The 57115-nt window shown below is 67.0% G+C and carries 47 protein-coding genes and 4 pseudogenes (2 of these 51 only partly in view); 25 read left to right on the forward strand and 26 right to left on the reverse strand.

The genetic code is table 11. The features are described 5' to 3' along the window. From ACSFA8_RS18940 to ACSFA8_RS18975, 8 genes and pseudogenes are all read left to right on the forward strand, one after another. Positions 1-322, forward strand: the end of a protein-coding gene (locus ACSFA8_RS18940; RefSeq protein WP_435481024.1) for a response regulator. Its footprint begins 365 nt before the window's first position; only the last 322 of its 687 coding nucleotides appear in the window; its start codon lies beyond the left edge, outside the window; the stop codon is at positions 320-322. 42 nt (positions 323-364) lie between these two features. Further along, a complete protein-coding gene (locus tag ACSFA8_RS18945) occupies positions 365-634 on the forward strand; it encodes a hypothetical protein (RefSeq protein WP_435481025.1) in 270 nt (89 codons plus the stop codon). Beyond that, positions 634-759 (forward strand): annotated as a pseudogene (locus ACSFA8_RS18950) (aspartate aminotransferase family protein); the annotation flags it as partial. The gene ACSFA8_RS18945 and the pseudogene ACSFA8_RS18950, both read left to right, overlap by 1 nt. 55 nt (positions 760-814) lie before the next feature. Continuing rightward, a pseudogene (locus ACSFA8_RS18955) lies at positions 815-1006 on the forward strand (amino acid ABC transporter substrate-binding protein); the annotation flags it as partial. A 14-nt stretch (positions 1007-1020) separates the two neighbouring features. Continuing rightward, complete coding sequence (locus tag ACSFA8_RS18960) at positions 1021-1668, forward strand: aspartate/glutamate racemase family protein (RefSeq protein WP_435481026.1); 648 nt, start codon at positions 1021-1023, stop codon at positions 1666-1668. Positions 1669-2009: 341 nt separating this feature from the next. Continuing rightward, complete coding sequence (locus ACSFA8_RS18965) at positions 2010-3146, forward strand: NAD(P)/FAD-dependent oxidoreductase (protein ID WP_435481027.1); 1137 nt, start codon at positions 2010-2012, stop codon at positions 3144-3146. Beyond that, positions 3136-3501, forward strand: coding sequence for a (2Fe-2S)-binding protein (locus ACSFA8_RS18970; RefSeq protein WP_435481028.1), 366 nt, complete (start codon positions 3136-3138; stop codon positions 3499-3501). The genes ACSFA8_RS18965 and ACSFA8_RS18970 overlap by 11 nt, the downstream gene beginning before the upstream one ends. Next, a complete protein-coding gene (locus ACSFA8_RS18975; protein WP_435481029.1) occupies positions 3491-4870 on the forward strand; it encodes an FAD-dependent oxidoreductase in 1380 nt (459 codons plus the stop codon). Before ACSFA8_RS18970 ends, ACSFA8_RS18975 begins: the two co-directional genes overlap by 11 nt. Before the next feature lie 39 nt (positions 4871-4909). Here ACSFA8_RS18975 and ACSFA8_RS18980 read toward each other — a convergent pair whose 3' ends face one another. Next, positions 4910-5812, reverse strand: a complete 903-nt coding sequence (locus ACSFA8_RS18980; RefSeq protein WP_435481030.1) for a LysR family transcriptional regulator — start codon at positions 5810-5812, stop codon at positions 4910-4912. Between the two features lie 148 nt (positions 5813-5960). Here ACSFA8_RS18980 and ACSFA8_RS18985 point away from each other — a divergent pair, with 148 nt between their 5' ends. Together ACSFA8_RS18985 and ACSFA8_RS18990 are read left to right on the forward strand one after the other, a co-directional pair. After that, complete coding sequence (locus ACSFA8_RS18985; RefSeq protein WP_435481031.1) at positions 5961-7145, forward strand: DSD1 family PLP-dependent enzyme; 1185 nt, start codon at positions 5961-5963, stop codon at positions 7143-7145. Further along, on the forward strand, positions 7142-7540 hold the full coding sequence (locus ACSFA8_RS18990) for a RidA family protein (RefSeq protein ID WP_435481032.1): 399 nt from the start codon (positions 7142-7144) through the stop codon (positions 7538-7540). The genes ACSFA8_RS18985 and ACSFA8_RS18990 overlap by 4 nt, the downstream gene beginning before the upstream one ends. A 209-nt stretch (positions 7541-7749) precedes the next feature. Here the strand turns inward: ACSFA8_RS18990 and ACSFA8_RS18995 are convergent, their stop codons facing one another. Continuing rightward, entirely contained in the window at positions 7750-8676 is a 927-nt protein-coding gene (locus tag ACSFA8_RS18995) for a LysR family transcriptional regulator (RefSeq protein ID WP_435481033.1), read from the reverse strand. A 280-nt stretch (positions 8677-8956) separates the two neighbouring features. Between ACSFA8_RS18995 and cnbZ the strand changes: the two genes are divergently transcribed. The 6 genes from cnbZ (at position 8957) to ACSFA8_RS19025 (ending at position 13172) form a co-directional block, all read left to right on the forward strand. Then, a complete protein-coding gene (gene cnbZ, locus ACSFA8_RS19000; protein ID WP_435481034.1) occupies positions 8957-9745 on the forward strand; it encodes a 2-amino-5-chloromuconate deaminase CnbZ in 789 nt (262 codons plus the stop codon). A gap of 108 nt (positions 9746-9853) precedes the next feature. After that, positions 9854-10240, forward strand: a complete 387-nt coding sequence (locus ACSFA8_RS19005) for a nuclear transport factor 2 family protein (protein WP_435481035.1) — start codon at positions 9854-9856, stop codon at positions 10238-10240. A gap of 33 nt (positions 10241-10273) precedes the next feature. After that, positions 10274-10918 (forward strand): Rossmann-fold NAD(P)-binding domain-containing protein, encoded by a 645-nt coding sequence (locus ACSFA8_RS19010; protein ID WP_435481036.1) that lies wholly within the window; start codon positions 10274-10276, stop codon positions 10916-10918. 122 nt (positions 10919-11040) lie between these two features. Continuing rightward, positions 11041-11625 carry a flavin reductase family protein gene (locus ACSFA8_RS19015; protein ID WP_435481096.1) on the forward strand — a complete coding sequence of 195 codons (585 nt, stop codon included), beginning with the start codon at positions 11041-11043 and terminating at the stop codon, positions 11623-11625. A gap of 250 nt (positions 11626-11875) precedes the next feature. Then, positions 11876-12262, forward strand: a complete 387-nt coding sequence (locus ACSFA8_RS19020) for a VOC family protein (RefSeq protein WP_435481097.1) — start codon at positions 11876-11878, stop codon at positions 12260-12262. 10 nt (positions 12263-12272) lie between these two features. Continuing rightward, positions 12273-13172: an amino acid ABC transporter substrate-binding protein gene (locus ACSFA8_RS19025; RefSeq protein ID WP_435481037.1), complete on the forward strand. Its 900-nt coding sequence runs from the start codon at positions 12273-12275 to the stop codon at positions 13170-13172. Between the two features lie 42 nt (positions 13173-13214). On the opposite strand, the gene ACSFA8_RS19030 is transcribed toward ACSFA8_RS19025, so the two are convergent. From ACSFA8_RS19030 to ACSFA8_RS19070, 9 genes are all read right to left on the reverse strand, one after another. Next, positions 13215-14126, reverse strand: coding sequence for a LysR family transcriptional regulator (locus tag ACSFA8_RS19030; protein ID WP_435481038.1), 912 nt, complete (start codon positions 14124-14126; stop codon positions 13215-13217). Between the two features lie 80 nt (positions 14127-14206). After that, positions 14207-15316: a M12 family metallopeptidase gene (locus tag ACSFA8_RS19035; RefSeq protein ID WP_435481039.1), complete on the reverse strand. Its 1110-nt coding sequence runs from the start codon at positions 15314-15316 to the stop codon at positions 14207-14209. A gap of 14 nt (positions 15317-15330) precedes the next feature. Continuing rightward, the gene (locus tag ACSFA8_RS19040) at positions 15331-18921 is read right to left on the reverse strand and encodes a hypothetical protein (protein ID WP_435481040.1); all 3591 of its coding nucleotides are present in this window, start codon (positions 18919-18921) and stop codon (positions 15331-15333) included. Next, positions 18918-22934 (reverse strand): hypothetical protein, encoded by a 4017-nt coding sequence (locus tag ACSFA8_RS19045; protein ID WP_435481041.1) that lies wholly within the window; start codon positions 22932-22934, stop codon positions 18918-18920. The genes ACSFA8_RS19040 and ACSFA8_RS19045 overlap by 4 nt, the downstream gene beginning before the upstream one ends. Continuing rightward, positions 22931-23959: a hypothetical protein gene (locus ACSFA8_RS19050; RefSeq protein ID WP_435481042.1), complete on the reverse strand. Its 1029-nt coding sequence runs from the start codon at positions 23957-23959 to the stop codon at positions 22931-22933. The genes ACSFA8_RS19045 and ACSFA8_RS19050 overlap by 4 nt, the downstream gene beginning before the upstream one ends. After that, on the reverse strand, positions 23956-25998 hold the full coding sequence (locus ACSFA8_RS19055) for a hypothetical protein (protein WP_435481043.1): 2043 nt from the start codon (positions 25996-25998) through the stop codon (positions 23956-23958). The genes ACSFA8_RS19050 and ACSFA8_RS19055 overlap by 4 nt, the downstream gene beginning before the upstream one ends. After that, positions 25998-35834: a DUF6603 domain-containing protein gene (locus tag ACSFA8_RS19060; protein ID WP_435481044.1), complete on the reverse strand. Its 9837-nt coding sequence runs from the start codon at positions 35832-35834 to the stop codon at positions 25998-26000. The genes ACSFA8_RS19055 and ACSFA8_RS19060 overlap by 1 nt, the downstream gene beginning before the upstream one ends. Further along, the gene (locus ACSFA8_RS19065; RefSeq protein WP_435481045.1) at positions 35831-36457 is read right to left on the reverse strand and encodes a hypothetical protein; all 627 of its coding nucleotides are present in this window, start codon (positions 36455-36457) and stop codon (positions 35831-35833) included. Before ACSFA8_RS19065 ends, ACSFA8_RS19060 begins: the two co-directional genes overlap by 4 nt. Positions 36458-36516: 59 nt before the next feature. After that, positions 36517-36717: a hypothetical protein gene (locus ACSFA8_RS19070; protein WP_435481046.1), complete on the reverse strand. Its 201-nt coding sequence runs from the start codon at positions 36715-36717 to the stop codon at positions 36517-36519. Between the two features lie 198 nt (positions 36718-36915). Between ACSFA8_RS19070 and ACSFA8_RS19075 the strand changes: the two genes are divergently transcribed. Further along, positions 36916-37740 (forward strand): undecaprenyl-diphosphate phosphatase, encoded by an 825-nt coding sequence (locus ACSFA8_RS19075; protein WP_435481047.1) that lies wholly within the window; start codon positions 36916-36918, stop codon positions 37738-37740. A gap of 37 nt (positions 37741-37777) precedes the next feature. Here the strand turns inward: ACSFA8_RS19075 and ACSFA8_RS19080 are convergent, their stop codons facing one another. From ACSFA8_RS19080 to mutS, 3 genes are all read right to left on the reverse strand, one after another. Continuing rightward, on the reverse strand, positions 37778-38140 hold the full coding sequence (locus ACSFA8_RS19080) for an SPW repeat protein (RefSeq protein WP_435481048.1): 363 nt from the start codon (positions 38138-38140) through the stop codon (positions 37778-37780). Between the two features lie 119 nt (positions 38141-38259). Continuing rightward, a complete protein-coding gene (locus tag ACSFA8_RS19085; protein WP_435481049.1) occupies positions 38260-39087 on the reverse strand; it encodes a proteasome-type protease in 828 nt (275 codons plus the stop codon). Between the two features lie 75 nt (positions 39088-39162). Beyond that, positions 39163-41811: a DNA mismatch repair protein MutS gene (mutS, locus tag ACSFA8_RS19090; protein WP_435481050.1), complete on the reverse strand. Its 2649-nt coding sequence runs from the start codon at positions 41809-41811 to the stop codon at positions 39163-39165. Positions 41812-41982: 171 nt separating this feature from the next. Here mutS and ACSFA8_RS19095 point away from each other — a divergent pair. The 7 genes and pseudogenes from ACSFA8_RS19095 to ACSFA8_RS19125 all read left to right on the forward strand — a co-directional run. Beyond that, positions 41983-42243, forward strand: a pseudogene (locus ACSFA8_RS19095) (integrase arm-type DNA-binding domain-containing protein); the annotation flags it as partial. A gap of 50 nt (positions 42244-42293) precedes the next feature. Then, complete coding sequence (locus tag ACSFA8_RS19100) at positions 42294-42893, forward strand: hypothetical protein (protein WP_435481099.1); 600 nt, start codon at positions 42294-42296, stop codon at positions 42891-42893. Continuing rightward, positions 42815-43219 (forward strand): hypothetical protein, encoded by a 405-nt coding sequence (locus ACSFA8_RS19105; RefSeq protein WP_435481051.1) that lies wholly within the window; start codon positions 42815-42817, stop codon positions 43217-43219. Before ACSFA8_RS19100 ends, ACSFA8_RS19105 begins: the two co-directional genes overlap by 79 nt. Continuing rightward, positions 43219-43791, forward strand: a complete 573-nt coding sequence (locus tag ACSFA8_RS19110; RefSeq protein ID WP_435481052.1) for a glycoside hydrolase family 19 protein — start codon at positions 43219-43221, stop codon at positions 43789-43791. Before ACSFA8_RS19105 ends, ACSFA8_RS19110 begins: the two co-directional genes overlap by 1 nt. Beyond that, complete coding sequence (locus ACSFA8_RS19115; RefSeq protein WP_435481098.1) at positions 43791-44342, forward strand: DUF2514 family protein; 552 nt, start codon at positions 43791-43793, stop codon at positions 44340-44342. The genes ACSFA8_RS19110 and ACSFA8_RS19115 overlap by 1 nt, the downstream gene beginning before the upstream one ends. 289 nt (positions 44343-44631) lie before the next feature. After that, the gene (locus tag ACSFA8_RS19120; RefSeq protein WP_435481053.1) at positions 44632-46590 is read left to right on the forward strand and encodes a hypothetical protein; all 1959 of its coding nucleotides are present in this window, start codon (positions 44632-44634) and stop codon (positions 46588-46590) included. A gap of 55 nt (positions 46591-46645) precedes the next feature. After that, a pseudogene (locus ACSFA8_RS19125) lies at positions 46646-47002 on the forward strand (SOS response-associated peptidase family protein); the annotation flags it as partial. A 240-nt stretch (positions 47003-47242) separates the two neighbouring features. Here ACSFA8_RS19125 and ACSFA8_RS19130 read toward each other — a convergent pair. Continuing rightward, positions 47243-47536, reverse strand: a complete 294-nt coding sequence (locus ACSFA8_RS19130) for a hypothetical protein (RefSeq protein WP_435481054.1) — start codon at positions 47534-47536, stop codon at positions 47243-47245. A 293-nt stretch (positions 47537-47829) separates the two neighbouring features. On the opposite strand from ACSFA8_RS19130, the gene ACSFA8_RS19135 reads away from it, so the two are divergent. Beyond that, complete coding sequence (locus tag ACSFA8_RS19135; RefSeq protein ID WP_435481055.1) at positions 47830-48459, forward strand: ATP-dependent DNA ligase; 630 nt, start codon at positions 47830-47832, stop codon at positions 48457-48459. Between the two features lie 168 nt (positions 48460-48627). Here ACSFA8_RS19135 and ACSFA8_RS19140 read toward each other — a convergent pair whose 3' ends face one another. From ACSFA8_RS19140 to ACSFA8_RS19190, 11 genes are all read right to left on the reverse strand, one after another. Further along, on the reverse strand, positions 48628-49779 hold the full coding sequence (locus ACSFA8_RS19140; protein ID WP_435481056.1) for a sensor histidine kinase: 1152 nt from the start codon (positions 49777-49779) through the stop codon (positions 48628-48630). Between the two features lie 174 nt (positions 49780-49953). Then, complete coding sequence (locus ACSFA8_RS19145; protein WP_435481057.1) at positions 49954-50502, reverse strand: hypothetical protein; 549 nt, start codon at positions 50500-50502, stop codon at positions 49954-49956. Positions 50503-50546: 44 nt separating this feature from the next. Beyond that, complete coding sequence (locus ACSFA8_RS19150; RefSeq protein ID WP_435481058.1) at positions 50547-51116, reverse strand: hypothetical protein; 570 nt, start codon at positions 51114-51116, stop codon at positions 50547-50549. Positions 51117-51477: 361 nt separating this feature from the next. Then, positions 51478-51600 (reverse strand): hypothetical protein, encoded by a 123-nt coding sequence (locus ACSFA8_RS19155; protein ID WP_435481059.1) that lies wholly within the window; start codon positions 51598-51600, stop codon positions 51478-51480. Between the two features lie 169 nt (positions 51601-51769). Continuing rightward, entirely contained in the window at positions 51770-52318 is a 549-nt protein-coding gene (locus ACSFA8_RS19160) for an ImmA/IrrE family metallo-endopeptidase (protein WP_435481060.1), read from the reverse strand. Then, the gene (locus ACSFA8_RS19165; protein WP_435481061.1) at positions 52318-52671 is read right to left on the reverse strand and encodes a helix-turn-helix domain-containing protein; all 354 of its coding nucleotides are present in this window, start codon (positions 52669-52671) and stop codon (positions 52318-52320) included. The genes ACSFA8_RS19160 and ACSFA8_RS19165 overlap by 1 nt, the downstream gene beginning before the upstream one ends. Before the next feature lie 333 nt (positions 52672-53004). Continuing rightward, on the reverse strand, positions 53005-54258 hold the full coding sequence (locus tag ACSFA8_RS19170; protein WP_435481062.1) for a type II toxin-antitoxin system HipA family toxin: 1254 nt from the start codon (positions 54256-54258) through the stop codon (positions 53005-53007). Then, entirely contained in the window at positions 54248-54592 is a 345-nt protein-coding gene (locus ACSFA8_RS19175; RefSeq protein ID WP_435481063.1) for a helix-turn-helix domain-containing protein, read from the reverse strand. Before ACSFA8_RS19175 ends, ACSFA8_RS19170 begins: the two co-directional genes overlap by 11 nt. 103 nt (positions 54593-54695) lie before the next feature. Further along, positions 54696-55217 carry a hypothetical protein gene (locus ACSFA8_RS19180; protein ID WP_435481064.1) on the reverse strand — a complete coding sequence of 174 codons (522 nt, stop codon included), beginning with the start codon at positions 55215-55217 and terminating at the stop codon, positions 54696-54698. Positions 55218-55744: 527 nt separating this feature from the next. Continuing rightward, positions 55745-56593 carry a siderophore-interacting protein gene (locus tag ACSFA8_RS19185; RefSeq protein WP_435481065.1) on the reverse strand — a complete coding sequence of 283 codons (849 nt, stop codon included), beginning with the start codon at positions 56591-56593 and terminating at the stop codon, positions 55745-55747. A gap of 2 nt (positions 56594-56595) precedes the next feature. Then, positions 56596-57115, reverse strand: partial view of a PadR family transcriptional regulator gene (locus ACSFA8_RS19190; RefSeq protein WP_435481066.1) — the 3' portion only. Its footprint extends 41 nt past the window's final position; 520 of the gene's 561 nt are visible here — the last part of the coding sequence; the start codon falls outside the window, past its right edge — the gene reads right to left on this strand; the stop codon is at positions 56596-56598.

The following is a 57115-nucleotide window of genomic DNA, read 5'->3' on the forward strand; positions in this document are numbered from 1 at the left end:
CGCCGGCAAGGCCGCCGATGCGCCGGCGGTGCCTCTGGTGCTGGACGACGCGCACTGGCGCGCCTCGCTGAACGGCATGCCGCTGAACCTTACGCGGCGCGAATTCGGGCTGCTGCAGGCGCTCTCGCGGCATCCGGGCCGCATCTTCTCGCGCGCCCGGCTGCTCGAGCTGGCCTATGACGACACGGCCGACGTGACCGAGCGCGCAGTGGACAGCCACATCAAGAACCTGCGCCGCAAGCTCGCGGTGGCGGCACCGTCGCACGACTGGATCCGTTCGGTGTACGGGGTGGGTTTTGCGTTCGAGGCGCCGTCCGACTGATCCTGCGCAATTTCTCCGAGATCGCCCGCCACACTCGGCCGCATGAAGACTACCGACTGGTTCGTGGCCGTCGTGATCGCCACCGCGCTCTCCGGCTGCATGGTGATGCTGCCCATGCCGCCGCCACCGCCGCCACCGCTTTTTACCGCCTGGGCTGACCCCGGGCCCGCGCGGAGCCTGCGCGAGGCTTGCATCGGCCAGCCCGAGGGTGCGCGCATGCCGCTGCCCGGCCGCCACAGCGAGGTGTTGACCGGCGTTTGTGAGCGCGGGCCGGACGGCCGCCTGTTGCTGCTGCCGGAGCGGGCGCGCTAACGGTCGACGGCCGGCTGGGCGACCATGTGCTGCTGGCGCCACCGTACATCGCGACGCGGCAAGACCTAAAGCGCATCGCGACGCTGCTGGCTGAATCGATAGATGCGATTACGCGGGCGGCAGCGGCGCAGGCCGCCTGGATCCCATTCTTCGTTTTCATCAACCCCAGAGGAGCATCCCCGCAAGGACGACCCCGCCTTCAAGGCGCTGGTCGACCGCGCGGTGGGTGGCATGATGAAGTCGGGCGAGATGGAGAAGCTCTACAACCAGTGGTTCATGTCGCCGATTCCGCCCAAGAGCATCAACATCAACTACCCGCTCAACACCGAGACGAAGGACACGTTTGCGAACCCCTCGTCGAAAGGCGTCTGAGCGCCACGTGCCGCATGACCCGCATCGCCCTGATCCACGCACTCGCGCATTCCGTTGCACCCATCAATGCCGCCTTCGAGCGCGACTGGCCCGGGGCCGTGCGCATGAACCTGCTGGACGACAGTCTGTCGGCCGATCTCGCGCGCAACGGGCGCGGGCTCGATGCCGCGATGCACGAACGCTTCGCGCGGCTCGCGCAGTACGCGGTCGACACGGGTGCGCAGGGCATCCTGTTCACCTGCTCGGCGTTCGGGCCCTGCATCGAGGCGGTGGCGCGCAGCCATGCGGGCGTGCCGGTGCTCAAGCCCAACGAGGCCATGATCGAAGAGGTGGCGCAGGGTACCGGAAAGATCGGGCTCGTCGCCACCTTCGCCGCCACGCTCGAATCGATGCCGCCGGAATTTCCACCAGGCACCGGGCTCGAACTCGCGCTGGCAGACGGCGCGCTGGATGCGCTCAATGCCGGCGATGGCGAGCGGCACGACGCGCTGATCGCGGCGCAGGCGAAGGCTCTGGCCGCGCGCGGCTGTACGCGCATCGCGCTGGCGCAGTTCAGCATGGCGCGTGCGCGCAGCACCTGCGAGGCGGCATCGGGGCTGCCGGTGCTGACCACCGTCGACAGTGCAGTGCGCGCGTTGCGCCGGCGTCTCGGGGTGTTCTAGTTGTCGTGCCTTGCGATCCTCTTCACGAGGTTGTCAGTGTTTCCAGTTGCCGAACCCGCTCCCAGGCTGCAAGCGTGAAGTCTTCTTCGTACCGCATGGCATGCCGCCGAACCCTCTCCAAACCGCAGATTTCGTGCGCCTGGCACCGCATTTCCCTACAACCCGGGCGCTTCTACGTGCTGCAATTGCCTCGAAAGAGTTCGTCGCAATTGCCCTGAAAGCAGGCAGCCCGCACCGGGCGGAAACTGGTTTGAAAGAGGTTTGGAAACCATGACCATTCGCAAGCCGCGGCTGCAGGCTTTCGAGTACATGATCGACTCGCTGGGCTGCAGGCAGACGCCATGAACACAAGTGATTTGATCGTCGTCGGCGGCGGCCTGGTGGGAACCGCGCTTGCCTACGGTGCAGCTCGCCAAGGCATTCGTGTCACCGTCCTGGACGAGGGCGACGACGCGTTTCGCGCGTCGCGCGGCAACTTCGGACTCGTATGGGTTCAAGGCAAGGGGTTCGGCGCGACGCCGTACGCGCGCTGGACGATGAAGTCCGGCGCGCAATGGTCACTGCTCGCCCGCGCGCTGGCCGACGATAGCGGCGTCGATGTGCAGTTGCGCCAACCAGGCGGCTTCTACCTCTGCTTTTCCGACGACGAGCTGCAGCGCCGCGAAGAGCGGCTGTGCAGCATGCGCGACGCGCTCGATAGCGACTACGCCTTCGAGATGCTCGACCACGCGTCGCTCAGCACGCGACTGCCCGGCATCGGGCCCGAAGTGGCAGGCGCCAGTTACTCGCCGATGGATGGCCACGTCAATCCGCTGAAGCTGCTGCGCGCGCTGCACACGGCCTGTCGGCACCGCGGCGTGCGATTCGCGCATGGCAGCCGCGTGACACGAATCACGCCGCAGGCCGACGGCTTCGAGCTCGAGACGGACGCTGCGACATGGCGCTCGCCGCGCGTCGTGCTCGCGGCCGGCCTCGGCAATCTTGAGCTTGCGCCGCAGGTCGGCCTGCATGCGCCGGTGCGGCCCAACAGGGGGCAGGTGCTGGTCTGCGAACGAGCCGCCAGATTCCTCGACCATCCGACAGCCTACGTGCGGCAGACGGACGAAGGCACGATCCAGCTCGGCGATTCGATGGAGGATGTCGGCCTCAACGACAGCACGACCGTCGACGTGCTCCGCACCATCGCGCGCCGGGGTGTGCGCAGCTTTCCCGTGTTGAAAGGTCTGCGCCTTGTGCGCGCGTGGGGTGCGTTGCGGGTGATGTCGCCTGACGGCCTTCCCATCTACCAGGCATCGGCGCAGTTTCCCGGCGCCTTCGTCGTGACCTGCCACAGCGGCGTGACCCTGGCAGCCAACCACGTCTTCTCGATCGCGCCGTGGATCGCGGGCGGCGCCGATTGCAGCGCCCCCGCGGGCATCGAGTCCTTCACTGGGGGTCGCTTTCTTCATGGCAACGAGGCCTTCAATCATGCCCACTAACGCCCGCTTTCGGCCCTTGTTTCCGATTGACGCTTCGCCGCGCGGCGAGTCCACAGTGAGCCTTGGCTTCGACGGCCGGGCCATCGAGGCGCCTGTCGGCTGCAGCGTGGCCGCGGCCTTGCTCGTCAATGGTGTCTCGACCTTTCGCACCACGCCCGTGAGCGGCGCGCCGCGCGCACCCTATTGCATGATGGGCGCGTGCTTCGATTGCCTGGTCGAGATTGACGGCCAGCCGAACCGCCAGAGCTGTCTCGTCACGGTGGCGGAGGGCATGCAGGTGAAAACGCAGGCCGGCCTGCGTTCCCTCGATGACGTTGGCGACGTCGCGTCCGCAAAGGCCGCGCATGTCGAATGACCGTTGCGACATCGCCATCGTCGGTGCCGGACCGGCGGGCATGTCGGCTGCCATCGTCGCTGCGCGGCTCGGCGCCAGCGTCGTCGTGCTCGACGAGCAGCGCGGTGCGGGCGGGCAGATCTATCGCGCCATCACCGACGCGCCGGCGCGCCGGGTCGAGTTGCTCGGGCCGGACTACGCCGCTGGCCGCCCGCTTGCCGAGGCCTTCGCTGCGAGTGGCGCCCGGCACGTCACGAGCGCAGCCGTCTGGCAGGTAACGCCTGAAGGTGCGGTGCACTACCTGCATGACGGTGCGACCGCGACGCTCCAGGCGGAACGCGTCGTGCTCTGCTCCGGTGCCATGGAGCGTCCGTTCCCGATCCCGGGCTGGACGCTGCCAGGTGTGCTCACCGCTGGTGCCGCGCAGATCCTCCTGAAGAGCGCCGAAGTGGTGCCGGTCGAGCCCGTCGTGCTGGCGGGCTGCGGTCCGCTGCTCTACCTGCTCGGCTGGCAGTACGTGCGCGCCGGCGTGCCCATCCGGGCGCTGGTCGACACGACATCGATGGAGGACTACCGCCGCGCACTCTCGCACTTCGGCGGCGCGCTTGCCGGCTGGCGTCATCTGAAAAAGGGCCTGTCGCTCATCCGTGTGCTCAAGCGCGCCGGCGTGCCCTTCCATACCGGTGCGGAGAACCTCGCCGCGGAAGGGCAGGAGGGTGTGGAGGCGCTGCGCTTCACGATCGGGGGCAAGGCCCATTGCATCGAGACCTCTACGCTGCTCCTGCACCACGGCGTTGTGCCGAACACGCAGTTCACGTGGTCGCTGCGGGCCAAACACAAGTGGGACGATGCGCAGCTGTGCTGGCAGCCGGAGGCCGACACCTGGGGCGCGCTGGACGTGCCCGGCATCCATGTTGCCGGCGATGGTCTTGGCATCGGCGGCGCGTTGGCGGCGGCGCTGCAGGGCGAGCTGGCGGCGCTCGGTGCGATGCATGGGCTCGGCCGAATCACGCTTGGCGAGCGCGACGGGCTCGCCGAACCGCTTCGTTCGGCGTTGCGCGACCACCTGCGCATTCGTCCCTTCCTCGATGCGTTGTATCGGCCCAAGAAGGCCAATCGCATTCCGGCCGACGACGTGATCGTCTGCCGCTGCGAGGAGGTCGCTGCCGGCGAAATCCGGCATTTCGTGGAGCTCGGCTGCCGTGGGCCAAACCAGGCGAAGGCCTTCGGGCGTTGCGGCATGGGCCCGTGCCAGGGGCGCCAGTGCGGCCTGACCGTGACCGAGTTGATCGCGGACGCGCGCGGGGTGACGCCGGCCGAAGTGGGCTATTTCCGCATCCGGCCGCCCATCAAGCCGATCTCGCTCGGCGAGCTCGCCGGCGCGGATTGAGTGCGGCATGAGGCGATCGGCCAGGCTGCCTTCGATGTTTTACCGCCAAGGCGGCGGCGCAAGCGATTGGCGCAACATGGCCAAAAAGGCAGTTGTCCGAGCACTTCGACCGAAGCGTGTGCCAAGCATGGCGACCACATTGGCGGGCGGAACCTCCCAACTCGTCAGCACCCGCTTGAGCCGGCGATCCGCGAGGTCGCTGGCGACGTTCCACTCAGATCGGATCGCGACACCCTGACCGGCGAGCGCCCACTCGCGCACCACAGCGCCGTCGTTGCTCGACATCGCAGGGTGGATGCGGACAGTCGCCGGATCCCGCGAGGCATGAAGGAAGCGCCACAGAGTCACGTCCTCGTCGTTCTCTCTCACCACGAGACATCGATGCCGCATCAGGTCTGCGGGGGTGCGAATGGGCGCGGTATTGGCGAGATAGCCAGGACTGGCACAGAGGATTCTTCGGTTGGGTGCCAACGTGGTCACGATCTGATTCAGAGGGCCGGGCGGTCCGATGTGAATGATGACATCGCTGCTCTCAACCAGCTGCGCGCCCGGATGATCGGACAGATCCAGTGTGACCGTGACACCCGGATAGGCCTTTGCAAAAGCGTCCACGACGGGGGCGACATGAAGCCGGCCAAAGCCATGGGGAGCGGCAATTCGCAGATGCCCGCTGATAGCATTCTTCCGATCTGCCAACGCCTCGGACAGCGCCTCTATCGCATCGACCACGATCATCCCGTGCGATGCGACGAGGGCACCCTCATCCGTAAGGCTCAGTTGACGGCCCGATCGGTCGATCAGCCGAATGCCCAGACGTGCCTCCAGCGCACGCAAGCGCTGGGTAACGGCGGGCGGCGTGACGTCCAGTTTTCTGGCGCCATCGGCAAGCGACGCAGATTTGGCCAGCACGTTGAAGAAGGCAAGATCATCCGAGCTAATCATTAAGTCGCACCTTAATCATGGATGCACATTGGATTAATTGTAGGCTGCATGAATCCGGAGCAACATCCGTCCCACGTTATCCGTCAAAAGCTGTCTGCGTCACGAGGACGCTGGCGGAGGTTGACGACGCACAAATGGAGATCAGACGATGGGCCAAGAAGTATTCATGGAACGGGCGCAGGCCCAAGAGAGCGCAACGACGCTGGGGGAACTGGCGACGCCTTGCCTCATCCTCGACGCTGACCGGATGGATCGGAACATCGCCCGACTGAGGGCCCGGCTTGACGGCCTGGGTGTGTCGCTGCGGCCTCACCTCAAAACGTCCAAGTCTGTGGAGGTGGCGCGGCGCGTCATGACATCGCTGGCCGGGCCCGCGACTGTTTCCACTCTCAGGGAGGCGGCGCAGTTCGTGGCGGCGGGCGTGCGCGACATCATCTACGCCGTCGGCATTGCGCCATCGAAGCTGCCACAGGTGATCAAGTTGCGCGCAGAGGGCGCCGATCTTGCTGTGGTGTTGGATACGGTGGAGCAGGCGCAGGCCGTTTCTGCCGCCTCTCGCCAGGCCGGAACGCGCATCCCGGCGCTTATCGAGATCGACTGCGACGGGCATCGTTCCGGCGTGCTGCCCACAGACAAGGAGCGTCTTGTCGGGATCGGCCGCGCCTTGGAGGGCGGCGCGGAACTGCGGGGCGTGATCACCCATGCCGGCGGGAGTTATGCCGCGCGCGGGGTTGAGGCCCTGCGGCAATGTGCCGAGGCCGAGCGACGCAGCGTCGTTGACGCTGCTGCGATCCTGCGGGAAGCCGGGCTGCCTTGCCCGGTGGTGAGTGTCGGCTCCACGCCCACGGCACACAGCGCCACGGATCTCAGCGGCGTGACCGAAGTGCGTGCGGGCGTGTTCGTGTTCTTCGATCTCGTGATGGCGGGTGTCGGCGTCTGCCAGATCGAGGACATCGCAGTCTCGGTGCTTGCGACGGTAATCGGGCATCAGCGCGACAAGGGCTGGATCTTGATTGACGCGGGCTGGATGGCCATGTCGCAGGATCGAGGTACGTCCAGGCAGGAAGTGAATCAAGGCTATGGGGTGGTGTGCGACGTCGCCGGTAGACCGTATGCCGATCTGATCGTCGCCGACGCGAACCAGGAGCATGGGATCATCACCGTACGACCTGGCTCCGGCGGGGTGCTGCCGGATCTCGCCATTGGCGAGCGCGTCCGGATCCTGCCGAACCATGCCTGCGCCACGACCGCCCAGCATCGGGGCTATCACGTCGTCCACGGCAGCTCCGACCGCGTCGAAGCCGAGTGGTTGCGTTTTGGTGGCTGGCAATGAACGGCCGCCAGCTTGTGACCCGGGTGCTGACGGACAGCGCGCCTGTGCCGGCCGGGCACTACACGCAAGCCATGGTCTCTGGCGGGCATGTCTTCATCTCCGGCCAATTGCCGATACGGCCAGACGGGCGCCCTTTGGCGGACGATGGGTTCGAGGCGCAGGCCACGCAAGCCATCCAGAACATGCTGGCGGTTCTGGTCGCCGCAGGGAGCACGCCGCAACAGCTCTTGAAGGTGACGGTCTACATCGTTGGCGTCACCAACTGGCCTCGCTTCAACGCGATCTATGCGTCGCTGCTGCAGGACGCATGCCCCGCGCGCACCGTGGTTCCCGTGCCTGAATTGCACCATGGGTACTTGGTCGAGATCGACGCGATCGCCGCGCACGGCTTCTGACCTCCAGAAGCGGGGAAAGGACATCCGACGCCAGCAAAGCGAGCGCGTTGCACGAGGCCTTTGACGCCCTGCGCGAGCGCATCGACTACCGGCCGGGCACGCTGGCATGGAGCCTGCAGAGCCAGCTCGCCGCTGACGGCCCAGTTGCGCCTGGCAGTTGGTTTCTAGATGCGCCGCGCCGCGGCAGCGGCAGTGAACCGCCCCGCGTTTCAGGAGCCTCGAACCCACCCCGCCTGAATGGACTGGGTGATCTCGTCGACGAAAACGCGTGTCTTGTTGGGCACCAAACGCCCGGGCGGCATGATGGCGTAGACGCCGCCGTTGTCCGGGCCGTCCCAGCCGTCCAGTACTCTGACGAGTTGACCCTCGCGCAATGCTGGGCCCGCGAGCCAGTCCGGGGTGAGGATGATGCCGACGCCCGAGATGGCGGCAATCAACAACGCTTCCGAACTGTCCCCCAGCAGCGCGCCCGCGGGACGCACTGTCTTGCGCTCATTTCCTTTTTTCAGTATCCAGTCCGGAAAATCGGAGTGGCTTGTAAAACCCAAGCAAGCGTGGCCTGCCAAATCGTCCGGGGTGGTCGGATGGCCCTGGGCCGCAAGATAGGAAGGTGCGGCCACCAGAAGGTTGCGGAATGGCGCGATCTTGCTTGCCATGAGCGAACTGTCGCGCAAGGCACCGACACGGATCGCGACGTCAAAGCCTTCGGCGACCACGTCCACATAGCGGTCGCTGAAACGAGCATCTACGCGGATCATGGGGTGCTTGGCGATAAAGGCGGGCAGCAGCGGAGCAACCCATCGCAGCCCGAACGTCACCGGCAGCGACACCCTCAGCAAACCTTGGGGTCTTGTAGCGTAGTCGCTGGCTTCGAGATTGGCACTGTCCAGATCGTCCAGCAGGCCACGGATACGTTGATAGTAAATAGTGCCGACCTCGGTCAGCACCACGCGCCTTGTTGTGCGCGACAACAAGCGAACCCCTAGATCATGCTCAAGTTGTCTCACGCGGCGAGAGACGACGGTTGCGTCGCGTCCCAGGGCTTTGGCAGCCTTCGAAAAATTGCTCATCTCCGCCACGGCGACGAACGCGGTCAGTGCTTCAAAGCTCGCCTTCCCCGTCGATTGCTGCAGCATTTGCATTTGAGTTCGGCTTTTGCGCTGATTGTTTGCGGATTCTGTACTGCCTAGACTGATGGACGTCACAACATACCCTGAATCCATGAAAACATTTTTGAGCATCGGTACCGGGCCCGGAATGGGCCTTGCCACCGCAGAACGTTTCGCTCGCGAGGGCGCGTAGCGTGGACGCAAGTGATGCGAACAGTGTTGCTGCGCTGGTCACCGAGATAGCCCGTCAACACGACGCCATCGATGTTCTTCATTTCTCCCGCACCCTCATGAAGACAGGAAACAGATGACAACACCAGACTCCGCCGCCCACACAGGCGCATCGCCGGAAGCGCTTCTCGTCAACGCTGCCGGAAACTACAGGATCCTGCCTGGCGGTGCGGCGTATTGCACGGGCATCGTGCCCGAGGAGGGTTTTGAAGTGGTGCGCGTGCAACTGGATCGCTGGCTTCCGCTCGCTGAGGCCTACGCTTTCATTGAGGCGTACCTCGTGCGAGTGAAGCGCCCGGTTCAGGCTTTCTGTGGTATCGAGATGCGAGTGCCGGCGCCCTTGAGCCGAGCCGATTGGTCATCGTTCAATACCCCGTACCTGCAGCGATTGCAGCAGTGGGGCCTGATGCACGGCGAACTCAGTGGTGTCTGCCGATCGAACATTGCCTTGCTGGACGGGGCACCCGCGACGGCCTCGATGTGCGCCTTCAGCTATACCGCGCCAACCGTCTCGAAGAATCGCGGATTCTGCCTGTCCGGCACTGCTGACATTGCGTCCGACGGACGCGTGATCGCCGACGGCGACACGAGTTCCACCGCCATGCAAAAGCGCACGCGATTCACCATCGATGTCGTCAGTGAAAGCCTCGCCAAGCTGGGACTCTCATGGCGCGCGGTTCAACAGATTGCGATCTTCCACGTGCATCCGATCCCGGGGTTGTGGGACGATCATTTGCTCGGAGGCTTGGGCGATCCCCTTCGACAGGGCATCGTGGTCTATCGCGCGCGTCCGCCCATCGTCGGCGGGGAAGTGGAACTCGAGGCGCGCGGGGCCAGACGTGACCTGATCGAGACGAACGTCTAGCAGTTGTGTCGAGCGGGGATGGTCGGAAGCATCGATACCGCCACCTTGCCGATCCGTCGTGCGCTTCAGTGTGCGCGATGTTTTATCCCTTAACAGAAAGCAGAGATCATGAGCAAGAACATCAAGACAGTTTCCACCAGCGACTACAACGCCGTCGTCGCCGTCGCACAAAAATACGTAGAAGGATTGCGTACCGGCAGTCCGGAAGGCGTTGGTGAAGCATTCCACAAAGATGCAGTCATGTATGGTTTTACCAATGGCGAATTGCTCGGCGGCCCGATCGGAAACCTCTTCGACTTCGTGCGAAAGAACGGGAAGGCGCCGGAGATCCTGACGCGGCTCGACGTGCTCGCCATCACCCCAACCACGGCGGTGATTCGCATCGACATGGAGAAGGACGCGATCGGTGCGGACTACAACGACTACCTGACGCTGATCAAGATCAACGGTGACTGGAAAGTCATCGCCAAGGTGTATCACCAGTTCGAAAGTTGAATCAGAGCCCTGGGGCTTTTGGCCGGAACCACCATGAAGCTACTTTTGGTCGGCTCGACCGGCTTGGTGGGTCGCTGCGTGATGGGCCTTGCGCTCGCCGACCCGAGAGTCGACGGCGTTGTGGCCCTTACACGCAGTGTGCCGACAGTCGTCCATCAAAAGCTGGAGGCGCCACGCGTCGACTTCGACAACCTGCCCGAGGATGCGCCTTGGTGGCGGGAAGCGGATGCAGTGATCTGCACGCTGGGGACGACGATGCACGCTGCAGGCTCACGTGAGGCATTTCGGCGTGTCGACCACGACTACCCGCTCGCCGTCGCCCGGCTTGCGCACGCGCATGGCACGACAACTTATGTGTTGAACTCCGCCATAGGAGCCAACCCTTCTTCCCGCTTCTTCTATAACCGCGTAAAGGGCGAGCTCGAGCGTGAGCTCGTCGGCGTTGGGTTCAAGTCGTTGACCTTCGTACGTCCAGGCGTGATTGGCGGCGAACGGAGCGAGCGTCGCGCGGGGGAGCGCAAACTGGTCGCGATGTTGACGTTGCTCGCTCCTGTGTTGCCGCGTCGCTGGCGCATCAACCCTGCGCGCTGCATTGCTGCGGCACTGTTGGAAGCAGCGATATTGGCTCAGCCGGGAATCCACATCGTTCCTGCCGAGCGCCTCAGCGATGCTCGTTAGACGAGCGCGGCGTTGCCGCCTTCGCAACGCCTGCTAGCCGCTCCTGATGTACGGTGATCGCCGTACGGAGTCCGTGAATGGCTGCTGACCGGCCGAAAGCCCGGCTTCTTGAAAGGAATCGAATGAACCGTCATATTGCCCCCGTTGCGCTGGAAAAGGCGCACCGCCTTATCAACCATGGCCCGACGGTATTGGTCTCTGCAAGGCACGGGGGCGTCGACAACGTCATGGCCGCCGCGTGGGCTTGTGCGCTGGATTTTTCTCCTCCGAAGTTGACTGTCGTGCTCGACAAGACCACCAGGACGCGAGAACTCGTGGAGCAGAGCGGCAGCTTCGTGATTCAAGTGCCGACCGTTGCGCAATTGGCGCTCACTCGTGACGTGGGCACGCGCAGTCTGGCGGACGATCCGAACAAGCTGCATGAATCTGGCGTTTCCTTGTTCCGCATGGATGATCACGCTCTCCCGTTCGTCGCGGGCTGCTCCGCTTGGTTGCTGTGCAAGCTCCTGGTTGAGCCACACAACCAGCAGACGTATGACTTGTTCATTGGCGAGGTAACGGCCGCCTGGTCGGACACCCGCGTGTTCCGCGACGGGCACTGGGAATTCGAGCGCGCCGATCCGGCGTGGCGTAGCCTTCACTACATCGCTGGAGGGCATTTCTATGCCATCGGCGACGCGCTGCCCGTCCAGGAAGGCGCTCCCTGACGCGCGGTCTCGAGCTGCCCAAAATGGCTGCACTGGCTGCCGCTGCGCATTGAAGTACGCGAGAGGGCGGGTGGAGACTGGGAACGCTCCCCGTCTGCGGCGAGCTTCACGAAATTCGATGCTCAGACCAAATAAATATCGCTTTCGGTTATGCACACTGCTGCTTAAAGTCTCGCCATCCTGAACTCAAAACCGCGATGGCACCATGACTGAAACCACCAACCGTATCCCTTTTCACCTCGCATTTCCTGTGCGCGACATTGCGGAGGCTCGAGCCTTCTACGGCGACCTGCTGGGTTGCCCGGAAGGCCGGAGTGCGCCTGAGTGGGTCGATTTCGATTTCTACGGTCACCAGATCGTTGCGCATCTGGCGCCCGATGAATGCGGCCACAAGGCAAGCAGCGCAGTCGACGGTCATGACGTGCCGGTTCGCCATTTCGGTGCGATTTTGCCGATGGACAAGTGGCAAGCCATGGCCGACAAGCTCGTCGCACAGCAGACGAAATTTGTCATCGAGCCATACATCCGGTTCAAAGGCGAACCTGGCGAGCAGGCAACGATGTTCTTCCTGGATCCGTCGGGCAATGCCATCGAAATGAAGTCCTTTGCGGATCTGAGCTCGCTGTTCGCAAAATAAGGAGCCCGACATGAAGATCCAATCCATCGTCACCGCGAGCGTGACTGCGGCGCTTGTGACACTCGTCAGTCCAGTCGCTGCGCAGACGGACACCCTGAAGAAAATCAAGGATTCGGGCGCCATCACGGTTGGTGTGCGTGATGCTTCCGGGGCCATGTCATTCACGCTTGGTCCTGGCAAATACACCGGCTTCCACGTCGAAGTGTGCGAGCGCGTCATCGCCGACATCAAGAAGGCGGCGCAGCTCGAAAAGCTGGATGTTAAGTACCAGCTCGTGACGCCCCAGAATCGCATTCCGCTGGTTCAGAACGGCACGGTGGATATCGAATGCGGTACCACGACGAACAACGTCGCACGCCAGAAGGACGTGGCCTTCGCGCCCACGCTGTACATCGAGGGCGTTCGCATCGCCGTCAAGTCGGCCTCCGGAATCAAGTCGACTGCACAGCTCGCGGGCAAGACTGTCGCTGCCACCACCGGAAGCACATCTGTCCAGGTTCTGAGAAAGCTCAAGAGCGACGCCTCGGAGGTGCTTGCCAAGGACAACAGCGAAGGATTTCTGTTGCTGGAAACTGGCCGAGCTGACGGCTTCGCCGCGGATGGCCAGATCCTTGCCACTCTGATCTCCAAGAGCAAGGATCCCGCGCAGTACAAGTTGCTGGATCAGGTTCTGAGCGTCGAGCCGATTGCGATCATGTTGCCCAAGGGCGATCCGGCATTCAAAAAGGTTGTCGACCAAAGCATTGTGACGCTGGCCAAAAGTGGCGAGGTCGCGCGCATCTACGACAAGTGGTTTCTGAAGCCAATCCCGCCGCAAAACGCCATCGTGGGGTTGCCAGCGACCGAGATGACCAAGGCAGCTTGGGCGAACCCTAACGACAAGCCGATGGAAGAATACGAGCTGCGTTGAGCATCCGTGCCCTCCAGAGATATGGGCCGGTTGGAGACGCCGTCATTTCCTGGATGGCTTGCTTCTGCTCGGCGCCGCCGGGGCATCGATCTCGGCCGCCTCTCGAAGGAATTGTGCGAACTGCGCGACGATGGGCGGGGTCGAGCGGGGCTTGCGCTGCAGCAAGCCGATCTCGCGATAGAAGGTAAGTTCGCCCAAAGAAATGCGGCGCACATTTGCTGGAAGTGGAAGGTGGGCTTCGACCAAAGGCACTAGCGCAACGCCAAGCCCTTTGGAGGTCATGTGGATCAGGCCGGAGATCTCGTCGAGCTCAATTGACTCATTGACATTGAGCCCCTCCTTGCGCAGGAACCGCTCAACCATGCGCCCTCCAAATGACGCGCGGTCGTAGCGCAAAAAAGGTTGCTCCTGAATGAGCGTGCGCCAGTCTTTTCCCGGCAATTTCGCCGGTGCGATGAGCACGTAGGGCTCATGCACCAAGGCCTGCCACGTCAAATCCGGCAAGACGCCAAACGGCGGCCGGATGATCAACGCCGCATCGATCCTGCCGGCGTCGAGCTCATCCATCAGCCGCATCGATACCCCGGGCGTCACATGAATGCGAACGAGCGGAAAGCTCTTTCGCATCATTTCGAGAGCACGTGCGAGCAACGTCGGCTGTGCCGACGCGATGGATCCGATGCGCAGCAGCCCTCGGGTCGACCCATCATTCGGCAAATCACCCAGCTTGGCATAGAGGGCGCAGATTTCCTCCGCTCGGGCGAGCGTCGTCTCTCCAGCCGCATTCAGCGTGGCGGCCCGCCCCGTTCGATTGAACAGGTCGAACCCCAGTGATTCTTCAAGCCGTTTGATCTGGCTGCTAACCGCCGATTGGGTCAAGCCAATCCGCTCGCCAGCGGCAGCAAACGTCCCGTGGCGACAGACCGCAATGAATGTTTTGAGTTCGCTGATCATGCCCCAAGCATTGCGGTTATCGATGCTTAGGTCAACGATTAATCGCTATTCGGCGAACCGCACACTCAAAGCGTCGGGCCCTAACCGCTCTTCTTGACCCCGATGCTGTAGCTGCCCGCGCCCTGCGGGTTCTTGTGGCGCACCGACAGCCAGTACGAGCCCGCATACAGCTTGCGCACGATGCGCGCGTTGAGGCCCTTGCCGCGATCGTCGTCCCAGGCCAGCACGGCGCCGGGGTCGTTCGGGCCGTGCAGCGTCAGAACCGTGTCGCTCGGCCCCTCGGTGGTCATGATGTGCGTGGCCGTCGTTGCCACGTCGAAGTGGTAGGTGTCGACCTCGCCACCGGTCGACAAGTCCGCCTCGGTGCGCGCGGCGCCCACCACCAGTTCGACCATGCTCGGTGCACCCTTGGGGTACTGGCGGCGCATGAACTCGATGTCGGTGGGCGAGAAGGTGGTGTTCCAGCCGATCGCATACGAGCCGATCGTCAGCGAGTCCGGAATGGCGTACTCCATGATCGAGGTCGGGTCGAATGCGGTGTAGTTGGTGCTGTCTTCTGCGTAAAGCGCGAAGAGGTTGAAGTCGACGTCGTCGCGCGTCCAGCCCTGCTGCGCGTAGTGCGCATAGACCTTCTCCTTGTCCCACGGAATCTGCCCTTGCGCCGCAGGGTTCTGGTGCTCGTGGATCATGCCGAGCGCATGGCCGAACTCGTGGCGCACCACGCGCTGGTATTCGCGCAGCGAAGTGGTGGGCTCGAGCCAGCCGTAGTTCATGGTCGCCTGGCGCGCCGGCACCGTGAGCGCGTCGGTGCCGACGGTGGACCACGAAAAGCCCTGCTCGGCAAAGCTGATGCGGATTTCCGAGGTGCCGTTTGCCACGAAATCCAGGTGCAGGTTGGCGATGGCCTCCCACTCCTTGGCAATCGCCTCGACCTTGCCCTGCACGTCGGCCAGGCCATCGAGAAACTTCACCCGCAGGTGCCGGCCGTTGTCCCACAGCTTCATGCGCTCCACCGCGGCACGCGGCCTCATCATGCCGCTGCCGCGCAGGCCGGGCCCGCCGAGCGGCAGGATGCGGACGTTGTCGACACGCTCGTCGGTGGCCGCCTGGTCGCTCGACAGCGCCGATGCCTCGGCGCGCCGGCTCAATGCGGGCGGGTAGGGTGAGCAGATCTTCTTGAGGGTGGGCATGGTGGCTCCTGGTTTCAGGTGGTGACACAAACCGAACGCACCGCCACTTCGGGTCGGGTGAGGGCCAGTTCCTGCAGGGTGGCTGGCGCCAGTGCGATGTCGCTGGCGATGCCTGCACCGGCGCGGATCACCGCAACCAGCAGCACCACCGTGTTGTTCTTCAGGCCGCCGAGGTTGAGGTCGAAACTGGCTACGCCCGCGTGCAGCGGGTCGAGCGTCTGGCCGCCCAGGGCCACGCGGCGCGTGGCGTTGGTGGTGCCCACGAAACTCCAGCCCGCGCCGAAGGCCTGCGCGGTGCTGCCAGTGGCCGAATTGAGCACCTCGTTCACCGCGGCCGTCCACGGCACCGGACCGCTGAACCAGGTTGCCGGGTTGTCCGGTTTGGCGCGGTTCTTGGTCTTGGGATCGATCCACTTCAGCAGCGTCACGCGTACGTCGCCGCCGTCGCGCGCATCGAGCCCGCGGTGGTGCACGACGATGTCGACTTTCGCCGGCCCGCGCTTGAGCGTGCACGACGTCCGGGCGAGCTCGCCTTCGCGCAGCTCCGGCGTCAGTTCGAGCAGGTCGTCTTCGGTCGGCACCACGGTGTCCCAGGCCTCGGCGGTGGCGTGCGGCGGCTTCATGTGCAGGTTCCAGAACGCCTTGGTGATCTGCACGAGCCGGAACTCCGGCGTCGCCGACGGCACCGCCGCGACGGTCACGGTGGGCACGGCGTGGTCGCGCAGCACTTCGCTGAAGTACGCGTCCCAGACGCCGTTGGCGAAGATGCGCGGATCCTTGGTACTGGAACGCAGCGCCGCCTGGAAGCGCCGCAATGGCTCCGTGGTTCCGGGGAAGGTGCCGCGCCGCCAGGGTAGCGAGATGGGCGCGGCCACGGCGGCCGGTGCCCGCCGCGGCCGCACGTCGGGGCTGCCATGCCAGGATCGGTCGGTGGTGAGGTCGCGCTGTTTTTCGATGGCGCGCGGGCGGTGGCGCAGGTCGTCGTCGTGCGCGCGCACATAGGTGAGATCCTGCACGTCGGCCACGTCGAGCCGCAGTTCCCACACACCGCGCGACGCGATGGCCGCGCGCAGCAGCACCAGGCCGTTGTCGCTGAAGATCGCCAGGTCTTCCACCGCCGCCTCGGGCAGGCCGTTGACCTTCTGGGCCCACGCCCAGGTCGGGGCGTTGGCGCCGTGGTCGGTGCGCACGCCGCGCCACACACCCACTGTGGTGCCGACCCAGACCTCCGACGCAAAGTCCGGATTGCAGGCGATCGAAAGCACCGGGGCCGGCACGCCGTTCGGATCCATGCGCAGGCCAGTCGGGTGCCACTTGTCGGTGCCGTCGAACCACCACAGCGTGTCTGCATTGGCGATGCTTGCGTTGCCGATGGTGCCGACGTAGAGCGCACCGAGCGTGCCGCGCTGCGCCGGCGGGTCGCCTGCAGCGGGCGGTGCGTCCAGGTTGACCGCGATGTCCGTCCACACCGCGGCGTCGAGCAGCGACGGCGGGGCCGGCGGGCGCTTCTTGACCTTGCCGCTGGGGGAGTAGCCGGCCGGCATGACATCCCGGGAAGTCCAGGTTCCGGGACCACCGGCGTTGTGCGAGCCCGCCGTGCGCTCGTAGCGCCGCAGCCGCTGGTTGCACAGCACCCAGGCCACGTCGGGGCTTTGCCAGCGGCAGACGGTGATGGGCTGGCCGATGCCGTCTTGCGCCGTGTTGCCGGGCAGCGGGTCGGTGGCGGTCGGCAGCGTCACCCAGCTGACGCCGAAGTCGTCGGAATACCAGAGGCGGCGGGTGCCGATCAGCGTCTGGCTGAAGCCGGGCGTGATGGCCGGCGGCGAGGCGCGCACATGGGCGATGCACGCCGGCATGGAGTAGAAAGCCGCAATGTCGCTCTCGGCTTTCACCAGCGTGCCGGCACGGATCAGGGGGCCGGTGCCACCGGTTGCATCGACGTTCCAGTTGCCCTGCACGTACTGCGACATCGAGTGGTCGGGGCTGGCGGCGTCCATGACCACACCGCCGCCGTCGCCCATGAACTTCATCTTCCACACCCCGCTGGACACGCGCGTCACCACGCCGTTGTCCTGCAGCCCGGCGATGAGGTGGCCTTCGCAGCGTGGATGGCCCGCGACGTAGTTCGACTCGCTGATCGACAGTCCCCGGTTGCAGGCGTAGAAGCCGGCCGGCCGCGTGGGCCGGTCGGACCGGAAGACGCCGCCGTCGCAGCCCGTCCACAGCCGCGCGCCGCCGTTGCTGTACGCCAGCGCATGCACGTCCGGGTGCACGCCCACGCCGATCATCGTGTAGGGCGTCGCAGCGAGGCCATAGGTCAGCACGCCCGCGTTGCCAGGGTCGGGCGCGACTTCGGCGACCACGATGGAGGCGTTGTATTGCACCTGCGTGCCGTCGAGGGTGAAGTCCTCCAGGTAGCTGCCGGCCAGCGCCACGCGGTTGGCGTTGGCGGGGTCGACGGCAATGGCAATGTCGTAGAAGCCCTGGTCGCGCAGCACGTCGGGCACGCCGACCACGCCATGCGCGACGGGCGGCGTTCCGGCGGCCGGATTGGTCACGCGGAACAGCGCGGCGGTGCCGACATCGCCCTGGTCGCCGAGCACCCACACCTGCGTCGGCGGCGTGGCGGCGGCCAGGCTGGCCCGGCCGTCGGTGTAGAAAAAGGGCGATGCGGCATCGACCTCCACCGGCTTGAATTCGTCCGCGACCGCATCGCGCACCCACAGGCCGACCTTCGTGCCGTCCTTCACCCACACCCAGCAACGCGCCGGGCTGGCGCCGTTTGCCGGCGTCCACAGCAGGTCGGTGCAGGCGGTGTCCAGCGCATCGAAGGGCGCGGAAGCCGGGCGCTCCCAGTTGATGTTCGCGCCGGGTGCCGCCGGGCGCTGGTACAGGCCGGTGAGCGTGGCTGCGAGCACGATGCTGCCGCTGGGCTCGCGCACGATGCTGTAGATGCCGTTGTTGACGAGGTTGGGCGCTTCGCGGACCCACGGGTCGGGGGCAACCGATTTCACCGGCTTGTCGCCCACCAGGATGCCGACGCCGCCTTCGGAATCGCCGGGCTCGGCGGTCATCTCGCTGCTGACTTCGCCGGTACCGAGAAACACCAGGTCGTCGCCCTCGGCGGTGCCGAATTCGACATGCAGCGCGCCACAGGCGTTGCGCTGCGCCGGCCGCAGGATGCCGGCCGTGTTGGTCGATGCGAGGCCGGCGACCGAGACCCAGCTGGCGCCGCCGTCCTTCGAGTACCAGACGCCGCCGTTGGCCGAAGCGGCATAGAGGCGCAGGCCGGCTTCGTGCACGCAGAGCGCGTTGACGCGCCCACTCACGCGCGGGTTGCCTTCGGCCTGCCCGCCCAGCACGGTGGCCGGGCCGAGTTGCTGCCACAGGTGCTGGCGGCCACTGGCGGGCGCGAAAGGCCCGGGCGCAGCGCCCGCGGGGCGGCGCACCGGCGGCGGTGCGGTGGCGCGGCTGGTGCGCAGCGCGGTGTCGAGGTCGAGCCCGTTGCGTCGACGTGCGTTGAAGCGCGCACGGCCGGCCGGGTCATCGCCTTCACCCTCGTCCCGTTGTCCCGCCGGCGCGACCGGCCAGTCGTAGCGGCTCATGGTGCGGCCCCTCCGGGTTTGTCGGGCGCCACGCGAATCCAGCCCTCGCGCAGCTCGGCCGGCGTGTTCGGCAGCAGCGCGGTCTGCGTGGCGGCCAGGATCGCGTCGGTGCGCCAGGTGGCCGGGGTGTCGCGCCACAGGAAGTTCTGGTTCTTGCCGAACACCGACACCTTGGGCAGGCGCACCTGGCCTTCGGTGTCGAGGTCGGTTTCCACCAGCACGGGCCCTGTGCGCAGCGACGGCGCAATCGCCGCCAGCCCCGGGCCGACCCAGTCGCGTGCCAGCGCGAGCGCCTTGCGCGGCAGCAGGCCCGACGTCAGCGAGGCCTTGCCGGCCGGGTGCATGAAAATCGTCAGCGTCACGGTCTGGCCGATGTGCAGCAGCAGCGTGTCGGCATCGTCGCTGCCGGCAATGTACGGATGGGTGATCGAGGCCTTCGGCGGCATGCCGGTGACGCTCGCGTACAGGCCGAGCTGGCCGCGGCTGCGCCCGCTCTCGGTGGCGCTGCCGGCAATCGCCTTGTCGACCAGCCGGAAGTGCGCATAGTCGTCGTCGACGAAGAAGCCGAGCACGCCGTCGTCGCTGCGCGTCAGTTCGCCGATGCGCACCGGGAACGCATGGCGCGCGGCGCCGCGCTCGGCATCGGCCCATTCCTGCGCCCGCTGCGGGTCGGACAGGTCGATGTCGTCGGGCGGCTTGAGTTCGAGCCGCAGCTGGGCCCGCACCACCGCGACCGGCCGGCCCACCAGCCCGGCGACGTGTTCGCTGCCGAGGGCCGCGAAGGTGTCGACCGTCCAGAGCGTGGTGTCGATCGCGCGCAGCAGTGCCGACAGGGCCGACTCCGGGCCGGCATCGGGTTCGAGCGGCGCGCCGCCGCGTCCGGCCGCATCGGCGGCGACCAGCCCTGCGGCGAAGCGCCCGAGCGCCTGCTGCGCGGGCGCAAGGCCGTACAGCGGCCCCGAATCGGCCGGGCCTTCGCGGCCCGCGGCGATCTCCCACATCACGCCGCCGCTGACCGGTTCGTGCAGCAGCTCGCCGATCGGCGCGCCATCGATGCCGAACAGCTCGAGGCTTTCGTCCAGGTGGTCGGGCATCACGAAGCCGGCGACAGGGTTCACCTGCAGCGTGGTGTCGATCTGGTCGATGCGCGCCTCCACGCCTTCGGTGCCCACAGTGGTCGATGCGTCTACCAGCCGGAACTGCCAGCGCGAAGGCCGGAGCAGCCGCGGCGCGACGGTCATTGCGTTCGGTCGTGTCGGCAGGATGTTGCGGGTCGGCGTGGCCACGGTCGCCACCGGCACGTCGAGCGTGCGCCCGAACACGTCGAGCAGGCGCGCACGCGCCAGCTGGATGCAGCCGGCCAGCACGCTGCGCGGCGCCGCGGTCGGTGCCGGGTTGCCGACGGTGCTTCCGTCGCCGGGCCGACGCAGCCCGTCGCTTACGGCGAAGCCGAGCAACTGGGTGCGCACGCCATCGAGCGCCGCCGTCACCACGTCGAGGTTGCGCACTGCTTCATCGAGCGTGCTGAACGCGTCCTCCGTGGCCTGGTCGACCAGGCCCGCGCCGGCGTCGTCGAGTGCGTCCTCGCGCTTGAGCCAGTCGGTGATGGCGTCGTGCAGCGTGCCGGCCGCGCCGGTGGTGAGCTGTGCGCGGCCACGCAGCGTGGCGCTGTCGCCGTCGAACACGGTGCCCGCTGATTCGAGATCGATCGCGCCGAGTTGCCAGGCCGCCAGCGTCGGTGGGTCGAGCCCTTCGACCTTGAGTTCCCATTCCAGCCACATCGGCACCCACGGCTGGGCCCAGGTCGTGACGCCGACCAGATCGGGGTCGACGCCCTTGTAGAGCGAGAACTTGCGCACCTCGTCGGCGAGCATGGTCTGCTGCTGGCGCATGCCGGGCTCGACCGGCTTCTGCGCGGCAGCGGCCTGCCGGCGCCGGGCCTGCGGCGTTCTCGCGAGCGTGGGATGGAACGCGACGGTGGCGCCGTCATAGGTGCCGTCGTGGCCGAAGCGCAGCACCGATTCGGCCTTGAGCCGGCTGAAGATCGCGCCGCGCTCTGCTTTGGACGGCGTCACCGCATCGGCGATCCAGTCGTCGTGGTACGGGTCGTGCAGCAACGCCTCGCGCGCCAGCATCAGCACCTCGCCGGGCACGGCGCCGTTGCCGAGCGAACGGATGAAGCGGTCTTTGGCAATCACGCCGCTGATCTCCTGGATCACGTGGGTCGGCCAGCGGCAGGTGAGCTTGCCGTCGGCGGAGCCGCGGCCGTCGTTGCCGTGGCGCAGGCTGCGCGCGGCGCCGCGGATCGCCACCATCGGCTCGTCGGCGAAGGTGAAGCGCGCGGCCGGGCGGTTCACCACGCGCGCCTCGGTCGGTGCCAGCACCTCGCCCACGCGCGAACGCGCCACGTCGTTCACCATCGCCGCAGTGGCCTTGACCAGCGTGGGCTTGCCCTTGCTTGCGAACAACGTGGTGCCGCTCGCGCCCTTGGTGGCTTGCGGCGCGCCGTCGAAGGATCGCTTCGACCCGGCCGACGCCACAGCCGCGTCGCGGTGCTTGCCGACCTTGAGCCCGCCGGCGCCGCCGGTCTGCACGCGCTGCAGGTAGCGGTCGTTGCCCGCCGACCCGGCCGGCAACGACGAGAACGCGGCGGCGTGCTCGTGCTCTTCCAGTTCCACCAGCCCGTCGGCCGAGGCCAGCCGGTTCACCTTCTGCGCGGTGAAGGCGGCCAGCAGCCGTTCGGAGGTGCGGCGCTGTTCCGCCGTGGCCTGTGGCACGGCGGCCAGGGCAGCGAGCAGGTCGTCGTCGTGCTGGCCGAGCGCCACGCGCAGTTGCGCCGCGTCCGGGCGCCGGTCGACCGGCGCCTTGCCGGCCACCGGCACGCCGTAGATCGCGCCGTGCAGCAGGGAAGAGCGCAGCTGCCAGGCCGGTGCCACGAAACGCTTCGCCGCATCGCTCGCGAAGGTGGAGGCCGCCGTCAGCGTCTGCTGCTCCATGAAGGTCTTGTCGATCGGCACGTGCGGCTGCGCCGGTGCGGCCGCCGCCGCGGCGGCTGCTGCCACGCCGGTGCGCTTGACCGCGGCGGCCTGCACCGGGCGCTTGCTCGACCAGCGCTCCTCGGTCGTCAGGCCCAAGGCGCGGCGCAACTCGAACTGCGCGCGCTCCTGCTGCAGGGCCCACTGCTCGTCGCCCCATTCGGCCAGCAAACGCCAGCGCATGCGGTCGAGCAATTCGTGCAGGCTGCCCTTGCTGCGCGCCGCATCGAGCGGGTCTCGTGCCGGGTCGCTCCACCAGCCGGACACGACGTAGGCCGCGCAGTCTTCGTCGACCCCGCCGGGCGCGAGCGTGACGATGTCGTCCAGCGGATCGTGAAAGGCAAAGCGGTTCTGCACCGCGTCGTACACCGCCGCCCAGCTCACCGCGCCGCCAACGGTGCCGGTGAGCTGATCCTTCTCGAGCGCCACGCCGAGCGGCACGGCGCCCGGGTGGCTGCCTTCCGTCCAGCTGCCGAGCGGCAGTGCGATCGCGCGGTCGGCTTCGAGCACCCAGCCGGTCAGCACCGCGTCGGTGCCGCCGCGCGGCAGCACGATGCGCAGTACCACCCAGCGGTCCGGCAGCACTGGCAGCGCGAGCCGGTTGGCGCTGCCGTCGGCGCGCCGGTCGAAGCTGCCGCGCAGCAGCGCATCGGGCATGGCCCAGTGCAGGTGGACGCCGGGTGCGCGCGGCGTGCCTTCGGTGAACGGGTCGGGCATGCCGTCTTCGGGGTTGCTCACGCCCACACCGTTGGCGCCGGCCAGCAGCATCGGCAGCCGCACCATCTTTTCGGTGGTGCCCTTCTCGACGTAGAGCGCCTGCACGTCCATCGGCACCAGCAGGCGGTGCTCGCGCAGCAGGTATTTGTCCCAGGTGGAGATTTCGCGCACGTCGAGCTGCGCGCGGTCGGCGGCCAGAAAGCGCTTGCCGCGCGTGAGTTCGCGCACGGTGCCGGCATCGAGCTTGACGCGATCGATCATGGGTTCACCCCGTTCACTTTCGCGGCCACGGTGCTCTTCCACGCGACCAGCGAGACGGTCGCCTTGAACTGGTCGAGCCCGTAGAACTTCTTGCCTTCCAGATCCTTCGGGTCGCCGAACACCTGCCGGTAGGGAAACCGCAGCATCTGCAGCGCGTACTCGTTCGGCTCCAGCGCGCCGTTGGCATTCGGCGCCCTGGCGGCGAGACGCTTGCGCAACTCGGCCAGGTTGATCACGCCCGGTGCATTGCGGCGGAACGGCACGTCGACCGAGTTGGCGGCGGTAATGTCGCTTTCCGGCGGCACCGGGTTGCCGTTGGCGTTGTCGCGCATCTGCACCTTGGCGCTGCGCTGGGCGGGCGGCGCGTCGGTGTCGAAGCGCACGCCGAACTGGATGCCCTGGCGCGGCTCCTCGATGTGCACCACGGCCGGCACGCCGTCGAACAGCACCAGCAGCACCGCGGGCGCCAGGCGCTCCATGCGCAGCACCTTCATGCGGTCGGGGTCGGACTCGGCCACGGTGGTGAGCTCGTCGTCCTTCAGCAGGTCGCGCGAATAGGCGCGCACGTGCAGGTTGGGCCAGCCCGAGACCGCGCGCGAGCGCAGGATGAAGCCGGTGATGGTGCCGCCCGCATCCGCCAGCCGCTTCTCGCCGCGCGGCGTGCGAACCGTGCGTTCGGTCTCGTCGACGTCGTCGCGGATGTGCGGGTACACGGCCTCCAGTTGGGCGCGGTCGGCGCTGCTGATGGTGCCGACGCTCAACGCACCCTGCACCAGTGCGTCGGTCCACGCGCGGTCGATGTAGAAGAAGCGGATCGACTCGATCGGCAGCAGGTCGGCGTCGGGCACCAGGTAGCTGAAGGGCACGCCGTGCAGCAGGCGCAGCCGCGCCAGGAAGCGGCGCAGCTCGCCCGGCACCACGTGGTCGCCGTCGGCCGGGTCGTGGTCGGTGACGATGCCCGCGTAGTTCATCGAGGCGGCCTTGGCCGCGTCGAGCGCGATGGCGGCATTCATGAAGTTTTTCATGGCGCGTCCTCCTCTTCGCTGTCGGCCTGCGCCTCGGCGCCGGCGATCAATGCATCGAGCGCATCGGGCGGCGGCGCCGCCCGCGCGGCCGCCGCGGCGCGCGCGCCGGCCCGCACCGGCGGCGCGGCCACCTTCGGCGGCATCGCGACGCCGAGTGCATGGTCGAGTTCGCTGCGCAACGCGTTGCGCAGGCCGGCCACGGCCTTGGTGTCGAAGCGGATGCCGCCGTCTTCGCTGGCCACCGGTGCGCGCGCCTGCGCGATGGCCGCGAGCAGGCCGATCTGGTCGCCGGTCTTGCGGATCACTTCCAGATCGATGCCGAGCCCGGCCGCGATCAGCACATCGAGCTCGCCCTTCACCGCGATCTCGCGGCCCGGGTCGGCGATCGGCCGGCGCGGGCCGATGATCTTGTCGGGGTTCTTCACCATCTCGCCGATCGCCTCGAGCGCGACGAAGCGGCCGAGGTCGATGCGCACGCCCGACGGTTCCGGCATCGCGTAGGGCAGTGCCTGCATCAGCAGCTCGCGCACGCGCCCGGCTCCGAACTGTTCACTGCGAAAACGCATCAGCGCCGACACCACGGAGAGTTGCGACAGGCCGAGCAGCCGGCCGATCTCGAAGGCGGCGGCGAGCGCGAGATCCTCGCGGCCGTCGGGCACGATGCGGCGCAGCTGATCGGCCGAATGCGCGAGCGGCGGCAGGCCGCTTCCGGCCGCCGCGTCGCGTGTGGTGGGGAAGGGCACGCAGGGCCCGCGGTACCAGGCGCGCACCGGGTCGCCGCGCCGCGTGCGGTGGCCGAGGCCGATGTGCCCGGTCTGCACCACTTCCGGCCCGGGCCCGGCGGCGGGTGCGGCATTGGCCGACGCGGGTTCGGGCACCGTGCCGAGCAGGCCGACGTCCAGATCCTGCATCAGGGTTTCGAAGGTGGCGCCTTCGTTGGTGGTGAACGACCAGTGCGCGAGCACCGGGAAGCGCAGCACCTTTTCGATCGCGAAGGTTTCGATCGGAAAGCGGAAGCCGCGTCCCATCGTGTCGCGCACCAGCTTCTTCGCATCGGGGTCGAGCGCGACGGCCTTCACCGCATCGCTCGCATTCGCCCATTGCTTGCCGACCGTGCCCTGCGTCATGGTCTGCGCGCCATCGAGCGCGACGCCGACCTTGGGCGACGCATGCGCGGTCTGCTGCAGCGCGAGCGGCGCTCGCGCCCGGCCGGGTGCCGCGTCGCCCAGCACGCTGGCACCCGGCAGCACCACGTTGCCGAGGCCGACACCGCCCATCACGCGCGGATCGGGCCCGATGCCGGCGTCGATTTCGGCCAGTACCGACCAGTCCTGTGCCAGCGCGTATTCGAAGTGGTTCAGGAACGGCTCCGGCGGCGGCAGCGCGGCAAGCTGGCCTTCGAGGTTCACCAGGCAGGCCATGTAGCGCACCGGCACGTTCTTCGCGGCGTCGAACACCGGCAACCGGTTGGCCAGCACCACGGCGAGCCAGCCGTCGTCGTCGCCGTTGGCCAGCTCGGTGTCGTTGACGTCGACCTCGCGCACATGCGTCAGCAGCGCCAGGTCTTCAAGGCACGGAAAGATCTTCTTCACCACCGTCTCGGTCACCGCGAGATAGAGGCCCTGGTCGACGTCCTTGTCCTGTGCGTCCAGCAGCGTGGTGCCGGCGGTGACGCATTGCGCCACCGCCGTGGCCGTGGACAGCTGCGCTTCGCCCTCGGCCACCACCACCAGCGCAAGCCAGGGCGTGGGGGAGGGCTGCACCAGCCCCGCGGGGTTGCGCTCCCAGGGCAGGGTGCGGCGCTTGAGCACGATCTGCGGCAGGCGGTCGCCGAACGCGCCTTCGGCATTGGCCGGCGGAAAGGTCGACAGGATCTGGTCTGTCGGCATCACATATCGCGGCGCGGCCACCGTCACGTGCGTGTGCTCCGGCGCCACGGCGAAGGGCAGGCCGGTCTGCTCGCTGACCAGTTCATAGGCGCCTGCCGTGAGCGGCGGCATGACGTTCGAATGCAGCACGAAATGTCCGGTCTTGGGCATCAGCGGTGCCCTCCCTTCTTGCGCCTGCTCGGCGGGTTGGTGCCGACGGCGGCGAGCGGCCGGCCGCTGGCGAGTGCGCGCGCCTGGTGGCGCTCGGTGGACGAGCGCACCGGGCCGAGCCATGCGAGGCGGCTGGCCGGCGCGTCCTTGGCCGGCGCCGCGGCAAAGGGGCGCAGCGCTGCGTCGAGCCCGCGCGCCGAGATCGCCGCAATGGCGCCGGTCGCGTCGAGCTGCGACGAGCCCATCACGCCGACCAGCGACCAGCCCGCTTCGCTGGCGATCGTGACCACCACCGGGCCGCTTCCGTCGGGCACGATGTCATAGGCCAGCACGCTGCGGTTTTCCATGGCGAGCAGCACCGGGGCCAGCGCTTCGCCGGCCGCGTCCTGCCGGCGCTCGGCGCCGTCCAGGCCCATCAGCAACTGGCGCGCGCCGGCCGCATCGCCGAACGCTGCCGGGTCGTCGAGCACGATGACCACGCTGCGGGGCGCCTGCGTGAAGGTGGTGCTGACGGTGCTCACGCCGCGTGCGAGTTCGGCACCGCCGACCCAGCCCGCATCGAGCCGTTCGCGGTGCAGCGCCAACGTGTCGCCGTTCGAACGCACCACGCAGCCCGGCGCCACCGCGCTCGACCAGCCGGCGTAGGGCAGTTGCATGCCCGCATGCCAGCCGGCCAGCCCGGCTTCGATCGCAGCACCCGCCTGAGTGCTCTGGCCGATGGCCACGATGCGCTCGGTGCCGGCGCCGATCTCGATGCTGCCTTGCTTGCCGGACACGTCGGGGCCGACCATCGCGTCGGCCAGCAGCTTGCCGCCGAGGCCCAGCAACACCACGCGCGCCGGTGCACCGCTTACGCCCAGGCGTGGACGCTCGCCGCCGAGCGCGGCATCGGCCTTGGCATTGGGCAGCTTCAGTACCACCGTCTGGCCCGGCAGCAGGCTGGCGCCGGGCTGGCCGGTGGCCGCGCGCGCGCTGCGCGGGCTGGCCGCCAGCGCCGCCGTGAAGTCGCCGAGCAACGCGGTGGAAGCGCCGCTGCGCGCCACCACGGCCGGCGCCGCATGCCCGATCGCCGTGACCGGCACAGCGACTGCGCCGATCACCGTCTTGACCTTGTCGGTGCGCACCGCCTGCGGCTCGGCGAGCACCAGCCGCGCCGCGATCGAACGGCTGCGTTCGGCTTCGACCGAGGCGAAGCTCGGCGGCGCCACGCGCCAGGCCTTGGCCGAGCCCTTGACCGTGGTGCGCACGGCCGACGCGACGCGCAGATCCACCGTGGCGCCCGACATGAAGCCGACCGCAACCGGCGCATCCACGAAGTGGTCGTAGACCTTGGTGCCGGGCGTGGCGCCGACGGCCGGCGCCACCGTCGCCGGATCGGTCTGCAGCCCTTCGGCCAGCGTGCCCAGCAGCGGCGGTGCCTGGCGCTCGCCGCGCAACGACGCCATCGCCGTCGGCGTGGCCGCAAGAAAGCTTCTGGCCTGCTGGAACGCGGCCGCCACCGTGGCCGGTGCGGTGATCAGGCCGGCGACGGCCTGCGCCTGGCTCTTGAGCAGGCTCACGTCGACGCTGCGGCGCGAGAAGGGCAGCGGCTTGCGCTTGCCCGCGACCACCTGGTAGTACGGGATTTCCGGCCCGCCGCCGGACGGCGTGGCGCGCGAGACAAGGTCGAGCTCGTTGAGCGCCTCGATCATCTCGGCCTTCGGCACCTTGCGGTTGTCTGCGTCCTGCGGCGGCCCCCAGATGCCGACCGGGAAGCTGCCGAACGGCCGCGCCGTGGCCACGAACGGGAACGGCTGCGTGGCGCCGGCGCGCTTCCAGGTGAGCTGGATGACCGGCTGCAGGTTCTGCGCATCCATCGGCGCCACGCCGAGCGCGCGGCTGGCCGCATGCGGCGTGGTCGCACCGGCGGCGGCCTGCACCCGCGTGACGCTGGTGGCCGGCACCGTGCTGGTAAAGGTCAGGCCGAACTCGACCACCACCACAAGCGGCCGCGCGGCGGAGCCGTCGGGTGTCGAATCCTCGCCCTTGGCCGGCAGCGTGCCGAACGAGGTCATGAGCGCATGCGCCAGCGCGCCGCCGTCGCCGGCCTCGAGGTACTTGTCGATAAAGGCCGGGGCCGACAGCGGCTGCTTCTGGGCCTGGTCGGAGCCGCCGAACTCGACGGTGAGCTCGATCGGCCCGACTTCGAACGTGGCCTTGCCGTGGAAGTCGGGGCCGGTCACCTCGATCCGCGCGCCGATGCTGATCGAGATGGTGACCTCGCCGAAGATCCAGGTGTCGATCGTTACGCCCGCGGCGATGCGCGCATAGGCGTCGACGTCGTAGTGGAACGGGTCGAAGTAGACGATGCCGTTGGCGCCGAACTTCACCTCGGCCCAGGCCGGGCCGAAGCTGGCCGAGGCTTCGAAATCGCCGCCGGCCATCAACGCCTCGGAGGTCAGCGCGAAGTAGCTGCCGGACTTGATGACGATGTTGTCGCTGACGCTCCAGCGCATGCCGAGCCGCGGCACCTGCGGATAGCCGTCCCGGTGGAAGTCCGGGTGGTAGCCGCCGAGCGTCAGCACGAATTCGCCCTTGTGCTCGCCCTTGAACCAGATCACGTAGGCGAAGCCGCCGGTGAGCTTGATGTCCGGGTACAGCAGCCACGAGTTGTCGGTGAGCTGGCCCTGCACCCACAACACGCCTTCGCTGCTCGAGAAGCGCACCATCAGCGCCAGTTCGATCGACACCAGCGCCACCTGCGGCCGCGGCAGCGCCATGCGGGCCAGGCCCAGCAGGTTGATGTCGAGCCCGTCGCCGATCTCCACCGCCACGACCGCGATGCCGTCGACCAGCGCGAAGCTGTTGAACGACAGGCCTGCGGCGAACCAGAAGGTGCCCTTCTCCATCGGGAAGTAATCGCCCAGCTTGCGCAGCTGCGTCATCGGATCCTGCGGCTGCGCGGCGATGTCGAGCGCCTGGATCAGCGGGTAGTCGCCAAAGCGCGAGAGGTCGGTCGGCACCACCAGCTTGCGGTTGATGCCAAAGCCGCCGCCAATGCCCGTGAGGAAGAACGCGGGCGGCCCGCCGATCGGCCCGTTGACCGCGCCGACCGCGAAGAAGGCGGTGAACTTCTGGCCGGCGACGGTGCCTTCACCGTAGCCGCCAAAGATCGTGATGCCGTAGACGCCGAAGCGGCCCAGCAGCATGCCGAGGTACTCGATGCCCACGGGCGTCTGCTGCTTGAGCAGGCCGCCCGCGATCGACACGCCGGCCATGTTGGCCGACACCGCCAGGCCCGCCAGGTCGACCGCCCAGTTGTTGGGGTTGAAGAAGTCGCCGTTGGTCGTGAGGTAGGTGATCTGCAGGTCGTCGACCGCGCAGGTCAGGCCGAACATCGACACCGAACCGTCCATCAGCAGCGAGACGCGCTCGACGCGGCCGGCCGGCATGGTCGCGCCGAAGCCGATCTGCTCGAGGTAGAGCGGGCCGAAACCTTTCTGGATCGCGATCCACCACGGCCCGTCGCCGTCGCCCGCGCGCAGCGTCACGTGCACCGGCTGGTTGTCATGCTTCTGAATTGCGAGCGCAGGCGAGAAGGCCGGTTGCGGCGGCTTCGGGCCGGTGTCGCGCATGATGCCCTGCGCGATGCCATTGTCGCCCTTGGCGCCGCCGGCCGACACCGCCAGGTTAGAGAACTGCAGCTGCACGCCGCCGCTGCGCGCGCCGCCGCCGTCGATCTTTGCGAACGCATGCAGCGCGATCGATTCGAGCGTGATGCCGGCGTCGAGCAGCGGGCCCGAGTTCTTGCCGATGCGCAGGCCTACGCCGTTGACCGTGAGGCTCGGCGTGAAGCGCAGCGGCAGCGTGTCGGGCAGGAAGCCGACGAACAGGCCGCCGTTGCCGGGCGGGTTGTTTTCGATCCACGCGTCATCGTTCTCCAGCCACAGCATCACGTTGCCGTTGACCAGCGGGAAGCGCTTCGCCAGCCCGGCCTGCAGGCCGATCGTGCCGCCGGACTTGGTGAACGAGACCGTGAAGCCGTCGATGGTGATCGCGATGCCGGCGCCGGCGATGTTGCCGAACAGCTTGTGGATGCGCGCCAGCAGGGTGGTCGGGTCGAACATGCCGTTGACCAGTTGCGTCGGGTTGGCCTGGTCGCGCAGCACCACGCCGCGCATCATGTTGCGCACGTTGGTGGCGCCCACGGGGGTGTCGAGCAGCTGCGTCACGGCCGGCTGCGCCATGGCCACGCCGGCCACCAGGTCGGCCACCACCTCGACGATGCGCAGCGCCACCTTGGTCGGGTCGACGCTGTCGAGGCCGCTGACGACCGGGCCGTCGCTCGCGACCAGCGCGAACTGGTGCGCGTCGAGCAGCCAGCGGATCGCGAAGCGGTGCGTGTCGTCGACCGCCATGCCGATCGCCACGCGCGGGCCGCCCACCAGGGCGTTGCCGGCAACGATGGTGATGAAGGGTCGCAGTTCGACGCCGCCCGCATCGATCTGCGCCGGGCCTGCGGTGACGCTGAGTTCCTCGATGCCGGTCGCCGCCAGCGAGAGAGTGAAGCTGATGTGCTCGATGCCCGGCACCACGATGTCGTTGCCGCTCAACGCCACTGCGCCGCTCGCAGGGCTCCACGCCAGCGCGAAGCCGCCGATGGCAACGGTCAGCGTGTTGGCGTTCGCGGTGGCCGCGACGCCTGCCGGCATGAAGTTGTCGAGCAGGGGGGCGATCGTCGTGAGGCCGGTCGATACGATCGACGGCAGCGCGAGCACGAGCTGGCCGGTCGGGTCGAGCGCCCAGTCGTGCAACGCCGTTGCGTCGAACTTCTTCGGTGCGCCGCTGCGCAATGCCAGCGCGTCGCCGACCGTACCGACGAGTTGCCCGACCGTGCCATTGATGCCGGCGAGCTGGTCGAGCAGAAAGGGCAGCGCCGCTTCGGCCGCCGCCGCCAGCGAGCCGAGGCCGGCGAAGGGCACCAGCGGGATGTCGGCGCCGGAGGCAGGGCGCACGAAGACTTCGATGCCGCCCGTGCCCAGGCGCGCATGCACGGCTTGCCGGCCCGAAGCAGCGCCGGTGAGGCCGACGTGCAGTTGCAGGCCCAGGGTCGGCGGGCCGGCGCTGCCGAGCGTGAGGCTGGCGCCGAACCCGGCGGCCAGCCGTGCTGCCACGCCGGCCGGCGGCGCCCAGGCTCCGGGGTCGACATCGAGCGCCAGCCGCGCGCCGGCCGCGGCGGGTGCAACGCTGAACGTGATGCCGCTGCCCAGCACCAGCGGCGAGCCCGCCGCGCCGGCCACGCCCAGCAACGGCCGCAACGCCTCGAACAGCGCCTGGATGCGCGCCGGGTTGGCGCCGAGCGAACCGGCACTGCGCAGCCAGCCGGCCGGGTCGGCCAGCAGCCCGGCCAGCGGGCGGATCGCGCGCTGCGCGTCGCCGGCCGCGCCCGCCAGCAGGCCGAAGGCATCGAGTGCGGCGTCGATCACCGGACGCGCCGCTTCGTCGGCCTGGCGCATCAGTTCGAGCGCCGCGTGGCCGCCGAGACTGGGCGCGCTGCGCGCCACCGCGCGGGCGATCGCCTGCGCATCGGGGTTCGGCCAGAGCGCCACGGTGTCGGTCGCGCCGCCGGACTGGTGCCACTGCAGCGATACCTGCAGCGGCTGCAGCGCGAGCACCAGGTTGAGCGCGCCGGCAGGCTGGGTCGGCGTGTCGGCGCCAAAGCGCAATTCACCACCCAGCCCGGCGGGCGACGCGGTGAGGTCGGCATGCCAGCCGAAGCGGCCGCTGGCGTTGCCGCCGCCCTGCACGCGCACCGCGCGTGCGGCCAGGTCGACGCTGTCGCCGAGCGGCCCGAGGAGCACCGCGACCGCTTCGGACAATTCGGCGCCGGCCACTGCCATGCGCTGCCGCAACAGGCCGCCCGGGTCGTGCAGCAACTGGTCGAGCGCGTCGCCTGCGAGGCCGCCCGTGGGGCTGGTGAGGCCGAGTGCGGACAGCAGCGAATCGAGCGCCAGCGATGCGATGCCCGCCGCGTCGGCACCGATGCGCTGCACCGCGGTGGCCAGCAGCACGCGCGCTTCGGGCAGCAGCGGCACGGCACCCGGCCCGGTGCCGAGTACCAGCCGCTCCCACGACTGGCCGAACACGCGTGCGTCGTGCAGCGTGACGGTGGCCGTGCCGGTGCTGACGCCGTCGAGCGGCAACGCGATGTCGGCCGTCACGCAGCGCAGTTCGAGCTCGGGCGTGGCGCTGAGCCAGCCGAGCCGGTCGCCAACGCGCAGCTGCACGCGCAACTGGCGGGTGGTGTCGATGCCGGCGGTGATCTTGTCAAACGAGAACAGCGTGAGCAGGGCGCTGCCGCTGATCGACAGGGCGCCGCTGGTGGTGGGGGCGAGCACCAGCCGCAGCCCGGCCTGCACGCCGGTGGGTTCCGGCAAGGGGGTGGCCGCGCGGCTGCGTGCGCGCTGCGCCAGGCCCGCCGCGACGATGGCGGTGAGGGCCCGCGCGATCCGGCTTGCCGGCACAGCGCCGAACACGGCGGTCACGGCAAGGCCGGCACGCGGCGGCGCGGGGGCGACGGCGGGCGGCCGGAGTTCGGCCGCAGGGTCGGCCCGGTCGACCAGTTCCATCATCGCGCCGACCAGGCCGCGGCCGAGCGCGAGGTCTTCGTCGTCGGGCTCTTCGTCGGCCGTCGGCGCGGGCGGCAGCAGACGGTGGAGCAACCGCAGCGCATCGGCGGTCGGCTGGGTGGTGAGCGCGGTCAGCGCGATCGGCGCCAGCGGCGTGCCCAGCGTGACCAGATCGGTGACCGCCCCCTGCGCCTGCGCCACCAGGCGCGCGGCATGCCCGGCGCCGTCGAGCGCGACCAGCGCGATGTCGTTGCTGACGCCGGCCAGCGCATCGAGCACGCGCGCCAGCCGGGCGGCCTGCTCCGGCGTGCCGTCGGTGGCGCTGCCGGTGGCCAGGCAATCGGCGCGGCTGCCGAGCGCGACGAACCAGTCGCCCACCGCAGCGGTGGGCACGGCGAACATCGCGGCGTCGAGGCGCGGCGTGGCGAGGTCGATGCGGCGGCCGGCCGGTGCATCGGGCCAGGCCGTGCTGCCGAGCGCGACGTAGACCGTGGTGGTCGGGATGCGGCCGGTCAGGTCTTCCAGGTCGAGCTGGCCGAACAGCTGGCCGGCTGCAAAGCCCGCCAGATCGATCGTCACGCCGGTGGGCGGCGTGGCGGGCGCCACGATGCGGCCATCGCCCCCTACCCAGCGCTGCGCCAGTGCGGCGAGGCCGGCGGCGACGTCGCGCGCTTCCACCAGTTCGCGCACGTCGGCGGCCACGCGCGCCTCCTCCGCCAGGGCGGCCGCGAGCGCGGCGGGCGAGAGCCCCGGGTCGCCCGGACGCCAATTGCGCAGCGGCTCGGGTGCACGCGTCAGGCGCGGCTCCAGCCCGGCGGGCGGGAACCATACGGCCAGGTTCGGCAGCCCGTCGGCGAGCGCCAGGCGGTACGGGTCGTCGGGATGCCCGCTGCCTTCGATGAAGCCGCGGTTCGGGCCTGCGCCCGCGAAAAGGTCGGCCAGCAGCGCAAGGGCTTCAGGCCCCGCATCGGTCAGTGCGAGGCGCGGCAGCCAGCCGCGCAGCGCCTGCGCTGGATCGCCGACCAGGTCGGCCAGCCGCAGTCGTGCGCTGCTGTCGGCGATGCCGGCGGTCGAGGGCAGCTCGGTCGTCCAGCCGAGCGCCGCGACGGTGTCGCCGAAAAAGCCGCCGAGCAATTCGCCGAGATAGCCGACCAGCGCCTCGACGCCATCCCAGGCCGCGGGCGGCAGCGTGACGCTGCCGTCGGCGGCGATCACCGGCAGCGCGATCGGCATGCTCAGATTGCCGGTGGCGAGGTGCAGGTCGGGCGCGCTCACACTGGCCGCGAGGCCGCCGGCCGGCGTCCAGCCCAGCCGCAGGCCGACGCCGCGTGCCGTCAGCGCCGTGCCGCTGCCGAGCGCGAGCGTGACGCGCGGCGGGTTGACACCGCGCTCGCGCGCCGAGAGCACGCCTTCGACGCCGGGAAGCAGGCTGGCGCTGCGGGCCTGCAGGTCGATTTCGGCGAGCGTGGCGGCGATGCGGGTCTCGATCACCGTGCAGCGCTGGCCCAGCGTGTCGACGCTGGTGGCCACGGCCAGGCCGATGGTGAGCACCGGGCCGTCGGCATGGAACTCGAGTGCCAGCGGGCCGACCAGTGGCACGCGCCACGGGTCGAGCGCGATGCCGGTGCCCAGGATGGCCGAGGCTGCGGAGCCCGCATCGGCCAGCGCGTTGCGCAGTTCGGCCAGCACGGTCGCAGCCGCATTGCCAGCGGCCGCGACCAGCGCGCGCCAGTAGCCGGCAATGGCCGCCAGCGGGTCGGCCATGAGGGCCGGCAGCGTCACTGCGGCGACGCCCGCGGGCGCGTCCAGCCCGATCAGCAGGCGTACCGCCGGCAGCGCGCCGCCGAGGTTGCCGAGCAACTGGGCGGCGACATCGCCGACGGTGTTGCCGACCGCATCCATCACCGCATCGGGCGAGGTCAGATCCAGCGTGGGGTAGTTGTGCGCGCCCAGCACCACGCCGTCGGCGGCTAGCACGAAGTTCAGATGCCGATCGCCATCGAGCGCGAAGCCGATGCGCAGCGTGTCGGCTCGCGCGACCGGCGGGCCGGCGACATCGAGCACGCGCTGTCCGTTGACGGGTCGGCCGGCCGCGGCCCACAAGCCGAACTGCGGCAGGGCCTTCGCCGCACCGGTGACGAGGTCGACCTCGAACAGGTCGGCCCGCGCCTCCACGCGTTTCGTCGCGTCGCCCAGTTCGATGCCGAGCGTCGGGGTCAGCCGGGTGTTGCCGCTTGGGCCGGTGTCGACGCGCAGGCCCAGCGTCAGGTTGATAGTCGGGCCCGGCGCGCCGCCGAGCTGGAACGCCACCGCCTCGCCCTGCGGCTCGCCGCCCAGCAGCGTGGCGAGGTAGCCCATCCAGACGCTGCGGCTGGCCGGCGTGGTGATCAGCCCGTGCAGCCAGGCGGCGATGGCCTGCACGCCCTGGGTCGGCAGGGCGGTGATCGGAAAGTCGGGAATCGCGTCGCCGCTCTTCAGGCCGAGCAGGCCGCCCACGGCGGCGATGACCGAGCCGGCCGCGGCACTGTCGGCCTGCGCCTTGACCAGCGCGAGCACCAGGTCGAGCAGCGCGTCGTCGAGTTCGTCGAGCCCGTCGGCCGCGACGCGGAGGTCGCGCGGGCTGGTGGCGCCGGGCAACTGGAAACCGGTGAGGCTGAGCCCGAACACCGGGTCGACCGGGTCGTTCGGGGCGGTGGGCAGGTCGATGTCGATGCCGATCGCGCCCAGCCGCGCCTGGCCTGGCACCGGCGCTGCGGCATCGACCGTGATCGAGGTGGCGAGCCGGATGCGTCCGCCGGTCGAGCCGAGCAGCAGCGCCTGGGCCGGCGTCACGTTCGGACCGTTGCCCTTCTTCGTGCGGAACAGCGGCACGGCGAGCGAACTGGTCGAGGCCGGGTTGGCGGTGTGCACCGCGATGCCGATGCCGATGTGCAGGCCGTCAGGCTGCGACTCGTCGACCGTGACGGCGATCGTCAAATCCGGGTCGTCGAGGTGCACGATCGGCAGCCACACCACGCCGCGCGGGTCGGTCGTGCGGTCGGCGCCGCCCATCGCGTCGTCGACGAAGGCGATCAGCGCGTCGCGCTGCGCCTGGTTGGCCAGCATGGTCTTGAGCGAGGCTTCGGGGTTGCCGAACCAGCCCGGGTTCGGCTCGCCCTCCGGCGTGAAGACGCCCAGCGCCTTGGCCAGGTTGCCGAGCACGCCGAGGTCGTCGCTCGCGAAGCTCATGGCGCGACTCTCAGTTTCAAGCCGCTCGCACCGGCAAAGCGGTGCCGCGCCATCGGCACGATCTGCAGGCCGCGCTTCGACGCGGTGAGCTCGACCGGCACCAGCACGTTGCCGCGCGCGTCCTTGCCCAGCGCGCCGGCGATGCCGCTCACCATGCCCACCACGCCCTGCCAGGCCAAGGCGACCAGCGCTTCACCCCATGTCTCGACGATCAGCGCCGGGCCGTTGGGGCGGCGGTAGGTGGAGGCGTAGAGGCCGGAGGGCTCCTTGTCGGATCCGACGGCGAACACCACCTCGATCACGGCGTCGCCGGTCTGGTCGCAGCGCACCGGCAGGGTGACGCGGATCAGCCCGTCCGCGAGTTGCACCTGCGGCCCGGTCAGGCTTACTGCGAGTTCGTTCTCGCCTTCGACCCAGACCACCTCGGTGCGTTTGCTGGGGCGGTACAGGCCGCCCGCGCGCCGCACCGCGACCCGAAAGAACTCGGAGGCCTGCTTGTCCTCGAGCGAAACCGGTTTGAAGATTTCGCCTTCGGCCATCGACTTCGGCGCTGCCGCAAGCCGGTCGGCGCGGCGCTCGGCCGCGACGAAACGCAAATACTCTGGCGCAACACCATCCGTCATGGTTCGGAACCCTTCAGGCAACTGTTTCGCGAGAGCCCACCGCTCGCGTCGGTGGCAGCTCAGCTGTTGCGCATGAAGCGCGACTTGATCGCGCTGCCGGCCCAGCTCACCACGAGCCAGGTCAGCAGGAATGCACCCGTTTCAAGCATGAAGCTGTGGAACTTGTAGAACATTTCGGCCACGCCGAACGAGAGCAGAAGCGGCACCGCCTCGTCGACCAGTGCGCGCTTGACACCGGCGTTTCGGATGAGTGTGTACATCTTCTTTTTTTCCGGGGGTGGTCAATGCGGCGCGAGCTTACGCGCCTGCCCAATGCGTCACAAGCACGCCGATGGCCGTATAACTTGTGAAATAGTTCACACAAATGGGCTTTCCGGGGGGCGAGGGTCCGGCATACCGGGCTGACGGCCACCTGAACGGCCCGCTCGCGATAATCGGCGCACTTTCAAGGAGATTGCGTGGATATCGTTTTGCTGGCCAAGGCCGCGATCATGGGCATCGTCGAAGGCCTGACGGAGTTCTTGCCGATCTCGTCGACCGGGCATCTGATCCTGGCGGGCGCGCTGCTCGGCTTCGACGACGACAAGGCCAAGGTGTTCGACATCGCGATCCAGACCGGCGCGATCTTCGCGGTGATCCTGGTCTATTGGCAGAAGATCCACTCGACCGTGGTCGCGCTGCCGCGCCAGCCGAAGGCGCGGCGCCTGGCGCTCAACATCCTGATCGGCTTTCTGCCGGCGGTGGTGCTGGGCCTGCTGTTCGGCAAGATGATCAAGGCGCACCTGTTCACGCCAGTGGTGGTCGCCACCACCTTCATCGTGGGCGGCTTCATCATCCTGTGGGCCGAGCGGCGGCCGCCGGGCTCTGTGCGCATCGAGCATGTCGACGATATGACGCCATGGGACGCCCTCAAGGTCGGCGTGGTGCAATGCTTTGCGATGATCCCCGGCACCAGCCGCAGCGGCTCGACCATCATCGGCGGCATGCTGCTCGGGCTGAGCCGCCAGGCCGCAACCGATTTCTCGTTTTTCCTCGCGATCCCGACCTTGATCGGCGCGGGCGTGTACAGCCTCTACAAAGAGCGCGCGCTACTCTCGGCGGCCGACATACCGCTGTTCGCGGTCGGCCTGGCGTTTTCTTTCATCAGCGCATGGCTGTGCGTGCGCTGGTTGCTCCGGTACATCAGCACCCACGATTTCGTGCCGTTCGCCTGGTACCGCATTGCGTTCGGCATCGTGGTGCTGGCCACCGCCTGGAGCGGGCTGGTGGTCTGGGCTGAATAGCCGGCGACGGAGGGACGCAGGCGCCGGCGAAACGGCGCTAGTGGGCGGGGCCTTCGATCCAGCTCTTGTAGTCCTTGTCGACGAACAGCACCCAGAGCGACAGTACAAGGACGACCACACCCGTCACGAAAGCGCTGAGCATGGCGTTGCGCGTCGCGGTGAAGCCGAGCACCACCGGCGATGCGATCAGCACAAACCCGAGCGCGGCTTCGGTCCACTCTTCCCAGGCACGCGGTACCAGCGTCGCGCCCAGTGCCGCAGCGGCCAGCGCCACGCCGATCACCACGGTGGCCGCCATCGCGACGGTATCGCCGGTGAACCCGAGCGCCCAGGGCGAGGCGATCAACCACAGCGCCAGCAGTACGTTTACCGGGTCTTGCCAGTGTTTGACTGGCGTCATTGGCTTGAGTAGCTTCATACACACACTTTCTGCCGTCGAAAAAGCAACGCACCGACGACAAGCTTTCGACCGGATTGCGCGCGACTTGGTTCCGGTGCGCCCGTTGCCAGCTGCCCCGGTCAAATCAGCTTTTCTTCGGGCGTCGAGATCTTGCGCAGCGGGCTGTGCCGCGTTGCCGGCATCTTGAGCGGATGCTCGGTAACGGCGTCGTCCCAAACCGGGTCTTCGATGCTGTCGAACACCTCGCGCAGCTTCTGGCCCCAGCTGTTGTGCATCATCCGGTAGTAGGGGTTCTCGGCGTCGATGCAGATCACCTTGTCGGTCTGCAGGCGATTCGCCTCGTACACCACCAGGTCGAGCGGCAGGCCGACCGAGAGGTTCGATTTCATGGTCGAGTCCATCGACACCAGCGCGCACTTGGCGGCTTCGTCGAGCGGCGTTTCGGGCGTCAGCACGCGGTCGAGCACGGGCTTGCCGTATTTCGATTCGCCGACCTGGAAGTAGGGCGTTTCGGTGGTCGCCTCGATGAAGTTGCCGGCCGAGTAGACCAGGAACAGGCGCATGCCTTCGCCCTTGACCTGCCCGCCGAAGATGAAGGACACGTTGAAGTCGAGGCCCGCATGCTTGAGCGCCTCGGCATCGCGGTCGTACACATGGCGCACCGCCGAGCCGAGCACGCGCGCGGCGTCGAACATGCTTTTTGCGTTCCAGATCGTCATGGGTGCACTGTCTTCGCTTTCGCGCAGCTCTTCGATCTGCAGGATCTCGCGCACCGACTGCGAGATGCTCAGGTTGCCGGCCGACAGCAGCACCATGACGCGGTCGCCCGGCTGCTCGTAGCAGATCATCTTGCGGAAGGTGCTGATGTGATCGACGCCGGCGTTGGTGCGGGAGTCGGACAGGAACACCAGGCCGGCGTTGAGTTTGATGCCTACGCAATAAGTCATGAATTTCGTTCTGGTTCTGCGGTGCCGAACACTTCGCGATGCAAGAAGCCGGCCCGGCTCATTGCGCGAGTGATTTCATTTCCGCAGGTTCAGTTTCTGAAGTGTGTAGAGCGCTTCGAGCGCCTCCCTGGGGCTCATCGCATCGGGGTCGAGCGCAGCCAGCGCGGATTCTACGGCGCTGCTCGCGGGGGCTTCGGCCACCGGCGGCGGCGCGAACAGGTCGACCTGGGCGCGCGTTTGCGTCTGCTGCGCTTCCAGCGCCTCGAGTGCCTGGCGTGCGTGGTTGACCACGGCCGCCGGCATGCCGGCCAGCCGTGCCACCTGGATGCCGTAGCTCTTGCTGGCCGGGCCGGGCTGCATCTCGTGCAGGAACACGATGTCGCGGCCGGATTCGGTCGCGCTCACGTGCATGTTGACTGCCGCATGGTGCGTGGCCGGGAATTCGGTGAGTTCGAAGTAGTGCGTGGCGAACAGCGTGAAGGCCTTGGTGCGGTCGTGCAGCTGTGCCGCGATGCCGGCGGCCAGCGCAAGACCGTCGAAAGTACTCGTGCCTCGGCCGATCTCGTCCATCAACACCAGCGACTGCGCGCTCGCGCCGTGCAGGATCTGTGCGGCCTCGGTCATCTCCAGCATGAAGGTCGATTGCGCATTGGCCAGGTCGTCGGCCGCGCCGATGCGCGTGTGGATCGCGTCGATCGGCCCGAGGCGGCAGGCGGTAGCCGGCACGTACGAACCGATCGAGGCGAGCAGCACGACGATCGCCACCTGGCGCATGTAGGTCGACTTGCCGCCCATGTTCGGGCCGGTGATCACCTGCATGCGCTGCTGCGGGCCCATCTGCGTGTCGTTGGCAATGAAGCCTCCGGACGACTTCTCGGCCAGCCGCGCCTCCACCACCGGATGCCGGCCCTGCTGGATCTCGATGCAGGGGTGCGCCACGAAGGTCGGCGCGCGCCAGTTCAGCGTGTGGGCGCGCTCGGCCAGCGCGCACAGCGCGTCGAGCGTGGCCAGCGCGCCGGCCAGCCGCGTGAGCGCGGGCACGTGGGCTTGCAGTGCATCGAGCAGTTGCTCGTAAAGGAACTTCTCGCGTGCCAGTGCGCGATCCTGTGCCGACAGCGCCTTGTCTTCGAAGGTTTTCAGCTCGGGCGTGATGAAGCGCTCGGCGTTCTTCAGGGTCTGGCGCCGGCGGTAGTTGTCGGGCACCTTGGCCAGCGCGCTTTGCGTCACCTCGATGTAGAAACCGTGCACGCGGTTGAACTGCACGCGCAGGTTGGCGATGCCGGTGCGCTCGCGCTCCTGGATTTCGAGCTTGAGCAGGAAGTCGTCGCAGTTGTCGCTGATGGCGCGCAGCTCGTCGAGATCGGCGTCGTGGCCGGTCGCGATCACGCCGCCGTCGCGCACCAGCGCCGAGGGGTCGGCCTTGATCGCGCTGGCGAGCAGCTCGGCACAGCCGGGCGGCGCCGCGAAGTCGCTCGAAACCCGGGCCAGCAATGCGGCAGACGCCGGCAGGGCGGGCGCGAGCTGCTCCGATTTGGACAGCGCCAGCCGCAACGCCACGAGTTCGCGCGGCCGCACCTGCCGCAGCGCGATGCGCGCCGCGATGCGTTCGACGTCGCTGGTGTTCTTGAGCTGCTCGCGCAGCGCGCGCCAGGGCAGCGCGGTGCTGCCGATCGGCGCGGTCTGCAATGCCGCGATGGCGCCCAGCCGCGCCTGCGCTTCGCCGCGATCGCGCTGCGGCGCCAGCAGCCAGCGCTTGAGCAGGCGGCTGCCCATGCCGGTCATGCAGGTGTCGAGCAGCGAGAACAGCGTGGGCGAATCCTCGCCCCGCAGCGTTTGCACCAGCTCGAGGTTGCGGCGCGTGGTCGGCGGCAGCTCGATCAGTTCGCCGTCGCGCTCGACCACCAGCCGCTGCAGGTGGGTGAGCGCACGGCCCTGCGTGTGTTCGGCGTAGCCGAGCAGGGCCGAGGCGGCGGCATGCGCGTTGGCCAGGCCCTCGGCATTCCAGGCGGCGAGGCTGGCGCTGGCCAGCTGCTCGCTGAGCTTGCGCTCGCCCAGCCCGCCATCGAACTGCCAGGCTGGCCGGATCGACAGCGTGAACGGCGACGAGGCCGTGCGTGCGGTCTTCAGGCGGTTTTCGAAAGCCGGCGTGACCTCTGCGCTGTAGAGCAGCTCGCTCGGCGCGATCCGGCCGATCCAGGCTTCGAGCGCATCGGCCGGGCACTCGGCCAGGTGCAGATCCGCGCCGGTCACGCTGAGCCAGGCCAGCCCGACGAAGTTGCGCGTGCCGGCATGCACGGCGAGCAGCAGCGACTCGCTGCGGTCGTTGAGCAACTCGGCATCGGTCAGCGTGCCGGGCGTTACCACGCGCACCACCTTGCGCTCGACCGGCCCCTTGCTTGCGCCGACTTCGCCGACCTGCTCGCAGATCGCGACCGACTCGCCCAGCTTGATGAGCCGGCCCAGGTAGGTATCGACCGCATGGAACGGCACGCCGCACATCACCACGGGCTGCCCGGCCGACTGGCCGCGCTGCGTGAGCGTAATGTCGAGCAGGCGCGCGGCCTTCTCGGCATCGGCCCAGAACAGCTCGTAGAAATCGCCCATCCGGTAGAACAGCAAGGTGTCCGGGTGGTCGGCCTTGAGGCCGAGATACTGCGCCATCATCGGGGTATGTCCGAGTTCGGCGGCTTTCGTAAGCTGTTGATCTGTCAGGGCTTTATTCATTAACCCGTTGATTCCATTTGAGAAAGTGTCAATGTGCGTGCTGCGCCTAGCCTTCTCGGCGCTTGCCTAAACCGACCTGCACTTGGCGCTTCGGCGTAGCTTTCTCGCCCTCAGCCTTGAAAAGTTACGCCGGCCCGGCGGACGGGCTTCTAGAAAGCTACGCCGCCAGGAGTGAGATCCATACGGTTCGATGCCAGAGCGGCGAAGCTGCTGAAGCCCGGCGAGCACATTATGTTGGACGGCTGCCCCGGCCTGCGCCTAGTGGCGAGTGAAAGCCGGCGCAGCTGGATCTATCGCTACAAGTCACCTGTCGACGGCCGGATACGGCAAATTGCGATCAGCCAGTGGCCGGCCACCAGTCCGGCCGCGGCCGCGGTGGCGTGGGATCAGCTGAGAACGCAGCGCGACGCTGGCGTCGACCCCGCGCAGCAGAAGCGCCAGGCGCGCGTGGCGATCACGGCGCCGGCGCGCGAGGGCTATCGGTGCGCAACCTGGTCGATGACTATCCGCAGGGCCACATCGACGTGCACCGCAAGGCGAAGGGCGCAGCCGAGGTGCGCCGCATCTTCGACAAGCAGCTCGGCGAACTGGCCAGCGTGCAGGCGGCTGCACTCACGCGATCGCAGGCGATTGACTTCCTCGAAAAGCGCGCGGGCACGCCGGTGCAAACGGCCTTGCTGAGGCAGGAGCTCGGTGCCGGGTGGGACTACGCACTCGACGCCGGCCGCTTGCCGGAGACCGCACCAAACTGGTGGCGCCTGATCATGCGCGGTCGGCTTCGCAGTAAGGGGCGGGTGTCACAAGGCAAGCATATCGGCGCGGTGAAGCGCGTGCTATCCGACGCGGAGCTCGGCACCCTAATCCGCTGGCTACCGAACTTCACCAGACTCGCCGATGACGCGCTGACGCTCTACCTGTGGACCGCGGCGCGCGGCGCCGAGATCCTGGCCATGCATGCGAGCGAGATCACCGACGAGGTTGACGGCCTCTGGTGGACGGTGCCGTGGCGCAGTACGACTGGGCATCGCTCCTGTGCGCGCTGGCTGCCGGACTGCTCGACGGGGCTAGCCGGACGATCCTGACGCTGGTCGGCGAGAAGGAGATCGTCGGCAACATCCGCCTGGTGCTGATGAAGGATCTGGTGGTCGCCATGATCGGCAGCGGCTTCGCCTACATCGCCATCCAGGGCTACAACAGCATCGCGGGCGCGGTGACCATCATCACGCTCCCGGCCATCGCTCGAGACTTCCGAATCCTTGTCATCGTCGTGGCTGGCGCCTCCCGTGGCCGCTGGCTCGGCGTGGTCGACCGTTTCGCCACTGACGCCCTCGCAAACGCCCGCCAGAAGTTGCGCGGCGGTGCGGCCGAGGATCCGCCCTCTATCAGGGCTCCATTGGAGAGCAAGTAATGGACGCACAAACCCTCGCCAAGTGCACAGGCGCCACGCTCCAGGACGCGGAGGTCTACGCGCAGCCATTGACCGCGGCAATGGATCGATTCCACATCGACACGCCGAAGCGGCAGGCGGCATTCCTCGCTACCATCGCAATCGAGTCGATGAATCTCACGAAGGTGGAAGAGGGCCTGTACTACAAGGACGCCGCGCGCCTAGCCAAGATCTACCCGCGCGCATTCAAGAGCGCTGCCGACGCCGAACCGTTCGCACGTAACCCGCAGGCACTCGGCAAACTCCTGTATCAGGGGTACTGGGGCCGCGGCTTCATTCAGCTGACTTGGGAGAAGAACTACCGTGCCGCTGGCGATGCGTTGGGCTTCGACTACATCAATCAGCCCAGCCTCGTGCTTGAGCCGCAGCACGCAGCGCTCACGGCTGGTTGGTTCTGGGATGACGCCAACTGCAATGCACCAGCCGACGATGGAGACATGCGCGGCATGACGCTCCGGGTCAACGGAAAGGCTCTGATGCACCTGGACGAACGCACGGCGCAGTTCCTGAAGAATGTGGCGGTGCTTTCGTGATGGCGCTCATGTCGCCGAAGGTCTGGATCGCTCTGGCCTTCGCCGGACTGCTGGCGATCATCGGGCTCCAGCAAGTCCGCGTGAGCAATGCGCGCGCATCCGAAGCAGCCGCACGCGCATCCCTGGCAGCAGACCGCGCCACCTACGCGCAGGCCGCCCAAGTCGCCGAGCAAGCCGCTCGAGCCGAAGAATCCCGCCGCGAGGCAGAAAAGCAGGAGGTCATCAATGCCGCTCGTAAACAAACCCAGGTCGCCATGGCTGCTGCTCGCACTGCCGATGCTGCTGCTGTCGGGCTGCGCGACCAGCTTGCCCGCTATGTCGCCGCCATTCGCGGCACCACCAAGGATTCCGGCACTCCCAGCGGAAGCCCGAGCAAGTCTGATTCCGATCCCATTGAGTTGCTTGCCAAGCTGTACAGCGAATCAGACAGCCGAGCGGCAGAAGTCGGGCTATTTGCTGACCGGCTCAGGATCGCAGCACAAGCCTGCGAGCGGAGCTACGACCGATTACAGCCTGCCCCAGGGCCGGCCGCTGCCGAAGCCGAGAAGTGATCAACCCTCAAACCGGGAGTCCACAGTGACCGAAATCCGTCCCCTCGTCATCGCCATGCGCGAAGCGATTTCTACTTTCGACGCCACGCTCGTGCGAGTCCTTGCGGAGACGGAAGCGCCCGTGCCCGCTCCACCGGCGCCAGTCCCCCCGCCGCCCGCACCAGTCCCGCCGCCTCCTCCCGCTCCGCAGTTGCCGCAAGGCCCTGCCGCTGGCGTCAAGCTCGCCGACGAGCACGGCAGCTTCATCGTCGCCGGGCCGACCATGGTGCAGTACGGCATCCCTGGCCGAATGAGCGCGCCCAAGATGATTCTCTCTGGCGGCACGGCAAGCAATGACTTCTTCGGCGGCGACCCCGCTCCCATGACGCCTGGCAAAGCCGTGTACTCCCTTGGCCCGGTGATCCCCGACCCGCGCGTGCAGGTTCCAGACCCGACCCCAATGCCGAAGGGCGACGCCATCACCAGCATCGCCGGGGCTGTCCTGTCCGATCGGTACAAGGCCATGGCGGACAAGCTCCACACCGCCGAAGGCATGGCCTACCTCAAGGGCCTGCCGTCCACTTTGGCAAGTGTGCCGACCTACAAAGAGTCGGCGCACACCCGGTTTACCAAGGCGCAGCAGATCCCGGCTGGCGAGACCGACCGCACGACGTGGGAGAAGGGCGGTCCGGCCGTCGACGACTCGGGCAACTACTACTCGAACACGGCGAACGCGATCTTCGACGCGGACGATGCGAACCACCCGGGCGTGAACAACTTCCAGATGACCGCAGGCGGAAATGCTAGTTTCACCACGGCGCCGCAGATCTCGTGGATCGATGCCGAGGGTGAGCGTGACGGCAACATGCGCAGCGCCGCACCGTGGCACGGGCCGTTGAATCCTCGCAAGCCGATAGCCATGAGCCATGCGTTCGGCCGGCCGGGCTGGAACATGCAAAGCATGGTGGTCTTTGCGGACGGCTTGATTGCCAACGCGCGTGGCATGAACAACGCGCAGAACGCGGCAGCCGATCGTCTGAAGTCGGGCCTGGTGCCAACCGACATCTACGTCACCAACTCCAGCGAGTTCGCGCTGGTGACGTGTTGGGACAAGGTGAACGTGAAGGGTGTCCTTGCCATCGTCGCGCTCGCCGGCATGCCCAACGGCTACACCCGCAACGGCATGGAAAATCTGGACGATTACTGGGGCGACTGGAAGCAGTTGTACCCCGGCCTCCAGAACCTGGGCAACTGGGCATTTGCGAAGGTGGTCGGCTACCTCGATCTGCCCGACATGAAAGCTCCGACCGGGGTGTTCGCCTCGACCGGCGTGCATCCGTACAACGGCTATGGCGGTTTGGAGCCTCAACGGGAAAAACTCAACCTGGACAACGCAGCAGACCGGGCTCGGTTCGCGGACGGTGGCACCCATGAGCGCGGCATCGCGAAGGTGGGCGTGGCGGTCGTGATCAGCAAGTCGGAGCGCAAGGCAATCTTCATCGACCTGAAGCCGCTCTTTGCCTACTACCGGAAGATGTACTTTGGCACCGAGGCGAACTACGCCAAGACCAAGACGAAGGGCAACGCCGCGGGCCAGTGGCCGCTGACCTTCATCGAGGCTCCCGAGCAGATCCCGATCGTGCTCAAGACGGTCACGTTCAGCAACCCGCCGACCGTGGTGCGGATGACCCTATGGTCGCCCTACGCCGCACAAGGCCAGAAGCCCCGGGCATGGATCGCGACCGAAGAAGGCACGATCCACACCTACGAGATGGCCTCATGGACGCCAACGGCCGCGCAGATCGTGAACACCGGGTTCAAGGTTCGAACGGGAGCCAATCCGGTGTATCTGGGCTATATCCGATCGACGATCAACGTGGCGGGTGCTACCGAGTTCTCCGAGAAATTACTGGTCGTGTCGCGCGCTCGCCGCTCAGTGCAGTGGGTGAACCTCTACACCGGAAAGATCGAGCGCGAGTTCCAGGACAGCCGCGTGGTTGATCCGGTGGGGGTTGATGACAGCGAGGCGAACGGATCGTTCGTTCCAGTCATGTCCATTGCGGACTACACCGGCCGTGCCGTGCATAACGTCCAGTACGGCGTGATCGAGGGCAACCCGCAGTTCGGGGTGTGCCAACCTGGTACGAACATGACCAACGCGCGCTGCTATCCAGCGGCAGTCAGCGGCCGGCGTGCTGACTTCGAATACTCGGGCAAGTTGGCAGTGCCTGGGAAAGTACGAGCGGTGCTGGGCAGCAACGTGCCCTGAAGCTGGCCGACCGAAAAAGCGCTAGTAGCACTTATTTTGCTGGCGGCTTCGCCGCAACGAGCCGAACTGGGAATCGGGCAAGAACGTCTGGTGGCGATTCGCTCGAGCGGACGGCGCGCCGTGGGGCCTGGCCGGCCTGTGGAACATCTGGACGGACAAGACGACCGGCGAGGTGCACGAAAGCTACACGATGCTCACGCTCAACGCCGACGCGCATCCGCTGATGCGGCGTATGCACAAGCCCGACGCGAAGCTCGGCCCGGATCAGCAGGACAAGCGCAGCGTGATCCCGATCGAGTGGGGCGACGTCGACCTATGGCTCGCCGGCACCATCGACGAGGCGAAGGCGCTGTTGAAGCTCACGCCGGTCGAGGTGTTCGATGCCAGGCCGATGGCGAGGGTGGAGGGCTGACTCGCCCGTCGCCATCGCGCCCGGCGACAGCCTCTTCAACGGCTTAGCGGTGTCGCTTTTGGAGGCACAGCAGCGGGGAGGCCCGCCTGCCAAGCATTCGCGGCGATACGCACAAGCTTTTCCACAATGTTGTCCACCGTCCCGGTGGAGAACTTTCCCTCTATAGTCGCGTGCCAAGACGGCGCTGTCGAGCGGGTTGTACACATTTTGTAATACCTGTCAGCGACATCAGGGCGCCCGTCACCGGGCATGTCGGGCTCGAAATGACCACCGGGTGTTCCTGGAAAGCGCGTTCCGGCCCTCCGTGGTGATGGCAGTCACGACAGCGCGCCCCATGCGCCGCTCCCCAGCACGTAGCAACACCGGCTGCGCTTCGACCTGCGCTTCCACCAGCAACGCGCTGCGCAGCGCGAGTACCCGTTCGACGACCTCCTCGCCAACGCACACCACCGGCAACGGGCGACCAGCCAGAAATTCCAACAACTGGTAATACTCAGCCATGCGGAGGCTTCGGGGCGTGGTCTTCTTTCTCATGCGGGGGGCCCCATGGACGCGTTGGGATTGCAGTTGCTCAGGAGTTCCGGACGCCTTCATGGCCAAGCCTTGGGTCACCATCCTCAAGATAGATTCACCCTACGCCGATGTCGTCACTCAGTCGTCGGACAAACGCCTGACCTCCAGGCGCCGGTGCTCGCCGCCTTTTCCGATGCGAACTTGAACCTTTGCCTGTCGGGAATGCATGCGCCGTGTTGCGCATTCTTCTGACAGTAAATTTCCCGTGCGGTCGCGACGGTAGGGCTATGTCGTACCTCCCAAAACTCAAGCCGATGCTGTTCGACGAGCGGCCCTTCGACTTCGGGGAACCGGGTTGGATATACGAACTCAAGTTTGACGGCTACCGACTGTTGGCTGAGTTCGGCTCCGGCAAGGTGAAGCTGCGCACGCGCAACGGTGCGGACGCGACGCGGTGGTTTCCCGAACTCGGGCGCAGCCTGCAGGAGATTGAGGGCGGCCCCTTTGTCACCGATGGAGAGGTCTGTGTGCTGGACGAACTGGGCCGCAGTGACTTCGACAGGCTTCAGGATCGCGCGAGCCGCCGGCGCTGGTACGAGGGTGCTGACCCAGTCACTTATGCAGCGTTCGATCTGCTTGTCGACAAGGGCCAGGACATCACAGCCGCGCCGCTCCTCGAGCGCAAGGCCAAGCTGGCCGATCTGCTGACGCCACCGCTACCGAATATCCTGATGGTCGGCCACTTCGAGGAGGGCGGCGAAGACCTGTTCAAGACCGCGGTGCATACGCTCGAGCTTGAGGGGCTGGTTGCGAAGCGCATGGCCAGCATCTACACGCCGGGCTCGCGAACTCGCGACTGGGTGAAGGTGAAGCGCAAGGGCGCAATCCCGCTGCAACGCTTCCAGCGCGGATCGAAGAGCAAGGACATATCAATCGAACTGTAGGCCTCAACTACGCAACGCGTCCTTTTCGGCGGCGTGCGCAGCTCAACGCGATGCCATCGAGCTCGCCACTGGACTCAGCTACGTCAACCTGGTGCAGACGCCTGCACCGAGATGGCTACACGGCCGTCAGGCGCACTACAGCAGCTCCGTTGCGCGACCACTTCGGCGCTACTGTCTGAAGTGCCGAGGCATACGGATCGTGAAGGTTGTACCTTCGGCGTCGGTTGATTTCACCGCGATGCTGCCGCCGTGAGCCGTTGCAATCTGGCATGCGATGTACAAGCCGAGCCCTAGGCCGGACGACTGGGACACGCCACCGTGTTTCAAAGCGGTGCTGGCGAGGGGCCGAAAGAGCGCCGCGCGTTGGGCCTCGGGAATTGCAGGCCCTTCATTGTGAACGTCGAGTTGCACCTCGGTCTGCGTGCCGTTCAGTGTCACGCTAACTTCGCCGTCCGGGTCACCGTGGTGAAGCGCGTTGATGAGCAGGTTGATGAGCATCTGCGACACCCGCTTCGGATCCCACTCTCCATGCACCAGTCCGGCGGTGCTGCTACGCAGCCGGCACCCGGGGTGCGACGCCTCAACCTCCTCGATCGTTCTGGCACAAATCTGAGCCATATTCGCCGGCTCGCTCGTCACGGGTAACCCGGGGCCCAGGCGCACCAGTGTGAAGTCCAGCAGGTCACGGATCAGGCCATCCATGCGGCCAACGCTGTGCAGCGCCCGGGCTGCCACCTTCGTGGTGTTGGTATCGGTGGAATTGCTGCGCAGGACGTAGTGCAACCCGGTCGACAGCGCGTTCAGAGGGTCGCGCAGATCGTGGGCCAGCACGCCCAGGATCATGATGCGGGATTCGTCGAGCTTCACGGTATAGCGTGTGACCGAAATGCTGAGTGCTTGATCAATGGCTTCGTTGAAACGAGTCATCTCCTCCAGCGCTCCATTGGTCTGAGCGCCTCGGACGGCCCATTGGTGGAGCACGCTCGCCCGGATGGCACGGAACTCGGCCACTAGTTGATCCATCGTGAACTGGTCGCCAAACCGCGAGACTGCGTGCGCCTCGGCAGCCTGGGTGAGATGCGGCATGTTGTCCAACCGCAATCCCTGCGCCTTTTCGGCGCGCTCGTGCTCCGATTGCGGCATGCGCATGTCTTCGGCAACTGCGCGAAGCATCTCTTCCGCGTGGTCGCGGAGGGCTTTCTTGTCCAGATTGGCGAGCGGCATCAGGGAGCGGGCGAATGTCTCCCACTCTTGCAGGATCGGCTCTAAGTTGCCCTCGATGAACTCTCCCAGGCCGGGTAGGTGTACGTCTTTGGTCATACGATGGTCACCTCATTGGGGAAGCCAGCGTACCACTGAGGTCAGCTGAGCTCCATGGCTGCTGGAACGCGCTCCACCAGTTCGGGTGCCGAACTCCCGAGGGCAGGCGTGTCGCGAGCTCAATCTGAATCTATAGAGAGTGGCGGTCTGCCTCGGCGTTCTTGAGGCGCCAGGTTACAGTTTGTTCGAGCCAGCCTCCCTTGCTGCTCTGGCCGCATTGAAGGCGTCGAGTCTTTTTTGTGTGACATCTTCCATGATTGCGCGTGCTCGTTTCGTATCTGAGACGAGTAGCGACAGCTTTTGCTGCATCCATAAGGTGGCTGCCATAGACATCCCGCTGAAAACTACCAACAGGTATGGAATGGCTATTGGGGGAGTGAAAATTTGACCCATTGGGTCAATTCCCGGAAAGTGCTTGGCTAGCTCTACGTACGCGGGCAAACCTATCGCGACAGCTGCAAAAGTCAACACCAGGAGAAAGTACTGGACTACGCGGATGTGCGCCACGACCAACAAGGTTGGATCGTTGACCAAAAGGGTAGTCCGCGCGTCCCTTTTGCGGGCGTTCTCCGCAGCGATGGCGCGATATTTTCTGGAGCTAACTGCAAGTGCTGACGATAGCCAGTCTTTTGCATATGCGGAAATAATACCGAAAATGATGGTTAAAGCAACTGCGTTTAACCACCAGTCGAGCGTTGCGAACTGCGCAATGAATTTATCCACCTCATCGTCCTTTCTGAGCCTCTCGCATTCACCGATTTGGGCGTCTAGATCGGTGTCTTGAGTACTAGGATTTGTGTTAGAGCAATGCCCCAGTAAACCACTGTTCCTAGGCCTGCAAACAGGAGAAATACGATAAGTCTGTTCTGCCAGTTCGGGAGCCGTCGAACGTATCGCATGTCTAAACGATTCGCAACGTGCTGGTCACTTCGCACTAGCAACACGCCAGGCACCTGTGAGTCGACGGCGATCATCTCGAGGCGTAGTTCCTCCTTGGGGGCAAAGGAAGTGAATGTCAAAGTGAAGCGACCATCAGCACCCACGTGTTCCTGGGCAGGCCTCACGGGCCACAAGTTTAAAAACGGAGGCTTGTGATTGAACACAACTTCAACGTTCGTCGCTGTGTCACGTCCCGCGTTGACGATCACCATCGATGCGACGTGCAAGGTGCCCGACCGGGCCGGCTGCCCTGGTTCGCCGCCGATGCCTTGTATGAGGTGCGTAAAAGAATGCGGGCTCGTCCATATCAATTTCACTTTTGCTTTGATGCCGACGTTGAGCACCCAAGTTAGAAAGGGAACGAGCAATGCCACGATCTCTTTGCCGTATGTCTGCAAGTAGTACATCCTTGACCCTCGAAAATTGCGACCGCGGTTGCCCATGATCCAAATGAAAAAGCCCCGCCCCGTGAGGCGAGGCCTAAGCGTTGCGAACCGCTTACTTCTCGCCCCTCGGAGCCGGTTTCGGTGCGGGTGGCGACGAGTGCTTGATCGTCTCGACGACGTGCGTGCTCTTGTGCTGCTGGGCTTGCTTCACTGTGGTGAACTGACCGCTGCCGGCGTTCCGGCCAATCTTGCTAGTGCTCATGATGAGCCTTTCGGAAAAGTTTAAAAGGGCGCCGCCGAAGCGGCGCCGCTCGTTGCCCGACACGGTTCAGTGTCGGCACCGGCCTATGCCGGGCACAAGGCCACAGTGGGCCTATGCGAACAGACTGAGCTGTCCGGGAGGCGAGCGGTAGTGCCTGCAGACCTGCTCCCACTTCCCTTTGCGGAAGCGGTCGTAGGCGCGAACAAACACGCTCTTGAGGCGGTGGTGTGACATTTCTGCCCTCCTTTACCGTGAGCCAAAGGGTTTTGGCTTGCCCCACCCATCCCGGAGAAGTAAACTTCCGGCGTCCTAGCAGACCGATGCGTGGGTGTCGAGGGTTTCCCTTGATAACCTCGTACTCGAAAGGCTCGCGAAGTGTTGGAACCACTTCGTGAGCTTTTTTTTATTGCAGCTCGCCCTTCCGTGCCAACTCGCTGATGCGCACTCGCGCTGCGACGATGGACACACCAAAAACCCGCGAAATCTCCTCTGCCGATTGCAGGCCGAAGCGGCGGATCTGCTCGAGCGGCATCGTGAATTCGGCCCCGAAGAGATTCGCTTGGTACTCGCTATTGCTGTAGATGGGCACGTTCGCAACCGACAGTCGGTTGTACGTGCGGCTGTGTCCGAGAATCGCGTGACCAAGCTCATGCCCGATCGTGAAGACGGCGCGCTGGCCGCCATTAACCATCTCCCTGAAGACGGTGTCGCGGATGTAGATCGTGCGATCCTCTGGCACCCAGCAAGCTTCAACTTCGATTGGGACTGGCGCCGACTCCCGGTCAAACACGTCGTAGTAAATCGTGTAGTTGGTCAGAGTATCCAGCAGCTTCGGGATGTTGAGCCTTCCATGGGGGAGGCCCAACACTTTCCGAGCGTGCACTGCTGCAGAGCGAATGCCGGCCCTTGACTGCGGCGCAACTGGAAAACCTTGTGACAAAGGAACGTCCATTACTTGCCTCGCTTTCTGACGTTCAGCAAATGCGCGAAGTTGGCGATTTCTTTGTCGTCCAAATTCACGCGCGCAAAGCCAGCGACCAGCATCTGTTGCGCCGGCGAAAGACCCTCGATCGAAACACTGCAGTTCGCAACGTCAGCCAACTCGCCGAGACGAAGACTGACGCCGCGTTGAAGAAAATATTGCTCAATCCGACCAATCCAGTCGGCCGGGATTTTCTTGCGACCCATTTCCATTGCACTCAGGAAGCTTGGTGTCGTATTTAGGTGGTTGGCCATCGAGGCGAGAGTTTCGTCGGCGTCGATGCGCGCCTTGCGAACTGCCTTTCCGAACTCTGTGATTGCCATGGGGACTCCTTAAAGTGGTGGGGGTTTTCAGGCGGGACGAAAGATTTACGTTTATAGATGGTGGCGGTTGCGCGATCTTACCGCAGTTGACGTGTATCGCAACCGTTTTGGTTTACGAAAACGCCAAAAAAAGGACAGCTTGAAGCGTAGCTTTTAGCGTAGGTTTGGGAAGTGGGGCCGATTTCTCATTGGGGAACACGCCGCGCCATCATTGGCGTGTGAGGCGGGGCGTCAGCCGGTGCAATCGATGTCAACAGGCGTTCCGTTTTCTGGAGGATGCGCCGATTTTCCCCGACATTGGAAATGCGGCCGCCCGGCCACGTTCGGCCACGCTCAGGCGCGGATGCGCTCGCCCTGTTGCGCCACGAAAGCCTTGACCCGCCTGGCCAGGGCGGCGCTGCCGCCGACGGCCTTGACCGTCGCATAGGCCTGACCAACTACCGATTCCTCAACGGCCCGCATGACGTCCTCGGCGCGCGCGGCGTCCAGTCCGAAATGCGGCGCAGCTTCGCGTGCCAGCGCGAGGCTTGAGGCGTGTTGTCCGGGCAGTACGGCGAGTTCCTGATAGCCGGTGTGGCTGCCCAGTTGCGCGACCAGGTCGAACGCCGGCGCCAGCCGCCACAAGCCGTGCCCCTGGTGCAGCAGGCCGTGGTTCTTGACATGGTCGTCGCTGTTGCCGACGACGAGGTTGAAAACCAGACGCCGGAACAACTCGTGCACGTCCTGCTCGGGGCGTGCCGAAAGCCGTCGCAACACCTGCGCCAACTCCACATAACTGCCACCACTGGACTCGTAAGGCACATCGAGGACGGCAGACGCCGACAGGTAGTGAAACCGGTGCTCGTTGCCGATCGGCCCGGTGCGATCGAAGCGTTCGACCAGCAAGGCGTGGCCGATCGCCAGCGGCTGCAACAGGAACGGCGGCACCGTTATGCCACAAGCCATTGCCATGGCGAGCGTGGCGGCTTCGACAACTTCCATGTCGTGCTCGTCGCCGCGCGAGGCGAACTTGGCGATCTGGCGGCGTTCCTGGTGAACAAAGGTGGCTTTGGGCCTTGCTCCGCCAAGGCTGCCACCGCGCAGCAGTTGCTGCATGCGGGGTGTGACTTCCATGCCGGCCTCGATGCGCCGTGACGCCTCGGCCAGATCCTGGAGCGAGAGCAGGCCCGCAGCCGGCGCTGCAACGGCGATCGGCAGCGATTCGGAAAACACCATGGCGCCGACCCGATCCTCGTTGGTGAGCAGCAGCGCGTCCAGATCCGACAGCGCCTTGCCGTGTTGGACTTCAAGCACCTTGCGGCCCCAGCTGTCGGGCAGGGCGTCGCGCAGCGTGAGCGGCAGGGCGCCCCCGTCGCGGATGCGGCGTTCGGCCAGCACGAAGGGCGCGTCGCGCAAGGGCAGGTGGTCGGGGTTCAGCGGCCGGGCCCCGGGCTCCTGGAGGTATCGGCGGCCGTAGGCGAATTCGCCCGACTCCATCACGCCATGCCGGGCCAGCTTGAGCAGCCCGACCGGCTGCGTGTCGTCGCCGGTATGGCGCGCCAGACCGACGTAGACGGCGCGCTCCCGGGTGGATGCGTCAGAAGTCACGTTCGTTCTCGTCGATCACGCCGGGTGCCGTGCTGCCCGCCTTGCGCCGGACGCGGCGGTTGGCTGCCAAATCCGTCGGCGCCGGTGCCACGGTGTCCAGCGAATCGATCTCACCGAACAACCAGAGCGCATGGGCCAGCAGGCCGATGCTGGTGCCGGGCTTGCCGGCCTCCAGCGCGCGCCAGGTGGTGGGCGAACACAGCAAGCGCTCGGCCATGTCAGCCACGGTCCAGCCGCGCTGGAGCCGGTGCGCCCGCAGACGCGATCCGGTGCGTGCGAGTGCCGTTTGCGCTGGCGCGGGCAGGGCGGCGAGTGACGGGCTGTATTTGGACATCAATTAAATGGCTTTTAAACCACTTAATTGACAGTTTATTGGCTAAACAAGCTTTCGTCTAGCGCGCCTGCACTGGCGCGCGCAGCGGCCGTGGGGCGCTGGCTCAGTGCGCCAACCCGCGCCGGCGGCGCGCGACGCGAACGGCTTCGACCCATGTGTCGAGGTTGAAGCGCTGACCGGTTTCGGCGCTGCGTGCGGCCAGAACCTGGTGCAGGAAGATCCTGCGCACGTCGCCGGGGGTGCCGCAATGGCCGACGATGAGCTTTTTCTGCAGGTCGAGCTGCTGCACATGAAGCACGTTCTGAACCTTCCGCCCGCTGACATCGAGGTAGCGGATCTGCATGCGCGGCGTTTCGTCGACGATCGCATGCTCGCCTTCGCCCTGGATGAACCACTCGGGCAGGGTGTCGGGCGCGCTATCGGTGGCGCCGCTGCGCAGGCCGCCGCGCGTTGTCGGTATTTCGAGCGGCACGTGGCCCGACCGCACGCGGGCTGCGGCAATGCGACGCGTCTTTTCACGCTTCGTGGCGATCACGTGCCAACTCAAATAGAGAAGCGCCACCGTCAGCACCGAGGCCGCCGCGATCAATGTGACGAATTGCCATGTCTCAAGGTCGAGGTTCATGCTGGAACTCCGCTGATAGTTCTAAAGTATTCAGGTCGGATTCTCAGCATCCGTCAAACGATCGTCAACCCGGCCGAATGGCCAGCGTCGATCAACACCTCTTTGCTGTGACTTAATGCTGCGGCCGTCGGGCCGTGTCTTCAGGCTGACCGCGCCTCCATTTCGTGCGGGCGCGGGGCTTGACGCTCGGGGCTCGCGGACTTGGGGCTTGGGGCTTGGGCGGGCCGCTGGCGGCGGGTGGCCCCTTCCGCGAATGTCCCCCGGCCTGCGGCCTCCTCCTTTATTTCGCTGCAGGGGCCACCCACCACCAGCGGCCTTGGGCACGCTCTGCATGTTCAGCGCGAAACGGTCACATCGCTTCCAGGATCAGGGCGGTGGGGCACGCTGCGCAGCGAAATAAAGGAGGAGGCGCCGGCCGAAGGCCGGTGCCGGAGGACATTCGCGGAGCAGCGTGCCCCGCCGCCCTGATCCCGCCCCGGAACCGAAGCGCTCAGATCAACACAGGACTCCGTGAACGCAAGACCGTATCACTCGTCGTGCGAATCGTGCGTCGCAGCGGTGCCCCGGCGCCAGTAGCCCGAGGCCCGGATCCATTTCGGGTTGGCGCGGCAGTCGTTGACGAGATGCGCGCGCACCGCCTTGGCCGCCGCCGATTCGCAGCCGACCCATGCGTGGAAAGCACCGGTCGGCAGGGGCGTGTTGCGCAGCGCGGCCAGCAGCGGCGGCTCAGCGGTCGGGGCGGCATCGGCCTCGGCGCGATGCACCCACACCAGTTCGACCTGCGCCTGGCTCGCCAGCGCGACGCGGTCGGCGGGCCCGTCTACCTCCGCCAGCACCAGCGCGCGGGCACCCGCGGGCAGTTCGGCCAGGCGCCGCGCGATCGCGGGCAGGGCGGTGTCGTCGCCGACCAGCAGGTGCCAGTCGAAATCGGTCGGCACGATGAATGAGCCGCGCGGGCCGCCGATGCCGATGGCTTGGCCCGGCTGCGCCTGTTCGGCCCAGCGCGTGGCAGGGCCTGCCTCGTGCAGCGCGAAGTCGATCTCGAGCGTGCGTGCCAGGGCATCGAAGTGGCGCGGCGTGTAGTCGCGCATGAGGGGCTTGGCGCCCTCGGGCCAGACCGGCATGCCTTCGGGGCCGATGGCCGGCGTGGCGAGCAGGCCGGTGGTGGGGTCGGGCAACACCAGCTTCACGTGGTCGTCGAAGCCGAGGCTCACAAAGCCTTCGAGTGCCTCGCCGCCGAGCGTCACGCGCACCAGGTGCGGCGTGACGCGTTGCACCGTACGCACCTCGAGCTGGCGAAAGCGCAGCGGGTGCCGCACGCGCTGCGGCAGGCGGTCGGGATTGGTGGCGGTGCGTTCGAGCGTGTCTGTGGTCATTTTCAAATCTGTTCCAGTTGTTGGGCCGCGGCGTCCAGCACGGCGGCAAAGGCGCTGGCTTGCGCCGGGGTGAGGGGCTCGCGCGACAGGCGCATGCGCATCGCGAGCTTGAGGTTTTCGACGGCACGCATCACCTGCGGCGGGCGCCCGCCGCGCGGGCCTGCACCGTCGACGCCGCCGTTCATCCGCGCCAGCATGGCGTCGGCCGTTACGCGGTTTTCGGCCAGAAAGGTCTGGCCGGCTTCGGTGATGCTGTAGCGCTTGCGGCCGCCGGCATCGGCTTCGTCCACGCTCAGGTAGCCAAGCTCTTCGAGCAGCGTGAGCGTCGGGTAGACCGTGCCGGGGCTCGGGCTGTAGCTGCCGCCCAGGCGCTCCTCGATCGCCTTGATGAGCTCGTAGCCGTGGCTCGGCTTGTCGGCAATCAGTTGCAGCAGCACGAAGCGCAGGCCGCCGTGGCCGAACACCCGGCCACTGCCACCACCGCCCCGCATGCCGCCGCCGCTCAGGCCGTCGCCGTGTTCA

The organism is Variovorax nitratireducens (assembly GCF_051216545.1).
GTDB lineage: Bacteria > Pseudomonadota > Gammaproteobacteria > Burkholderiales > Burkholderiaceae_C > Variovorax.

Coding starts and splice junctions, on each gene's coding strand:
- ACSFA8_RS19140 (WP_435481056.1), bottom strand. CDS start 49,779: ATGACCAAAGACGTACACCTACCCGGCCTGGGAGAGTTCATCGAGGGC.
- ACSFA8_RS19080 (WP_435481048.1), bottom strand. CDS start 38,140: ATGACGCCAGTCAAACACTGGCAAGACCCGGTAAACGTACTGCTGGCG.
- ACSFA8_RS19025 (WP_435481037.1), top strand. CDS start 12,273: ATGAAGATCCAATCCATCGTCACCGCGAGCGTGACTGCGGCGCTTGTG.
- ACSFA8_RS19065 (WP_435481045.1), bottom strand. CDS start 36,457: ATGACGGATGGTGTTGCGCCAGAGTATTTGCGTTTCGTCGCGGCCGAG.
- ACSFA8_RS19040 (WP_435481040.1), bottom strand. CDS start 18,921: ATGAGCCGCTACGACTGGCCGGTCGCGCCGGCGGGACAACGGGACGAG.
- ACSFA8_RS18945 (WP_435481025.1), top strand. CDS start 365: ATGAAGACTACCGACTGGTTCGTGGCCGTCGTGATCGCCACCGCGCTC.
- ACSFA8_RS19185 (WP_435481065.1), bottom strand. CDS start 56,593: ATGACCACAGACACGCTCGAACGCACCGCCACCAATCCCGACCGCCTG.
- ACSFA8_RS19180 (WP_435481064.1), bottom strand. CDS start 55,217: ATGAACCTCGACCTTGAGACATGGCAATTCGTCACATTGATCGCGGCG.
- ACSFA8_RS19110 (WP_435481052.1), top strand. CDS start 43,219: ATGGACGCACAAACCCTCGCCAAGTGCACAGGCGCCACGCTCCAGGAC.
- ACSFA8_RS18970 (WP_435481028.1), top strand. CDS start 3,136: ATGCCCACTAACGCCCGCTTTCGGCCCTTGTTTCCGATTGACGCTTCG.
- ACSFA8_RS19010 (WP_435481036.1), top strand. CDS start 10,274: ATGAAGCTACTTTTGGTCGGCTCGACCGGCTTGGTGGGTCGCTGCGTG.
- ACSFA8_RS18985 (WP_435481031.1), top strand. CDS start 5,961: ATGGGCCAAGAAGTATTCATGGAACGGGCGCAGGCCCAAGAGAGCGCA.
- ACSFA8_RS19055 (WP_435481043.1), bottom strand. CDS start 25,998: ATGCCCAAGACCGGACATTTCGTGCTGCATTCGAACGTCATGCCGCCG.
- ACSFA8_RS19115 (WP_435481098.1), top strand. CDS start 43,791: ATGGCGCTCATGTCGCCGAAGGTCTGGATCGCTCTGGCCTTCGCCGGA.
- mutS (WP_435481050.1), bottom strand. CDS start 41,811: ATGAATAAAGCCCTGACAGATCAACAGCTTACGAAAGCCGCCGAACTC.
- ACSFA8_RS19030 (WP_435481038.1), bottom strand. CDS start 14,126: ATGATCAGCGAACTCAAAACATTCATTGCGGTCTGTCGCCACGGGACG.
- cnbZ (WP_435481034.1), top strand. CDS start 8,957: ATGACAACACCAGACTCCGCCGCCCACACAGGCGCATCGCCGGAAGCG.
- ACSFA8_RS19155 (WP_435481059.1), bottom strand. CDS start 51,600: ATGTCACACCACCGCCTCAAGAGCGTGTTTGTTCGCGCCTACGACCGC.
- ACSFA8_RS19035 (WP_435481039.1), bottom strand. CDS start 15,316: ATGCCCACCCTCAAGAAGATCTGCTCACCCTACCCGCCCGCATTGAGC.
- ACSFA8_RS18990 (WP_435481032.1), top strand. CDS start 7,142: ATGAACGGCCGCCAGCTTGTGACCCGGGTGCTGACGGACAGCGCGCCT.
- ACSFA8_RS18975 (WP_435481029.1), top strand. CDS start 3,491: ATGTCGAATGACCGTTGCGACATCGCCATCGTCGGTGCCGGACCGGCG.
- ACSFA8_RS19005 (WP_435481035.1), top strand. CDS start 9,854: ATGAGCAAGAACATCAAGACAGTTTCCACCAGCGACTACAACGCCGTC.
- ACSFA8_RS19050 (WP_435481042.1), bottom strand. CDS start 23,959: ATGAAAAACTTCATGAATGCCGCCATCGCGCTCGACGCGGCCAAGGCC.
- ACSFA8_RS19120 (WP_435481053.1), top strand. CDS start 44,632: ATGAGCGCGCCCAAGATGATTCTCTCTGGCGGCACGGCAAGCAATGAC.
- ACSFA8_RS18965 (WP_435481027.1), top strand. CDS start 2,010: ATGAACACAAGTGATTTGATCGTCGTCGGCGGCGGCCTGGTGGGAACC.
- ACSFA8_RS19085 (WP_435481049.1), bottom strand. CDS start 39,087: ATGACTTATTGCGTAGGCATCAAACTCAACGCCGGCCTGGTGTTCCTG.
- ACSFA8_RS18995 (WP_435481033.1), bottom strand. CDS start 8,676: ATGCTGCAGCAATCGACGGGGAAGGCGAGCTTTGAAGCACTGACCGCG.
- ACSFA8_RS19175 (WP_435481063.1), bottom strand. CDS start 54,592: ATGTCCAAATACAGCCCGTCACTCGCCGCCCTGCCCGCGCCAGCGCAA.
- ACSFA8_RS18980 (WP_435481030.1), bottom strand. CDS start 5,812: ATGATTAGCTCGGATGATCTTGCCTTCTTCAACGTGCTGGCCAAATCT.
- ACSFA8_RS19135 (WP_435481055.1), top strand. CDS start 47,830: ATGCTGTTCGACGAGCGGCCCTTCGACTTCGGGGAACCGGGTTGGATA.
- ACSFA8_RS19060 (WP_435481044.1), bottom strand. CDS start 35,834: ATGAGCTTCGCGAGCGACGACCTCGGCGTGCTCGGCAACCTGGCCAAG.
- ACSFA8_RS19160 (WP_435481060.1), bottom strand. CDS start 52,318: ATGGACGTTCCTTTGTCACAAGGTTTTCCAGTTGCGCCGCAGTCAAGG.
- ACSFA8_RS19015 (WP_435481096.1), top strand. CDS start 11,041: ATGAACCGTCATATTGCCCCCGTTGCGCTGGAAAAGGCGCACCGCCTT.
- ACSFA8_RS19165 (WP_435481061.1), bottom strand. CDS start 52,671: ATGGCAATCACAGAGTTCGGAAAGGCAGTTCGCAAGGCGCGCATCGAC.
- ACSFA8_RS19045 (WP_435481041.1), bottom strand. CDS start 22,934: ATGATCGATCGCGTCAAGCTCGATGCCGGCACCGTGCGCGAACTCACG.
- ACSFA8_RS19070 (WP_435481046.1), bottom strand. CDS start 36,717: ATGTACACACTCATCCGAAACGCCGGTGTCAAGCGCGCACTGGTCGAC.
- ACSFA8_RS19130 (WP_435481054.1), bottom strand. CDS start 47,536: ATGAGAAAGAAGACCACGCCCCGAAGCCTCCGCATGGCTGAGTATTAC.
- ACSFA8_RS18960 (WP_435481026.1), top strand. CDS start 1,021: ATGACCCGCATCGCCCTGATCCACGCACTCGCGCATTCCGTTGCACCC.